The organism is Agrobacterium sp. 33MFTa1.1 (assembly GCF_004328495.1).
GTDB lineage: Bacteria > Pseudomonadota > Alphaproteobacteria > Rhizobiales > Rhizobiaceae > Agrobacterium > Agrobacterium pusense.
In genome coordinates this window covers 904,179-960,264 of the sequence record NZ_CP036358.1, presented here as the reverse complement: position 1 = coordinate 960,264, position 56,086 = coordinate 904,179, and the positions used below count along the sequence as shown (strand labels likewise).

The window sequence follows — 56,086 nt, the reverse complement described above, 5'->3', positions numbered from 1 at the left end:
GCATGATCGGCAAGCTCATCGTTCACGGCCGCGACCGTGACGAATGCATTCGCCGCCTGCGTCGGGCGCTCGACGAATTCGTCGTCGACGGCATCAAGACCACGCTGCCGCTTTTCCAGGATCTTCTTCAGAATGAGGATATCCTGAAGGGCGATTATGATATTCACTGGCTGGAAAAATATCTGGCCGGTGACGCGTCTCACTAAGACGATATGGCTGGGCGGCGCAGCAGAAATAACGACATAACGGTCGATATCCTGCTGCGCGCCTATTCCGCCGGCCTGTTTCCGATGGCCGATTCGGCTGACGATCCCGAGCTTTTCTGGGTCGAGCCGGAGGTGCGCGGTATCATCCCGCTCAATTCCTTCCACATTTCCAAAAGCCTCGCCAAAGCGATGCGCAAGAAGCCATTCGACATACGCTTCAACACCGCTTTCGAGGCTGTCATGGCGGGCTGCGCCGCAGAGGCGCCGGACAGGCCAAGTACCTGGATCAACGCCACCATTCGCAAGCTTTATAGCGAACTGCATCAGATCGGCCATGCCCATAGCGTCGAGGCCTGGGAAGGCAAGGAGCTTGTCGGCGGACTCTACGGCGTTTCGCTGGGAGCGGCATTCTTCGGCGAAAGCATGTTCTCCCGTCGCACCAATGCATCGAAGATTTGCCTCGTGCATCTGGTGGAGAGATTAAAAGCAAGTGGCTTCGTGCTGCTCGACACTCAATTCACGACGGAGCATTTGAAAACGTTCGGCGCCATCGATGTGCCGAAGCTTGAATATGCGAAAATGCTCGACGTCGCCGTCAATCGGCCGAGTCTGCAATTCTAGACGTTACCTTGGGTTATTTGCTTGCCGTAGAGGGAGCAGGCACTTCCGAGTCCTGTTTGCAACCCGTCAGCCATACGTCATAGATCGGGTGTTCCACGGCGTTGAGGCCGGGGCTGTCGGCGAACATCCAGCCGGTGAAGATGCGACGGATTTTACGGTCGAGGGTGATTTCATCCACTTCGACAAATGCGTCGATCTTCTGCGCTTCCGTCTGGTCGCGCGAATAACAGACCTTCGGCGTGACCTGAAGCGCGCCGAACTGCACCGTCTCATCGATATAGACATCGAAGGACGTGATGCGGCCCGTGATCTTGTCGATGCCGGAAAAGACTGCAACACGGTTTTCAAGCCGGGCGGCGGAGACGGGCGAAATGAGGAAGGCAGCAGAAACCGCCGCGAACAGCGTCACCGTCAGCGCACGCAAAGAACGGTCCCGCGTGATTTTCCTCATACGATGTGTCTCCAAAATTTGCCTGTGTCGGGACGCCGACCGGATCAACGCCTAAGGGCGGAATGTGGCAAAAACCGGTGAGGCCGGATGCATGCGCGGCGTTTTGCACAACACCGCGCATCGCGATAGCTCAGTTGCCGGGTGTCCAGGCGTCGTAGTCGCCGGTCACACGCGGGCGCTCCCCGGCCACAGCCAGCGAGCCCTGAGGGCGATAGGCCTTGGACGAGCCTGTGAGGTTTGGCTGGTGCGGCTTCTGCCACTCGCGCGCAACGTAGCTTTCCTGGCTCGGCGGAACGTCGGTGCGGTAATGCATCCAGCCATGCCAGCCGGGCGGAATGGCAGAGGCCTCAGCGTAGCCGTTATAGATCACCCAGCGGCGCGGCATGCCCCAGGAGGTGGTGCCGCCTTCGTAATAGGTGTTACCCAACTCGTCCTGCCCCACCTTCTTGCCGAAACGCCAGGTGTGAAACCGCGTTCCGATCGTCTGGCCGTTCCACCAGGTGAAGATTTGCGTCAGGAGAGTCTTCATTCTACGTTCCTCAGGCTTGAATGCGCCGCAGCGATTTTCCGTGCACGGCACAAGACATGCTTATGCCGCCCCTCACGCCAATTGTCCAGCATTTCAAGATATATCCGTGCTATTTCAGCTTCATCCTGAAGCCCAGATGCCGCTTCTCGAAACCCAGCCGCTCGTAGAAGCGGTGCGCGTCCAGCCGGGCCATGTTGGAGGTGAGTTGCGCGGCTTTCAGGCCCTGACGGCGGGCTTCATCAAGACAATAATTGATCATTACCGCGCCGATGCCGCGACCGCGCATGTCGGCCCGTGTCTGCACCGCTTCGATGACCATAGACCTGGCCCCTTGCCCGACGAGCTTGGTCAGGATCGCCGTCTGAAAGGTGCCGACCACCTCGCCATCCAGTTCGGCGACGTAAAGCGTTTCGCTCGGCGACGCCTCGATTGCCCGGAAGGCGGCAAGATAATCGGGCTGTGCCGATTCGTCGGCCGTATCGCCGTGGCCGCCGATCTCGTCAGCGGCAAAAATGGCGGCGAGCGCCGGCAGATCGTCTTCACGGGCCGTTCGAATTATCAGATTTTCCAGGGTCACGTTCATCGGGTCAGGCTCTTTTCCATCACGATGCCGGGCAGCCCCTCGATACCCGCCATGCGCTCGATTCGGTCCACCTCGACAAATCCGACGCCTTCATAGAAGTTGATTGCGACAGTATTTTTGGGCTCAACCTCAAGCCGCATGATTTCCGCGTCGGGAAAGCAGGTTTCTAGCTCTGCGAAGAGATCGCGGCCGACACCCTGCCGCTGTAAATCGGGCGCCACGTAAAGCTGGTGCAACAGCGCCGTCTTCGCCATCTTGGTCGACATGGAGCCGTAAGCCATGCCGCCGATCCGCTTGCCGTCATCGGCGACAAGGAACTCGCCGCCTTTCTTTTCGACGTGGTCTTTCATGGCCTGCGGCGAATGCCAGGCTGCGATCAGCTGGTTGACCTTATCCGCGCCGTAGATCGCGTCATAGGTCGCGTGCCATGTCGTCGCGAGCAGCGCCCGGACTGGCTCGATGTCACGCAGGCTGGCTGTGCGGATGAAAAACATGATCTGGCTCCGTCTTGAAACAGAAATGCCGGGCGTTGATCCCGGCAGAAGTGATGTCAGTCGCCCTTGCTGGACGTCATCCTCGGGCTTGTCCCGAGGATCTAAACACGGTGAACCTTGTGGCTCGTTAGATCCTCGGAACAAGCCCGAGGATGACGAAGGAGAGGTCTACCGTCTTCCTCAACCTTTTCTGAGGGCCGCTCCGACCCACAGTTCCTATTCGTCTTCGATTCCGAGCTTCGCCTTGACCAGCGCCTGCACCGCCTGCGGGTTAGCCTTGCCGCCCGTCGCCTTCATGACCTGGCCGACGAACCAGCCGGCGAGCGTCGGCTTCGCCTTGACCTTCTCGACCTGATCCGGGTTGGCGGCGATGATCTCGTCGACAGCCTTTTCGATGGCGCCGGTGTCGGTCACCTGTTTCATGCCGCGGGCTTCAACGATCTCGGCCGGATTACCGCCCTCGTTCCAGACGATTTCAAACAGGTCCTTGGCGATCTTGCCGGAGATGGTCTCAGCCTTGATGAGATCGATAATGCCGCCGAGCTGTTCGGGCGACACCGGGGTCGTCTCGATGTCCTTGCCAGACTTGTTCAGCGCTCCGAGCAGGTCGTTGATGACCCAGTTGGCGGCAGCCTTCGGATCACGTCCGGCGGCGACGGCTTCGTAATAATCGGCAATCGCTTTTTCCGAGACGAGGATCGAGGCGTCGTAGACCGAGAGACCGAGATCAGCGACGAAACGAGCCTTTTTGTCATCAGGCAGTTCCGGCAGATCGACCTTCAGTGCCTCAACGAAAGCATCATCAAATTCGAGCGGCAGCAGGTCCGGATCGGGGAAATAGCGATAATCATGCGCGTCTTCCTTGGAGCGCATGGACCGCGTTTCGCCCTTGCCGGGATCGAACAGGCGGGTTTCCTGATCGATGACGCCGCCATCTTCCAGAATGGCGATCTGGCGACGCGCCTCATATTCGATGGCCTGGCCGACGAAGCGGATGGAGTTGACGTTCTTGATCTCGCAGCGCGTGCCGAAGCCTTCGCCCGGACGGCGCACGGAGACGTTGACGTCGGCGCGCATGGAGCCTTCGTCCATGTTGCCGTCGCAGGTGCCAAGGTAACGCACGATGGAGCGCAGCTTGGTGAGATAGGCCTTCGCCTCATCCGACGAACGCATGTCCGGCTTGGAGACGATTTCCATCAGCGCCACGCCCGAACGGTTCAGGTCCACGAAGGACATGGTCGGGTGCTGGTCGTGCATCGACTTGCCGGCGTCCTGCTCCAGATGCAGGCGCTCGATGCCAATCTCGATATCCTCGAAATTGCCCTGACGGTCGGGACCAAGCGAAATGGTGATGGTGCCTTCGCCTACGATCGGATCCTTGAACTGCGAAATCTGATAGCCCTGCGGCAAATCGGGATAGAAGTAGTTCTTGCGGTCGAAGATCGAGCGATTGTTGATCTTGGCCTTGAGGCCGAGACCGGTGCGCACCGCCTGCTTCACGCATTCCTCGTTGATAACAGGCAGCATGCCGGGCATGGCCGCATCCACCAGCGACACGTTGGAATTCGGCGCGTTGCCGAAGGTGGTGGAGGCGCCGGAGAACAGCTTGGAATTGGAGAGAACCTGCGCATGCACCTCCATGCCGATCACGATTTCCCAATCGCCGGTGGCGCCGGGAATGAAGCGTTTCGGGTCGGGGGTGCGCACGTCTACAAGGGTCATCTGAAGCTCACGATATACGGGTTCTTTGGCCTTGGTGGGTAGAACAAATGAAGCGCTGGCGCAAGACATCTTGCACCCCGTCGCGCGACGGCCGGAATTTTCGAAGACATCGGATACGCGTTTTTTACCCTTACAGGTTTCAATTCACGCCATGCAAACGATCGCTCTCTGCTTCCTGGCCTATATCGCCTTCAATCTCTTCGTCTTTCTTGTCTATTGGTGGGACAAGGAAGCGGCGAGGAATGGCGGATGGCGTATCCGGGAAAGCACGCTGCTTTTGCTCGCGCTCGTGGGTGGCAGTGCGGGCGCTATCTCGGCGCAAAGGTTGCTGCGGCACAAAACCCGCAAAGAACCGTTTCGCAGCAAGCTGATATCGATCGTCATCTTGCAGGCGGGCCTCGTCGCATCGCTCCTCATCACGCCGGACTGGCCGATGCGGCTGATGGCCACTCTACAAACCCTGTTTCAGAACGCCGGCCCGTAAAGACCACTCTCGACCTCAGCCAGTTGCTTCTGCAGGCCCACCGATTGCACCTCGCGGTCCAGCTTCGGCGCATAGGAAACCGAGAGCCAGCGAATGCTATAGCCATGGTAGCGGAAAAAGGCGACGGCCGGTTCATTCTGGGCATGGGTTTCAAGCCGTATGGTCTCGAAGCCCTTTTCCTCTATCAGTCGTTCGATGTCGCCCAGCAGGCGGCTGCCGACGCCCCTCCGCTGAAACTCCGGATCGATCCAGAAGTCGGAAATCGCCTCGTCAAAATGCTCCCGCGCGGCCCAACCCGCAACCGAGCCGCCCAGTTCCGCGACGCGGATGGCAAGCCACGATGAGCGGGTGAAATTGGAAAAGGCGCTCGCCGCATTGTCGTAAAGCGTCGGTGTGATGCCGAGAGCCGCGGTTGCCTGCCGCCACGCCCTGAGGCCGATGGCCGCCAGAACCTCCGCTTCCTGCTCATACGCGTTGCGAATGACGATCAAGCCGCGCCCTCCTTGGCCGTTTGAAGTAAACCATTGCGGGTGCGATTCGACCAGCGTGGTTTTACCGCTCCCTGCGGGCTTGACCGCGCCGGTTTGGCCCATTACCCAAAAGGAGCAAGAACGGAGTTTTTATGTTCGCTCAATCGGAGTCCCGGTAAAGGCCCTGCCCGCAAGTTTCTTGCGCGCCGGGCCAAATGAAACCGAGCCGGATGCCCTAACGGCACCCGGGTTTGCTTTCACGCGTCTAGAAGACGCCGACCGGACTTCCAACAATGGACATTTCCCGCGCCGAACAGCGCATTCTTCACCTGCTCGCCCAGGGCGGCAGAATTGAACTCGTTCGAGACGACGCCCGCAACATTGAAAAACTTTCGCTCTTCACGCGCGAAGGATGGATTTTCAGCGGCCTCGACCTTCTCACCTTCCGCAAGCTGAAACGGAAGCGAGCCATAGCCTCCTCCGGTGGCAAGCCCTACCGCATTACCACGCGCGGGCTGGAACTTGTGAGGGGTGAGCTGGACAACCGATAAACTGACCGGGCGGCGGCAATGCCGTCGCCCGGCATTTCGCGACGCGGCATCGACGGTGTCACAAGTTAAGAGAGCTTTTGCTCCAGCTTCACCTTCTCAAGTTCGACTTTCATGATGTCGGACCATTCCATGCCGCGCCAGACGATCTGAAAGCCGCAACGCTGGTAAAGACCTATGGCGGCGCGATTTCTCGCATGGGTGTCGATGGTGGCAAGCGGCAGGCCCGCAGCCCGCATCCTGTCGAGAAAGTGGAGGATCAGCGCTTTGCCAATCCCCTTGCCCTGCCAGTTCGGGTCCACCCACAGATCGGAAATATGATGAGGCTTGGCATCACAAGCGCCCCAACCGACGACAACACCGTCGATTTCGGCCACGACGACATCACCGGTCGGAGACTTGGCGAAGCTTTCGAATTCGCCCCTCACCCACTCGATGACATGGGAATCGAGATAGGCGGCGTCGAAGGCTTCACCGGCACGCCATGCGGCAAAACCGACAAAGCCGACCGCATCGCGATCGGCTTCGTTCATCTGTCTGAGCTTGAGACTGCTTACCACCACTTGGCAGGCGTGAACTTGCCCGCTGCCTGCTCGATGGCGTGGGCCGTCTTGAACAGCGTTTCTTCTTCGAACGGCTTGCCGATGAGCTGCAGGCCAAGCGGCAGGCCCTTGCCATCAAGACCAGCAGGCACCGAGAGGCCGGGAAGACCGGCCATGTTGACGGTGATGGTGAAGACGTCCTGCAGGTACATCTTGACGGGATCGGAGGCGAGCTCCTCATCACCGACCGCGAAGGCGGAAGACGGCGTGATCGGCGCCAGAATGGCGTCCACACCCTCGTGGAAGACGTTTTCGAAGTCGCGCTTGATGAGCGTGCGGACCTTCTGCGCCTTGAGATAATAGGCGTCGTAATAACCGGCCGAAAGTACATAGGTGCCGACCATGATGCGACGCTGCACTTCCTTGCCGAAACCGGCGGCGCGGCTCTTTTCGTACATGTCGGCAATGTCCTTGCCGTCGACGCGCAGGCCGTAGCGGACGCCGTCATAACGGGCAAGGTTGGACGAGGCCTCTGCCGGTGCGACGATGTAATAGGCGGGAAGCGCATATTTGGTGTGCGGCAGCGAGATGTCGACCACCTCTGCACCGGCGTCGCGCAGCCATTCGACGCCCTTGGCCCAGAGCTTTTCGATTTCGTCAGGCATGCCGTCAACGCGGTATTCCCGGGGGATACCGATCTTCAGCCCCTTCAGCGATTGACCGATGGCCTTTTCGTAATCCGGCACAGGAAGGTCAACCGAGGTCGTGTCCTTGGCGTCGACGCTAGCCATGGTCTTCAGCAGGATGGCCGCGTCGCGCACGTCTCGGGCAATCGGGCCAGCCTGATCGAGCGACGAGGCGTAAGCGACAATGCCGAAGCGCGAGCAGCGGCCGTAAGTGGGCTTGATGCCGACGGTGCCGGTGAAAGCCGCCGGCTGGCGGATGGAACCGCCGGTATCGGTTGCGGTGGCGCCGGCGCAAAGATGCGCGGCAACGGCTGCGGCCGAACCGCCCGAGGAGCCGCCAGGCACCAGCTTCTGCTCGGAACCATTGGCGCGCCACGGGTTGATGGCCGGGCCGTACCAGGAGCTTTCATTGGACGAGCCCATGGCGAATTCGTCCATGTTGAGCTTGCCGAGCATGACGGCGCCCTGATCCCAGAGGTTCTGGGTGACGGTGGATTCGTATTTCGGCTTGAAGCCATCGAGGATGTGCGAGCAGGCCTGGGTGTGAATGTCACGCGTTGCGAAAAGGTCTTTAACGCCGAGCGGAATGCCTTCCAGCTCACCCGCGGAACCGGCAGCAATACGGCCGTCGGAGGCTTTCGCCATCTCGCGCGCCTTTTCGGGCGTCGTCGCCACATAGGCGTTCAGCGCACCGTTGGCGGTGTCGATGGCGGAGAGATAGGCGTCGGTGAGCTCAAGGGCGGAAAATTCTTTCGCCTTCAGCTTCTCGCGGGCTTCGGCAATGGTCAGGCTCGTCAGGTCGGTCATGGTCGGCAACGGCTTTCGAAAATCTCGGAAAAATCGGGCGGCAAGATGGATCGATTACTCGACCACTTTCGGCACCATGAAGAAATTGCGATCGGTCGCGGGCGCGTTGGCGACGATGTCGTCCGCCTTGTCGCCATCGGTCACCTCGTCGGCGCGCTTCTTCATCGCCACCGGCGTCACCGACGTCATCGGCTCGACGCCATCCACATTCACTTCCGAAAGCTGCTCCACGAAACCGAGTATGCCATTCAGCTGGCCGAGCATGTTCTGTGCTTCGTCTTCAGTGACAGCGATACGGGCAAGGCGCGCAACACGCTTTACGGTGGCGAGATCGACGGACATGGTTTTACTCCGATGGGATATTTCCCATTCGCTATAATGACCATGTCCGTCCTTCGCAACGGTAGAAAGCATGTCGCGGCTAACTCGGCGGCGGTTTTGCGCTCACGACATGCGGCGTTGACGCTTAGAAGGACAGGACGTCGCCCGCCCTGGGTGTATGGACGCGCGCTTCGGCGCCTTCCATGCCGGCCACGAATTTCTCCGGCGTCTGGTCGATTATCGGGAAGGAGCCGTAATGGCAGGGAAGCACGTGCTGGAACTTGAAGAAGCGCTGGCAGGCAAGCGCCGCCACAGCTCCGCCCATGGTAAAGCGGTCACCGATCGGCACGAGACCGATATCAGGCTGATGCAGTTCATTGATGAGCTTCATGTCGGAGAAGATATCCGTATCGCCCATATGGTAGACGGCCGGACCGTCCTCGAAATGCAGCATCAGGCCGTTGGCATTGCCGAGCGAATGGGAAACGCCGTCCTCGGTGATCTGGGCGGAGGAATGCAGCGCATTGGTGAAGGTAACCGAGAAACCGTCAAAATGAACGGTGCCGCCGGTATTGCCCATATCGACCTTCGCAACACCCTTGGCGGAAAGCCACGCGGCTAGATCGGCATTCGCCAGCACGGTCGCACCCGTCTCGCGGGCAAGCTGCACGGTATCTCCGACATGGTCGCCATGGCCGTGGGTCAGCAGAATATGGGTGACGCCTTCGGCTGCAGACTTGCCATCCTGCCCTGCAAAACCGGGGTTGCCGGTGAAAAACGGATCGATGAGAATCTTCGCGCTGCCGTTTTCCAGACGGAAGGCGGAATGGCCGAGCCAGGTGATTTTCATGGGAAGTTCTCCTTTGTATTGCCGGTATAATATGACATAGGACGGCCTGAACAACCGCACTACCTGTATTTAAGAGGGGCGACAATGGCCGCTGACAATGACGATTATGTGTACGACGAAGCGACCGGCGAATGGCGCCCTGCTTCCGAACTGGCCGCAGAAGCGGCAAGCGCGAAGGAAGTGCGCGATGCAGCAGGCAATGTGCTCGCGGATGGCGATTCCGTGACCTTGATCAAGGATCTGAAGGTCAAGGGCACCAGCACCGTCATCAAGCAGGGCACGGTCATCAAATCGATCCGGCTGACCGATAATCCGGAAGAAATCGATTGCAGGCATGATGCGGTGAAGGGTCTGGTGCTGCGCACCGAATTCGTCCGCAAGCGATAAGGACAGCACGCGACATGGCAACACTCACCATCGAGGAACTGGCGGCAACGCTTCAGCCCGCGCAGGCAATTGCCGGCCTCGACCTTGGTACGAAAACCATCGGGCTCGCCATGTCGGATCTGTCGCGGCGTTTTGCGACACCGCGCCCCGTCATCAAGCGCGTGAAATTCACGCTGGATGCGGAAGTGCTGATGGCCTTCGCTGAAAAGGAAAAGGTCGCCGCCTTCATTATCGGCCTGCCGATGAACATGGACGGCTCCGCCGGGCCCCGCGTGCAGGCAACCCGCGCTTTCGTGCGCACCATGGGCGAAAAAACCGCACTGCCCTTCGTTTACTGGGATGAGCGGCTTTCGACCGTTGCGGCAGAGCGCGCGCTTCTCGAAATGGATGTGTCTCGCGCCAAGCGGGCCGAACGCATCGATTCGGCAGCGGCTAGCTTCATTCTTCAGGGTGCGCTGGACAGGCTTTCTGCACTGACCCGCGCGGCCGACTGACGGCCCTGCCACCAGGCGTAAATCTGCCTGCGCTTGCGGAAACCGAGAATCGCAAAAACGATCAGGCTGTCGACCGCAATGGCACGCGCCACCAGCGGCGGCAGGCTTTCCGGTGGAAGTCCGAGAATATTCCCGTATATCTCGAAGACGAGATCGTGGGTCTGACGTGTGAGCATGTAGAAGCCGAAGCTCATGTCGTAATAGGAAAGCCAGTACCAGCTGCCCAGCAGCGCGACAGGACCGGCCCAGAGGATCAGAAACCACTTCATGCCGCCTGCCCCCGCACAAACAGTGTATCGGGGATGCCAGCAAGCACCGCCCAGCGCGCCACGGCCATCAGGCAGAGGTTCAGCGCCGGCACGTCGATATCCAACGGCAGCATAGCAAAAAACGTCATCATGACGCCCAAAGCTGTCCAGCGGCTCACTTGCGGCTCCCTTATGCGCAGTCATTGCGCATGGTTAACATTTCGTTAATCCACACTGGACCGGCCGGGATGGAGAGGCAAATGAAAGCTGTGATTATGGTTAACGACGGGCGGCCGGCATGTGGAAAACAACGTGACCGGCTGAACGGACGGACGCGCCGAGCGGTTGCCGGCCCGGTAAGAACATGGCTGATTTTTCTTTAATGCCCAGCGTCCAGCGCGGCTGCCTGGGCCCGTGTCTGAAACCGGTTCAGCCGTAAACGCCCCGCACCAGCCTTTTTACGGCAGTGGCGATCTTGTCCCAGTCCCGATCCGATTTGAGCGCAACACCGGCAAACTGGCCGCTGGTGGCGGCGGAAATCACGAGGTGCTGGATGGCGGCGAACAGCACGGCATTGACGGCGGCGGTATCAACACCCTTCGGCGCCGCCAGCGAACCGCGCATGCGCTCCAGCCATTTGCCAAGCGACTTGGCACGGGCTTCCGCCAGCTGGCGCACCTGCGGCGAGCCGTCGGAAACTTCCCAGGCGATGATCTTGCAGACAAGAGGGTCGCTGCGCAGCGCATCCATGAAGTAGAGCGCCAGCTTTTCCATCAGATCACCATAGGTCAAAAGGAACATGCCGCCGGTATCTTCCGGAATGCGATCCTTCACCCAAGACCCGAGATCCTCACCGATCGCCTCAATCAGACCATCGAGGCCGCCGAAATAACGGTAGATCAGCTGCTTGTCGCAGCCGGCACGGCGAGCAACGGCATTGATCCCGAAGCCCTGAAATCCCTCTTCGGCAAGCAGCGACCGCGCCGCATTAAAAATCGCCTTCTCGGTCTGAGCGCGATCCTTGATGCGCTTTTCCGGTCTGTCGGCTGAAATCGCCTCTGCGGTCGCCAGCATGATTCCCTACCCGTTTTCTGAAAGCCTGACTACACGGGTTAACAAAGCATGAAGGCAAGGACAATGTGATGGGAAGATTGGACGGAAGGTTCCTGTGGATGACGTGGCGGGGCCAACAATATCGCCCTGCATTCTCAGCGTGAGCCGCTCACTCCAACCCCATGCCAAACCACACGCTGCCGGGGGTTTCGTGGCTGTCCAGACGCTTGAAACCTCGGGTTTCCCAGAAACGCATTCCAGCCAGGTTGCGTTCGCTGGCGCCGAGGTGGATGCCGTAGACGTTGTTCTGTCGGGCCATATCCAGCCAGCGCGACAGGAGCCGGGTGCCGCCGCCCTTACCCTGCGTGCGTGGCAAAAGGTTCATGTGTATGTGGGCGGGGAACGGGTCGGTGAGCCAGGCCGGGGTGCGGCGTGGGTGGTGAATGAAATGGGCGCGGCGCTGGTCGGCGTCCCATGTCTGCTGGTCGCCCCCAGGATCGGCATAGATGGCGCGCAGATGCGGCCACCATTCCCGCTCCAGTCGCTCTTCATGCAGGGCCGTATCGAGCGCGCCGACGATGTAACCGCAGACGCCTTCCTCATCCTCGGCAACGAATACAGCATCCGGCCACAGATGCAGATAGGGCACGGAATAGATATGCCCCACCATGCGGCCATCGTTGTAAAGTGGCGTGGCATCCTGGCCGGCATCGCCGGTGGCGAGGCTTATGGCATAGAGCGCGTCTTCATCCTCGGAACGAGCGGAGCGAAAAGTCAGCATCGGCCGCCATCCTCCATTGCCGCGCCTCGATGTGCGAAGCTATCGTGACAGACAAGAATACGTCCTAGGCCATTGCTGTTTTTCAAATCCGAGACCCCTCCCGCCGGAACTGTAAAAACTTCATCCGCATCCATCGCTCAAGCTGCAGGCGGATAAAGAAGATCGATTATATAAGTCGGATCGAAGCGGGAATCGAGCATGCCGTAAGTGTGCCGCCAGCCACCGGCAAGCCGGGTTTCGAGGAAGGCATCGGCAATCTTGCCGGCGCCGAGGCGGCAAAGCTCGGCGGCAGCGGCCGCAAGCGCGAACTGCTCCACCAAAAGGCGAGCTGCCCCCTCATCACGTTCGGCAAGTGCGATTGCGGCGCGCAGCACGTCCGTTGTCTTCTTCCCGGCAGGTCCGAGGTCACGCTCCAGCGTCTGGAAGACGAGATCGAACAGGTCCTTGCCACGCTGAAGAACCCGCAGGACATCCAGCGCCATGACGTTGCCGGAGCCTTCCCAGATGGCATTGACGGGCGCTTCGCGATAGTGGCGGGCAATCGGCCTCTCTTCCACGTAACCATTGCCGCCAAGGCATTCCATGGCTTCGTAGATAAGCGCCGGCGCAATCTTGCAGCACCAGTATTTCACGATCGGCGTCATCACCCGCGCATAGGCGGCCTCGGCCGGATTGTTGCGGGCGGCATCAAAAGCACTCGCCAACCTAAAGGACAAGGCGGTCGCCGCAGCGACGTCCAGCGCCATGTCGGCAAGCACGCGCGTCATGATCGGCTGGGTGACCAGCATCTTGCCGAAAACGGAGCGACCGCGGGCGTAGTGCACGGCTTCGGCAAGCGAGGCGCGCATCATGCCGGCCGACGCCAGCGCGCAATCGAGCCGCGTCAGCGTCACCATGTCGAGGATGGTGCGGATGCCGCTGCCGGGATCGCCGAGCAGATAACCGAAGGCATCGGTGAATTCGACTTCGGCGGATGCATTGGATCGATTGCCCAGCTTGTCCTTCAAACGCTGGAAGTGCAGGCCATTTTTCGAACCGTCCTCGAGGTAACGCGGCACAAGGAAACAGCCCATGCCGTCGCCCATCTGGGCCAGCATGACAAAACCGTCGCTCATCGGCGCAGACAGGAACCATTTGTGGCCTGAGAGACGGTAGATGCCCTCCCCCACCCGCTCTGCTGTGGTGCGGTTGGCGCGCACATCAGTGCCGCCCTGCTTTTCCGTCATGCCCATGCCGATGGTGACGGCAGTTTTCTGCAAGGCCGGCTTCTGTGCGGAATCATATTTGCGCGAGAGGATCTTCGGCGCCCACTCCTTCTGCACACGCGGAGACGCCATGATGGCGGCAACGGAGGCGCTGGTCATGGTCAGCGGGCAGAGATGACCGGCTTCCAGCTGCGAGGTCAGGTAGAACTTCGTGGCGCGGGCCTTGTGCTCGTTACCGCGCGTGTCGGGCGAGTTTTCCCACACGCTGGAATGCAGGCCCGAGGACATGGAACGGCGCATCAGCGCGTGCCATGCCGGGTGGAATTCCACCTGGTCCAGACGCTCGCCCCGCGGGCCGTGTGTGTGCAGCTGCGGCACGCCCTGGTTCGCCATACGCGCCAGTTCCTGCGCCTCATGCGAGGTGACATAGCGGCCGATCTGATCGAACTCGTCCCTCAGATTGCGTGACAGGCCGGAAGTCAGATCGACGATCAGCGGATCGGAACGATAGGCGTTGATACCGGACCAGAGGCTGGGCTGGTTCAGTTCGGCGAGCTGTTCTTCTGTCCGGTTCATGCCTGTCATTCGCATCCTTCTATCGGGATTCGTGCTTTATTGCGTGTATATGCCAAAACCCGGCTTATCGCATGCTTGCCCGCAACGCCACCTGTCTTTATAGACCCGTTGACTATTGCGACCCGGAGGACAATTTCCATGGTCTTTTTTCCCCATCGCCATCTCCTCGGCATCAAGGGGCTTTCCCATCAGGATATTACCCTGCTTCTCGACAAGGCTGATGAGGCGGTGAAAATCAGCCGCCAGCGCGAGAAAAAGACCTCGACGCTCCGGGGCCTGACACAGATCAATCTCTTCTTCGAAGCTTCGACGCGGACGCAATCCTCCTTCGAACTTGCCGGAAAGAGGCTTGGTGCAGATGTGATGAACATGTCGGTCGGCAACTCCTCGGTGAAGAAGGGCGAAACGCTGATTGACACGGCGATGACGCTGAATGCCATGCGCCCGGATGTGCTTGTCGTGCGCCACTCCTCGGCCGGTGCCGCAGCGCTTCTCGCCCAAAAGGTCGCCTGCTCCGTGGTCAATGCCGGCGACGGCCAGCACGAGCACCCGACGCAGGCGCTGCTCGACGCGCTGACCATCCGCCGCGCCAAGGGCGAGCTTTCAGGTATCACCGTAGCGATCTGCGGCGACGTACTGCACTCGCGCGTTGCCCGCTCCAATATCATCCTTCTCAACCAGATGGGCGCGCGGGTTCGTGTCGTCGCCCCGGCCACGCTTCTTCCTTCGGGCATTCGCGACATGAGCGTGGAAGTCTTTCACGATATGAAGGAAGGGTTGAAGAATGCCGATGTGGTGATGATGCTGCGCCTCCAGCGTGAGCGCATGTCCGGCTCCTTCGTTCCTTCAGTGCGCGAATATTTCCATTATTACGGTCTGGATGCCGAAAAGCTGAAGGCGGCCAAGGAAGATGCGCTTGTCATGCATCCCGGCCCGATGAACCGCGGCGTGGAAATCGCCTCCGAAGTGGCCGATGGCCCGCAGAGCGTCATCGAAAGCCAGGTTGAAATGGGGGTCGCCGTGCGCATGGCCGTCATGGAAACCCTGCTTGTCTCGCAAAATCAGGGTGAGCGCGTATGAGTGCCGTTACCGTTCTCAAGAACCTCCGCATCGTCGATCCCTCCCGTAATCTCGACGAGAACGGCAGCATCGTCATCGGCGCCGATGGTACCATTCTTGCTTCAGGAAAAGACGCTCACAATCAGGGTGCGCCCGACGGTGCGACGGTGCGCGACTGCAAGGGTGTCGTGGCCGTTCCGGGTCTGGTGGATGCCCGCGTCTTCGTGGGTGAACCCGGTGCCGAACACCGCGAAACCATCGAATCCGCATCGCGTGCGGCAGCGGCCGGCGGCGTCACCAGCATCATCATGATGCCTGATACGGATCCCGTGATCGATGACATCGCCCTTGTCGAATATGTGAAAAAGACGGCGCGTGACAAGGCAATCGTCAATGTGCATCCGGCAGCCGCCCTGACCAAGGGTCTGCGGGGCGAGGAAATGACCGAATTCGGCATGCTGAAGGAAGCCGGTGCGGTGGCCTTCACCAACGGCCGCAAGGCGCTGTCCGATACGCTGGTGCTGCGCCGCGCCATGACCTATGCCCGTGAACTCGGCGCTGTCATCGCGCTCGAAACCCGCGACAAATATATCGGCGGCGGCGACATGAACGAGGGGCTTTTCGCGAGCTGGCTCGGCCTGTCAGGCGTTCCCAAGGAAGCCGAGATCATTCCGCTGGAGCGTGACCTGCGCATTGCCGGCCTGACGCAGGCGATCTACCACGCCGCCAAGATTTCCGTGCCGGAATCGGCAGAGGCGATCCGGGTTGCGCGGCAGCGGGGCGTGAAGGCCACCTGCGGCATCTCGATCAACCACCTGACGCTCAATGAAAACGATATCGGCGAATATCGCACTTTCTTCAAGCTCTCCCCGCCGCTGCGCGCCGAAGACGACCGCAAGGCAATGGTGGAAGCGCTGAAGGACGGCACGATCGATATCATCGTCTCTTCGCACGACCCGCAGGATGTCGATACCAAGCGCCTGCCGTTTTCGGATGCTGCGAGCGGCGCTGTCGGGCTCGAAACCATGCTGGCGGCGGCGCTGCGCCTCCACCACAGTGGTGAAGTTCCGCTGATGCGGCTTATCGATGCGCTCTCCACTCGCCCGGCCAAGATTTTCGGTCTCGATGCAGGAACGCTGAAAGCGGGTGCCCAGGCCGATATCACCCTGATCGACCTCGACGAACCGTGGCTCGTGGCCAAGGAACAGCTGGTCTCGAAATCCAAGAACACGCCGTTTGAGGATGCCCGGTTCAGCGGTCGCGCCATCGCCACTTATGTGGCTGGCAAAGCCGTTCATTCCTTGGCATAAGATCATCAACAGATCACGCGGCAGGCGGGACAGAGGGGATATTGAATGAGTGCTTTGACTGACTGGCAGACCGCGCCTGCCCTTCTCGCGCTTTCGGCGCTGATCGGCTATCTGTTGGGCTCCATTCCCTTCGGCCTCCTCCTGACCCGCATGGCCGGGCTGGGCGACGTGCGCAAGATCGGTTCCGGCAATATCGGCGCGACCAACGTGCTGCGCACCGGCAACAAGAAGCTCGCCGCCGCGACCCTGTTGCTGGACGCACTCAAGGGCACGGCGGCAGTTCTGGTCGCCAATGCGCTCTGGGGTTATGAGGCCTCCCTCGTAGCCGGTTTCTTCGCCTTTCTCGGCCATCTCTTTCCAGTCTGGCTGGGCTTCAAGGGCGGCAAGGGCGTGGCGACTTATATCGGGGTGCTGCTGGGCGCCGCTCCGCTAATGATGCTGGCCTTCGCGCTGATCTGGCTCGCGACCGCCTTCATCACCCGCTATTCGTCGCTCTCTGCGCTCGTGGCAATGCTGGTCATCCCCGTTGCCCTCTGGGTCCTCGGACCAGAAAAAACAGCGCTGCTCGTGACGCTGCTCAGCGTGATTTCCTGGTGGAAACATCGCGAGAACATTGCCCGGCTGCTGGCGGGCACCGAAAGCAGGATCGGTCAAAAGGGCTGAGGCCGTCTCGGGGATATGCCATGCCGCATGAGGAAACGACACGGCAGGGCATAGAACTTTCCGCGCGGCAGCGGGTGGCGTGGCTACGGTTGATCCGCAGCGATAATATCGGTCCCGTCACCTTTCGCGAACTTATCAATCATTTCGGCAGCGCTGAAAAAGCGCTGGATGCGCTGCCCGAACTGTCGCGCCGTGGCGGTTCGTCGCGCAGTCCGCGCATCGCAACACAGGCAGAGGCGGAACGGGAGCTTGAGGCGGCCGAGAATTTCGGCGCGCGTTTCGTCGGCATCGGCGAACCGGATTATCCGCCGGCCCTGCGGCATGTGGACGGCGCGCCGCCGTTGATCGCCATGAAAGGATCGGCGGATACGGCGACGAGAGCCTGCGTCGGCATCGTCGGTTCGCGCAACGCTTCGATCAACGGCGCAAAATTCGCCGCCATGCTTGCGCGCGACTGTGGCCGCGCCGGTTATACGATCGCCTCGGGGCTGGCGCGCGGCATCGATGCGGCGGCCCACAGAGCGAGCCTTTCAACGGGCACTGTAGCAATGCTGGCAGGCGGTCTCGACCGCCCCTACCCGCAGGAAAATTTCGGACTTTTGCAGGAGATATACGGTCAGGGCGGCGCGACGATCAGCGAAATGCCTTTCGGCTGGGAGCCGCGCGCCCGGGATTTCCCGCGGCGCAACCGGTTGATCGCGGGCGTGTCACTCGGCGTCGTCATCGTCGAGGCGGCGGAGCGTTCGGGCTCGCTGATCACGGCGCGGCTTGCCGGTGAAGCGGGACGACTGGTGTTCGCCGTGCCCGGCTCGCCGCTCGACTTGCGCTGCGAAGGCACGAACCGGCTGATCAAGGAAGGTGCCATGCTGACTACGGGAGCGGCCGATATTCTTGATGCACTGCGACCATTGATGGAGCCGCAATTGCCCAATGACCGGAAGATCGAGGAACCGCAGCAGGACGCTGAAATGTCACCACCGGGAGACGACGAGCGCAGCATCATCGCCGCTGCTCTCGGTCCCTCGCCTGTGGAGATCGACGACATCATCAGACACACGGGTTTCTCCGCCGCCACCGTTCATCTGGTGCTGCTGGAGCTCGATATTGCCGGGCGTCTAAACCGGCATGCCGGGGGGCGCGTGTCGCTCTTCATCGCGGATTGAGAGTTTGCGCCTTCCGCTCTGGATATCACCGACTTCGACATAGGCCATCTCGATGAGATAGCACAGCATATCGGCACCTTCCCGGTGGGCCACCTGCCGCAGCTCCGCCAGCATCTGGCGGATGTAAGCCAAGTTCTCCCGGGTCCCCTCATTATCGGCATTATTGTTTGTTGCGTTCGGGACCATATATTTATCCTGAGAATGCCGGACTGAAACGAAGAGCGTCAAGTAGATTCAAATGATGTTGCCCATCATAACCAATTTACCAAAGATTGCAATACAACGATAGATTATCCATAGGTTGCAGTCGTCTCAAAGCGAGAAAATCGGGCTTGCCTCTTGACCAGCGGGCATTACCTGTCCATGTCGAATTATAAAGAAGGCCAATTGCGGCACCACGCTGCAACCGGGGCCACGTTAACGGACCAGTTCCAGAGAAGAACAATATGAATGTCGTCGTCGTAGAATCTCCTGCCAAAGCCAAGACGATCAACAAGTATCTTGGCTCGGGCTATAAGGTTCTTGCATCCTTTGGCCACGTCAGGGACCTTCCTGCCAAGGACGGATCGGTGTTGCCTGACCAGGATTTCGAAATGTCCTGGGAAGTTGACAGCGCCTCCGCCAAGCGCATGAAGGATATTGCCGATGCGGTAAAATCCTCCGACGGCCTCTTTCTGGCAACCGACCCGGATCGCGAAGGGGAAGCCATTTCCTGGCACGTTCTCGATCTTTTGAAGAAGAAGCGGGTTCTCGGCGACAAGCCGGTGAAGCGCGTCGTCTTCAACGCCATCACCAAGAAAGCGGTGCTGGACGCGATGGCGAACCCGCGCGACATCGATGTGCCGCTGGTGGACGCCTATCTCGCCCGCCGAGCGCTCGACTATCTCGTCGGCTTCAACCTCTCTCCGGTTCTGTGGCGCAAGCTGCCGGGTGCGCGTTCGGCCGGCCGGGTGCAGTCCGTGGCGCTGCGTCTCGTCTGCGATCGCGAATCCGAAATCGAGCGTTTCGTTTCCGAAGAATACTGGAACATCAGCGCACTTTTGAAGACACCGCGCGGTGACGAGTTCGAGGCTAGGCTGGTTTCGGCCGATGGCAAGCGATTGCAGAACCGCGCCATCAAGACCGGCGACGATGCGAACCGGCTGAAAGCGCTGCTCGAAGGCGCGACCTACGTGGTGGATAGCGTCGAGGCGAAACCCGTCAAACGCAATCCCAGCCCTCCCTTTACGACCTCGACGCTGCAGCAGGCGGCTTCTTCGCGGATGGGCTTCGGCGCCTCGCGCACCATGCAGGTGGCGCAGAAGCTTTATGAAGGCATCGATATCGGCGGCGAGACCGTCGGTCTGATCACCTATATGCGTACCGACGGCGTGCAGATGGCCCCGGAAGCGATCGATGCTGCGCGTAAGGCTATTGGCGAGCAGTTCGGTGGCCGTTACGTGCCGGAAAAAGCGCGTTTCTACTCTACCAAGGCCAAAAATGCGCAGGAAGCGCACGAGGCGATCCGCCCGACCGATTTCAACCGCACACCGGATCAGGTGAAGCGTTACCTCGATGCCGACCAGCTGCGCCTTTACGAGCTGATCTGGAAACGCGGTATTGCGAGCCAGATGGCGTCAGCCGAAATCGAGCGCACAACGGTTGAAATTCTCGCCAGCAACGGCGGCGAGAAGGCTGGCCTGCGCGCCGTTGGCTCCGTCATCCGCTTCGACGGCTTTATCGCCGCTTATACCGACCAGAAGGAAGATGGCGAGCAGAGCGACGATGGTGACGACGAAGGCCGTCTGCCGCCGATCAATGAGCGCGAGAACCTCGCCAAGCAGAAGATCAATGCCAGCCAGCACTTCACCGAGCCGCCGCCGCGTTATTCGGAAGCGTCGCTGATCAAGAAGATGGAAGAACTCGGCATCGGCCGTCCTTCCACCTATGCGGCAACGCTGAAGACGCTGAGCGACCGCGAATATATCGTCATCGACAAGCGCAAGCTGGTACCGCATTCGCGTGGCCGGCTGGTGACGGCTTTCCTCGAAAGCTTCTTCACCAAATACGTCGAGTATGATTTCACCGCCGCCCTTGAAGAAAAGCTCGACCGCATTTCCGCCGGCGAACTGGACTGGAAGCAGGTTCTTCGCGATTTCTGGAAGGATTTCTTCGCGCAGATCGAAGATACCAAGGAACTGCGCGTCACCAACGTGCTGGATGCGCTGAACGAGGTTCTGGCGCCGCTGGTGTTCCCGAAGCGCGAGGATGGTTCCGATCCGCGCATCTGTCAGGTTTGCGGCACCGGCAATCTGTCGCTGAAGCTCGGCAAATACGGTGCCTTTGTGGGTTGCTCGAACTACCCTGAGTGCAACTATACCCGCCAGCTGACCTCCGATGGCGCGGAAGCCGAAGCCGCTGCTCTCAACGAGCCGAAGGCGCTGGGCGCTGATCCCATGACCGGCGAGGAGCTGACGCTTCGCTCCGGCCGTTTCGGGCCCTATATCCAGCGCGGTGACGGCAAGGAAGCCAAGCGCTCCTCGCTGCCGAAGGGCTGGAAGCCTGAGGATATCGATCACGAAAAGGCGTTGGCGCTCATCAACCTGCCGCGCGATATAGGCAAGCATCCGGAAACCGGCAAGATGATCTCGGCTGGTCTAGGCCGTTACGGACCTTTCCTGCTGCATGATGGTTCCTATGCGAACTTGGAGAGTATCGAGGACGTGTTCTCGATCGGCCTCAACCGCGCCGTGACCGTGATCGCTGAAAAGCAGAGCAAGGGTCCGGGACGCGGCCGTAGCGGCACGCCAGCTGCTCTCAAGGAGTTGGGCGACCACCCTGATGGCGGCCCGATCACCGTTCGTGACGGGCGCTACGGCGCCTATGTGAACTGGGGCAAGGTCAACGCCACCATTCCAAAGGGGCAGGATCCGGCATCCGTGACGCTGGACGAGGCGCTCGTGTTGATCGCCGAGCGCATTGCCAAGACCGGCACCGGCGGCAAGCCCGCCAAGGCCAAGAAAACGACCGCCAAGAAGGCCGATGGTGACGCCGCTGCAAAGCCGAAGGCGACCAAGGCCAAGGCGGCGACAAAGAGCAAGACGGCCGCCAAGCCGAAGGCAGCGGCCAAACCCAAGAAGGCAGCAGAGTGAGCAAAGCGCCGCGTCAGAGACAGGGTTCCGCCAGCGACGGTTTCGGACGCACCGGGCGCGGCAAGCGGGTGAGCGAAGGTGAAGGCATCATCCACGGCGAGGTGCCTTCGCGTGAAGTGCTGCTGAAATTCATCGCAGACCATCCGCAACAGGCCTCCAAACGCGAAATTGCCAAGGCTTTCGGGCTGAAGGGTGAAAACCGCGTTGTCCTCAAGGCGCTGCTGAAGGAACTTGAAGTCGACGGCATGGTGCACAAGAGCCGCAAGTCGCTGACGCGACCGGGCGGCCTGCCGCCTGTGACGGTTCTCGACATCACGACCCGCGACAAGGACGGCGAGCTGATCGGCCGCCCGGCGGAATGGCCTGAGGATTTGGGCGCAGCGCCGGCCGTGCTGATCCGCCAGTCCTCGCAGGACCGTGGCAAGAAGGCCCCGGCCGCCGGTCTCGGCGACCGTATTCTCGCGAAAATCTTCCCCTCGAAGGAAAGCACCGGTCCCGCCTACACCGCCCGCGTCGTCAAGCTGATCGACCGCCGCCAGAATGCACTGCTCGGCGTGTTCAAGGAGACGCCCGGCGGCGGCGGACGGCTGATGCCAATCGATCGCCGCGGCGAGGAAATGGTCATCGATCCCGATGGCGTCGGCGATGCCAAGGATGGCGATCTGATCGAGGTTGAAACCTCGCGCAACAGCGGTCGTTACGGCCTGACGCGTGCCAAGGTTCTCTCGGTCATCGGCTCCGTCGCCTCGGAAAAGGCGATCTCCATGATCGCAATCCACGCCCACGGCATCCCGCATATATTCCCGCAGAATGTTCTTGCCGAAGCGGATGCGGCCAAGGCAGCGACGATGTCCCACCGCGAGGACTGGCGCGACCTGCCGCTCATCACGATCGATCCGGCCGACGCCAAGGATCACGACGATGCGGTCTATGCCGAACCGGACACATCGCCCGACAATCCCGATGGTGTCATCGTCACCGTCGCCATTGCAGATGTCTCCTGGTATGTTCGGTCGGGTTCGCCACTGGACCGCGAGGCGCTGAAACGCGGCAACTCCGTTTATTTCCCGGATCGCGTCGTACCGATGCTGCCGGAGCGTATTTCCAACGATCTCTGCTCGCTGAAGGAAGGGGTCGACCGCCCTGCCCTTGCGGTGCGGATGACTTTCTCGAAGGAAGGCCGCAAGGCCGGCCATACCTTCCATCGGATCATGATGAAGAGCGCCGCCAAGCTCTCCTACCAGCAGGCACAGGCAGCGATCGACGGCAAGCCCGACGACAAGACCGGACCGCTGCTGGAGCCGATCCTGAAGCCCCTGTGGCACGCTTATGAGGTGATGAAGCGAGGCCGTGACCGGCGCCAGCCGCTGGAACTCGACATGCCCGAGCGGAAGATCAAGCTGCGCCCTGACGGCACCGTCGACTCCGTGGTCATTCCCGAACGTCTCGATGCGCACAAGCTGATCGAAGAAATGATGATCCAGGCAAATGTCGCCGCCGCCGAGACGCTGGAAAAAAAGAAGCAGCCGCTGGTTTACCGTGTCCACGATGCGCCCACGCTTTCCAAGCAGGAGGTGCTGCGCGAATTTCTCGGCACGATCGGCATTACCATGGCCAAGGGTGCGGCCATGCGCGCCAATTCCTTCAACGGCATTCTGGCACGCGCTCTCGACACGCCGCACCAGATCATGGTCAACGAGATGGTGCTGCGCAGCCAGAGCCAGGCTATTTACAGCCCCGAAAATATCGGCCATTTCGGCCTGAACCTCATGAAATATGCCCATTTCACCTCGCCGATCCGCCGGTATGCCGACCTCATCGTGCATCGCGCGCTGGTGGGTTCTCTGGGGCTAGGCGAAGGCGGCATCACGCCACAGGAAGAAGCGACACTCGACGATATCGCCGCTGAAATCTCGACCTTCGAGCGCCGCGCCATGGCGGCCGAGCGCGACACCGTCAACCGCCTGATCGCCCATCATCTTTCCGAGCGGGTCGGCGAGGAATTCGAGGGCCGGGTCGGCGGTGTCACCAAGGCGGGACTATTTGTCGCGCTTCCGCAGTTTGGCGCTGATGGTTTCGTTCCTATATCTACACTCGGAACGGATTATTTCCTGTATGACGAAGCCCATCAGGCTCTCACGGGGGAAAAGACCGGTCTTGGTTATCAGCTTGGCGACACGGTGCAGGTAAGGCTCGCGGAAGCGGTGCCGCTGGCGGGTGCGCTCAGATTCGATATGCTGAGTCCCGGGCGGAAGATGCCGGTGGGCGTGCGCTCGTTCCACAAGGCCGGACGGCGGACAGTACGGGCTGCCGCCAAGCCCGGAACACGGCCGCCGAGAAGGCGACGATAACAAAGCCGCCTCAGCGGTTGAACGGATGGGAAGGACTTAAGGATGAGTGCACATCAGGGCTCGGAGACAGTTACCTTCGGAGACGATAGCGCCGAGCGGCCGCTTGGCCGGTCCATCATGCGCGGCATGGCCAATCGCTGCCCGGCCTGTGGCAGCGGCCGCCTCTTCCGCGCCTGGCTGAAGCCGGTGGACGCCTGCGCGGCCTGCGGCGAGGAAATGCACCATCATCGGTCGGACGACCTGCCACCCTATATCTCCATCGTCATCATCGGCCACATCGCGGTCGGCGGCTTCATGATGACGGACATGGTTCTAAACATTCCCATGTGGGCTCATTTCGCCATCTGGGTACCGATCACAATTCTGGCCGCGCTTCTGACGCTGCAGCCCATCAAGGGCGGCGTCATCGGTCTGCAATGGGCGCTGCGCATGCATGGCTTCGACGGGAAAAAACCGCAGATACAGATAGACGGCTCCTCGCACTGACGCGCGCGGGTCTTGTACATGCCCCGGCATTCCACCAAGGCGGAAGCGGCAAGCGCGCCATTGCGGCCGCGAGATGCCGCCTCCCTCATTCTGTTCGACCGATCCGGCCCGACGACACGGGTGCTGATGGGTCAGCGCAGCAGCGCCCACGTCTTCATGCCCGGCACTTATGTCTTTCCAGGCGGCAAACGCGACCCGCGCGACCATGCGCTGCCCTTTTCCGGCGATCTGCATCCCGCTGTCCTTGACAGCCTGACGGCGTCGGCTTCGCGGCGCCTGAGCGCCGCCGGGGCAAGGGCGCTGGCGCTTGCCGCCGCGCGCGAACTTGTGGAGGAAACCGGGGTCGAGCTTGGGCCGGCCACTGAAGGTCCGGACCTCTCCTGTTTTCGCTATGTGGCGCGCGCCATCACACCGCCCGGCAATGTCAGGCGTTACGACACGCGATTCTTTTGCTGTTACGCCGACGAATTGCGGCTGGATATCCGGCTAACCCGGGATTCCGAAGAGCTTCACAACGTGCAATGGCTTGACATGACAGACCTTTCCGGTCTGAACATGCCGAAAATCACGCGTACGGTTCTCGAAGATGTCACAAATTTCATGATAGGTGATCCCTCACTGCCCTATGAAAGCCCCGCGCGGCTTTATGTCACGCGCCACGGCCGGTTCATTCGAGACTTTGTATAAAGGCCGTCATGTCACAAATGAAATGCGAAGAAGCGGATGCCATTCACTGGCCCTCACTGATCGCCGCCATTTCCGCCATCAGTGCGGTCGGCGTCGCCATCGGCCTTGGCCTGCCGCTCCTGTCGATCATCCTTGAGAAACGCGGCATCTCCTCCACCATGATCGGGGTGAACTCGGCCATGGCCGGCGTCGCGGCCATGATGGCGGCCCCGGTGACCACCAAGATCGCCCATGATTTTGGCGTGGCCCGCACCATGTTGTTTGCGGTTTTCATCTCCGCGCTGAGCGCGCTCGGCTTTTATTTCGCCGATGCTTTCTGGATGTGGTTTCCGCTGCGAATCGTCTTCCACGGCGCAACCACCACGCTCTTCATCCTCTCCGAATACTGGATCAACATGACGGCGCCGCCGAAGAAGCGCGGTATGGTTCTCGGCATCTACGCCACCGGCCTTGCGGTCGGTTTTGCCGTTGGTCCGCTTCTGTTTTCGGCGGTTGGCAGCGAAGGCATCCTGCCTTTCCTCGTCGGGGCGGCAATCATATTGCTTGCGGCAATTCCCATCTTCATGGCGCGTGGTGAGAGCCCGGAACTGGACGAGCGGCCCAACCACCATTTCGTCCGTTATGTCTGGCTGGTGCCGATGGCATCAGCCGCCGCTTTCGTCTTCGGCTCGGTACAGGCAGGCGGCCTTTCGCTGTTTCCGATCTATGCCACCAGAGAAGGCTTCAACGAATCGCAGGCGGCCCTTCTCCTTACCGTGATGGGCATTGGCAACATGGTCTTCCAGATACCGATCGGCCTGCTTTCTGACAGGATGAAAGACCGGCGGACGATGCTGGGCCTGATGGCCCTTGCCGGCGTCTGCGGCACGCTGGCCCTGCCGTTCCTGGTGGAAAGCTGGATCCTGGTGGCGGCACTGCTGCTGTTCTGGGGCGGCCTCGTTTCCGGCATGTATACGGTCGGCCTCACCCATCTCGGGTCGCGTCTGAAGGGTGCCGACCTGGTGGCCGCAAATGCCGCCTTCATCTTCTGTTACGCCATTGGTACGATCGCGGGGCCGCAGGCTGTGGGCATTTCCATGGATGTCGCCGGAACCGACGGCTTCGCTTGGTCGCTGGCGGTATTTTTCGGGCTCTACGTGGTCCTTTATGCCGTCCGTTTTGTTTTCCGGGCAAAACAGGCTTGACTTTTCAGGCGCGATACGTAGTTTCGCGCCAGATTTAGCCGAGGTGAGAAGCGCCTGCGGCTTCTCTTTTGTTTAAAGGCAGGACGACCATGGCGAAAGCTACAACAATCAAGATCAAGCTGCTGTCGACAGCCGACACCGGTACCTTCTACGTCACCACCAAGAACAGCCGTACGTTCACGGACAAGATGACGAAGACGAAGTACGACCCGGTTGTACGCAAGCACGTCGAATTCAAGGAAACCAAGATCAAGTAATTTCTTGATCGGTGTTCCGGCAAAAGCGCGCCCCCACGGGCGCGTTTTTTGTTTATGCGGATACAGGCCATTCGCTCAGCAGAACGCCCTGTCGACACGGCTTCACGCCTGGCCGGCTGCCCCACCTGATTTTCTCCGCCGCGCCGGCGACAACATATGTTGCAGGTTTGATACCACTGCCCCCCGTCAGCGGCCACAGGCCGTCCGATTGCCCGGCGGGGCAACGGAAAACGCCGACGGCTACCCCTACGATGTGGACCGTGATTGTAAGAGAAAGCGACGGCGTGTCGACTTCACGGCGTTGGGAATCCCGCCGATCTTTTCAAAGCGAGCGATGCTCCAACGCATCAAGCAGGGAATAAGGCGGCCGGCCAACGATGCGTTACGGCACGAGGAACCGAATCGAACATCGTCAGCCGACCGACCCCACGATTCAGGAGATGCGGCGGACCTGAGCATCATGGGGCATTCAAACTACGCAATACCAGCCCCTGACAAGCGAAACCGCAGCGGCACACGCCGCTCTCATTCCATCATCAAAAGACGGAAGAACCGCCGGAAGAACTGTTACTCTCAACAAGGAGTGTGCGCAGAAGTAAAATAAAAATCAACAAATTCTTAAGCCAGCGACAAGTCACCTGAAAAACATGGTTAAATATACAACGCTGGCACACTATAGTTTTTCACGAGATTGAATTCAATATATTTTTCAACTTGAAATCTAGTTGCCTCGCGCGATTTCGCCTTTTCATTGCATGAAGTTAAAATACAGGCGAAGTCAGGGACTTGGCTCCTAAAGGCCGGGCTTTCCTTTACCGTTTTCTTGAGACGTCCGAAATTATTTTGGACGGCGGTGCAATTCTCCCGCACCGCTACTTCGCAAAGCCGTTCAGGCGGCCGCCGATACGACGCGGTTTCGGCCGGCGTGTTTAGCCTCGTAAAGCGCCCTGTCAGCCTGCCTCAGCAGTTCGTCCGGCGTTCCAAAGGCGCCGCTGCCGGATGCTATGCCGAGCGATGCCGTGATGCTCAGTTCACGATCGATGGAACGGACGTAGAAAGGCTTGTCTTCCACGATCGTCCGCAGGCGTTCGGCAACGCTCGCAGCAAGCTCTATCGGCGTGTCCGGCATGACGACGACAAATTCCTCGCCGCCGTAGCGGCAGGCGAGATCGGCGCCGCGGACCGTGCTGCGGATGCGTGCCGCAAATTCCCGCAGGACTTCGTCACCCACATCATGACCATAGGTATCATTGACCAGCTTGAAGCGATCTATATCGGTCATGCAGATGGAGATCGGGCGGCCGCGGACAGCGGCGCGGTCGAAGAGTATCTTGAGATGATTGTCGAGATAACGACGATTGTTGAGGCCGGTCAGGCCGTCAACGATGGCGAGCTCCATGGTGTGCTGGAGATTGAGCCGCAGATGTTCATTGTAGCGTTTGCGCCTGATCTGCGTCAGCGATCGGGCAACGAGTTCGTTGGGATCGATCGGACGAAGGATGTAATCGTTGACGCCGAGATCCAGCGCGCGCGCCACCATGTCGTCGGCCCCCTGCTCCGCCACGAGGAGCAACGGAAGGAAACGGGTCCGCTCCAGCGAGCGAAGCTGCGAGCACAGTCTCAGCGGATCGTAATCTTCGAAATTCGAATTGACGATGACAAGCTCGAAGGGATTGCCTGTTGCCTTGAGCAGGGCCGCCTGCGGCTCCGTGACGGCATCCACCTCTGCGACCGGCTTCAGCGCCCGAACGATGCGCTCCTGCGAGCTGGCGCGGCCATCCGCAACCAGAATCCGGCCCGGCGTCTGCATCAGCCCATCGCTGCGCAGCATCTCTTCGATGCCAATCTGACGGGCCGCTTCGGCGCGCACGCGCAATTCGTCGCTAACGGCCTTCAGGCGCACCAGGCTTTTGACGCGGGCGATCAACTGCAGGTCATTGACCGGCTTGGTCAGGAAATCATCGGCTCCAGCCTTCAGACCCCGCACGCGGTCCGAGGGCTGATCCAGCGCCGTGACCATCACAACGGGGATATGCGCCGTATCCGGATTGGCTTTCAGCCTTTCGCAGACTTCGAAACCATCCATCCCCGGCATCATGATATCGAGGAGGATGATATCGACCTGCTCTTTATCGCAGATGGCAAGCGCCTTGAAGCCATCCTCGGCGGTAACGACATCGAAATACTCCGCCACCAGCCGGGCTTCGAGAAGCTTCACATTGGCCGGAATATCGTCAACAACCAGAACTCTCGCCGTCATAACCGTTCCCCAGTCGCCTCACGCATCGCCCAGATAAGTCTTGATGACTTCAATGAACTTCGGGACGGAAATCGGCTTCGACACATAGGCCTCGCATCCACCCTGGCGAATGCGCTCCTCGTCTCCCTTCATGGCGAAAGCGGTGACCGCGATGACCGGAATGACATGCAGCTCGTCATCTTCCTTCAGCCACTTCGTCACCTCCAGCCCCGAAACCTCCGGCAGCTGGATATCCATGAGGATCAGATCCGGCCGGTGCTTGCGGGCGAGATCGAGCGCTTCCATGCCGTTGCGTGTCTGGATCGTCGTATAGCCAGACGCCTCGATCAGGTCGCGAAAGAGCTTCATGTTCAGCTCGTTGTCTTCGACTATCATGACCTGCTTGGGCATGGTGAGCAGTCCCCGTTTCGCTTTGAAACCTTCACCCAGACATATAAGTTGGCTGAGAACCGATTCCATCGTCCATTTGTTGCGCAAGGCTAGAGGGATTTGGTTTCAAAATAGGTAACTTCAGGTGAGAAATGCTGCGCGATACAAAAAACAAAGGCAATGCCAGCCAGGATCCGCAAGAAACGGCGGCCGCCATACTTGGCTGGCTGGCAAACGAGCCGGAAATGCTGGGACGCTTTCTGGCGTTGAGCGGATTACAGGCCAATATGCTGCGCCAGGCCGTCAGCGATCCAGGTTTTCTGGCGGGACTCACCGATTTCCTGATGAGCCACGAACCCGATCTCATGGCGTTCTGCGCCGCAACTGACACGTCGCCCGAAACGGTGGCTGCGGCCTGGCACCACTTTTCCGGACCCGGGCTGGATTCGGGTGTGTATTAAGGGAAGAGCCCTTGAGCCCTTGTTACAACCGGAGTATGGTCGGCGACGTTCTGGTTTTGTTTTCGGCCCATGTCCACGTCGCATCCTTATGATCCCGGTTTTTGCCGCGACTGTCTGGTCGGCCAGCCAGAGGGGCTTAGACGTTGCCGTGCCTGCGGAAGCCCGCGGCTTGTCTATCACGCCGAACTCTACGGTCTGAGCATCGCCCATATCGATTGCGATGCCTTTTATGCCTCCGTTGAAAAGCGGGATAATCCGGAACTGGCCGATAAACCTGTCATCATTGGCGGCGGCAAGCGCGGGGTGGTTTCCACTGCCTGTTATATTGCCCGTATTCAGGGCGTGCGCTCCGCCATGCCCATGTTCAAGGCGCTGGAAGCCTGTCCCGACGCCGTGGTCATCAAACCTGACATGGAGAAATACAGTCGTGTCGGGCGCGAAATCAGGGCGATGATGCAGGAGTTGACGCCGCTGGTGCAGCCGCTTTCCATAGACGAGGCGTTTCTCGATCTTTCAGGCACCGAGAAGCTGCATCACGATCCACCGGCGCGCGTGCTGGCGAAATTTGTCCGGCGCGTGGAAAAGGAAGTGGGGGTGACGGTTTCAGCCGGGCTTTCCTACTGTAAATTTCTCGCCAAGGTCGCGTCCGACCTGCAAAAGCCCCGCGGCTTTTCCGTGATTGGCGAAGCGGAAGCGCTGTCGTTTCTCGCGGCGCGGCCGGTCACGACCATCTGGGGCGTGGGCAAGGCCTTCGCGGCGACGCTGGAGGCCGACGGCATCCGCATGATCGCACAGCTGCAGGAGATGCAGGAAAGCGAGCTGATGCGCCGTTATGGCGTGATGGGCCAGCGGCTCTTCCGGCTGTCGCGCGGCATTGACGAGCGGCATGTGCACAATAACGACCCTGCCAAAAGCGTCTCCTCCGAAACCACCTTCTTCAACGATATTTCCCGCCATGAGGACCTTGTGCCGATCCTGCGGTCGCTCTCGGAAAAAGTCGCCTGGAGGCTCAAGAAAAATGGCATTGCCGGCCATACGGTTGTCTTGAAAATGAAGACGGCCGACTTCAGGATTCGCACCCGTAATCGCAAGCTGGACGACCCCACGCAGCTAGCCGACCGAATTTTCCGTACCGGCCTCTCATTGCTCGAAAAGGAAACCGACGGCACGAGATTTCGCCTCCTCGGCATCGGCGTCAGCGATCTGCGCGATGCCGGCCTTGCCGATCCTCCCGATCTCGTCGACAGACAGGCGGGGCGCCGGGCCGCGGCGGAAGCGGCAATGGACAAGCTGCGCGACAAGTTCGGCAAGGGCAGCGTCGAGACCGGCTATACGTTTGGCTCGCGGAAATAACCGAACCCGTTAAGCCCTTCGGCCGACATATCGGCGCATCGATCTCCCGAACTATTTATTTTAGATTTTACACAAATTAGTGATAGCGCGGCAGCGCCGCCCTTAAACTTCATTAAACTTAGCGTGGTTGAGTGAGGGAAGTTTTGTGCATGTGGTGTATTGCGTCATGTCCCTTCGCCTCCGTCTTATGGCCGGCATGCTGTCGGCCAGCATTCTTGCCTTTCCGGCGCTCGCCGCTGACAGCAGGTCCCTGCAGATACTTGTATCGAAAAGTGACCAGTCGCTCGCGCTTTATGAAAATGGTGAAATCATCGCCACCTCCAAAGTCTCGACCGGCAAGGCCGGGCATGAGACACCGAGCGGCATATTCTCCATTCTAGAGAAGCGGAAATACCACGAGTCGAATATCTATTCGGCCGCCCCCATGCCGTTCATGCAGCGACTGACCTGGTCCGGCATCGCGCTGCACGAGGGTAAGGTGCCGAACTATCCGGCTTCCCACGGCTGTGTGCGTCTGCCTTCCAAATTCGCGAAGTCACTCTTCGGTGATACGCGTACCGGGGTGCATGTCATCATCACCGACCGCCCGGTCTCGCTGCGCTTTGTGCAACATCCGGCGCTGTTTTCGCCGCGTGACGACGCAGATGACGGCAAGCTGCTTCTGTCGGATGTAGAGTTGCGGCCCGCGAGCTTCGATGCGGCTCTGGGCGCGGTCGAAGTCGCCGTCAATGAAAAAACCCAGGCCATCAAATCGACGGCGAAGGCGAGAGAGCCTTCACCGCTGCGCATTCTCATCACAAGGCGTGGCGAGCGGGAAAGGGTAATGGATATTCAGACCGTGCTGACCCGTCTCGGCTTCGATGCCGGTTCGGCCGACGGTTATGCCGGGGAGATGACGATCAGCGCTATCAACGGTTTCAAGCGGTGGAAGGGGCTGAAAACGTCAGGGCCCCTTCTGACCGACGCTTTCGTGGCGGCGCTTTATGCCTCCGCCGGTGAAGACCACCCGCCAACCGGGCAGATCATGGTGCGGCAGGACTTCAAGCCGCTTTTTGAGGCCGCCATCGACATCAAGGACCCGGAAGTCGCGCTCGGAACCCATTTTTTCGAGGCGGTGTCCGTGGATCGCGCTGCCGGAACCGCCGAATGGAACGGCGTAACGCTCGACAATCATCTGCCAGCCGCTGCCCGCAAGCGGCTCGGCATCACCGTTACCGAAGCGCCCGGCGGTTTCGACCAGTTAAGTGCCGTGCTCAGCCGTCTCGACATTCCGCAGGACATACGCGCCCGGATTGAGCAGGAACTCTCAAGCGGAAGCTCCATCACCGTTTCCGACCTCAGTCACCAGATGGAGACAGGATCGGGAACGGACTTCATCACCGTGACGAAGGAAGGGCCGGTCTGAGCGAGGCGCGAAGGCGCTGCGCCTCACACCAGTTCCACATCAACGACACCGGGGGCTGACCGAAGAGCAGCGGCTATTTCAGGCGAGATACGGTATTTCTCCGTCAGTTCCACCTCGATCTCGCGGCTACCCTCATCCTTGATAACGATGAAATAGACCGAGCCGTCACCCCTGGTGTTGAGGTGGCGGGCAACCGTTTTCAGCGGGCCGGAATCACGCACATAAACACGCAGTGCCTTCTGCATCTGCACGGATTTTTCTTCCAGCGACTGCGCCGTCTGGATGCGCAGACCGATACCTTCAGGGCGCTCTTCCGCCTGCACCGTGATCACCAACGACTTGCCGACCTCAAGCAGGTCGCGGTACTGGCCGAGACCTTCGGAAAACAACACCGCCTCATATTGCCCTGAAGCATCCGAGAAGGTGACGATACCCATCTTGTTGCCGGTGCGCGTCTTTCGCTCCTGTTTGCCGGTAACGGTGCCGGCAAGACGCCCGGCAGTCGCTCCCTGTTTCACAGCAGCGGAAAAATCGGCGAAATTCTGCACGCGCAATTTTTCCAGTACGGGGCGATAGGTATCCAGCGGGTGGGCCGTGAGGTAGAAACCGAGAACCTGATATTCGCGCAGCAGCTTTTCCGAGGCAAGCCAGGGCTGGAAGGCAGGAAGCACCAGCTTTTCCGGGCCATTGCCGCCGCCCGAGCCGAACATGTCCGACTGGCCGATGGTGCGGTTGTTCTGCGCCATCTGGGCATAACCGATGATACGGTCCAGCCCGCCGATCAACTCTGCGCGGTCGCGGCCGAAACAATCGAAAGCACCGGCATTGATGAGACTCTCGAGCACACGACGGTTGATCTGCTTGGGGTCGATGCGCAGGCAGAAATCCTCGAGGCTCGTGAACGGCTTGTCGCCGCGGATCGCGACGATATGTTCGACCGCTCCTTCGCCAACCCCCTTGATGGCAGCCAACGAATAATAAATGCGGTTCTCGCCCGTTTCGAACTGGCGGAACGAGGTCTGGACGGACGGCGCGACGATTTCAATGCCGAGACGACCGGCGTCCTGACGGAAATCGTTGAGCTTTTCCGTATTGGCCATATCGAGCGTCATGGAGGCCGCCAGGAACTCCACCGGATAATGCGCCTTCATATAGGCCGTCTGGTAGGAGACGATGGCATAGGCCGCGGCATGGCTCTTGTTGAAGCCGTAATTGGCAAATTTTGCGAGGAGATCGAAGATGGTGTCGGCCTGCGGTTTCGAGACACCGTTCTTGATGGCGCCATCAACGAAGCGCTCGCGCTGCTTGTCCATTTCCTCCTTGATCTTCTTACCCATGGCGCGGCGCAGAAGATCGGCTTCGCCAAGCGAATAACCCGACAGAACCTGGGCGATCTGCATCACCTGTTCCTGATAAACGATAACGCCCTGTGTTTCCTTCAGCAGATGGTCGATGGTCGGGTGGATCGATTCCAGCTCTTCTTCGCCATGTTTGCGGGCGTTATAAACGGGGATGTTCTCCATCGGGCCGGGACGATATAGCGCCACCAGAGCGATAATGTCCTCAATGCAGTCCGGCCGCATGCCGATCAGCGCCTTGCGCATGCCGGCACTTTCCACCTGGAACACGCCGATGGTCTCACCGCGCGACAGCATTTCATACGTCTTGGCGTCATCGAGCGGGATGGCGGCGAGATCCACCTTGATGCCGCGCTTGGCGACAAAATCGACGGCCACCTTCAGCACCGTCAGCGTTTTCAGGCCAAGAAAGTCGAATTTGACAAGGCCGGCGCTTTCAACCCACTTCATGTTGAACTGGGTGACCGGCATATCGGACCGCGGATCGCGATACATCGGCACCAGCTTCGACAGCGGGCGGTCGCCGATGACGATACCGGCAGCATGGGTTGAGGCGTGGCGATAAAGCCCCTCGATCTTCTGGGCGATATCCAGCAGGCGGGCGACAACAGGCTCCCTGTCCGCTTCTTCCTGCAGGCGCGGCTCCTCCTCGATCGCCTTCGAAAGCGGCGTCGGGTTGGCCGGGTTGTTGGGCACCAGCTTGCAGATCTTGTCCACCTGCCCGTAGGGCATTTCCAGCACGCGGCCGACGTCGCGCAGGGCCGCGCGCGCCTGGAGCGAACCGAAGGTGATGATCTGCGCCACCTGCTCGCGGCCGTATTTGGCCTGAACGTAGCGGATCACTTCTTCGCGACGATCCTGGCAGAAATCGATGTCGAAGTCGGGCATCGACACGCGTTCAGGATTAAGGAAGCGTTCGAACAGCAGTGAGAAACGCAGCGGATCGACATCGGTAATCGTCAGCGCGTAAGCTACGAGCGAACCCGCGCCCGAACCACGGCCCGGTCCGACCGGGATATCGTGCTGCTTGGCCCATTTGATGAAGTCGGCAACGATCAGGAAATAACCGGGGAACTTCATGCGCGAGATGACGCCGAGTTCGAAATCGAGCCGCTCGCGATAATCCTGTTCCGTATAACCGGGCGCCATACCGAGCGCGGCAAGGCGCTGATCCAGCCCCTCCACCGCCTGACGTCGAAGCTCTTCCGCTTCGGCGCGTTCCGCTGCCTCAGGATCGTCGCTGGCGCCGGTGAAACGTGGCAGGATCGGCCCGCGCTTCTTCAGCACATAAGAGCAGCGCAACGCAATCTCGACGGTATTGTCCAGCGCCTCCGGCAGGTCTGCAAACAACGCCGTCATTTCTTCTCGACTTTTAAGGTAATGGTCGGGCGTCAGGCGAAAGCGGCTGTCGTCCGAAACAATGGCATTATGCGCCACCGCCATCAGCGCGTCATGCGCTTCGTAGTCGGCCTTCGACGGGAAGAACGCCTCGTTTGTGGCAACCAGCGGAATATCATGGTCATAAGCGAGGCCGATCATACGCCGCTCATGCGAACGGTCATACCCGGACTGGCGCTGCAATTCGATATAAAGCCGGTCACCGAAGAGTGACTTCAGTGTCAGCAGCCGTTCCTTCGCCTGGGCGGCATGACCTTCCCTCAAGGCCATATCCACCGGGCCGCCGGAAGCGCCGGTCAGCGCGATCAGGCCCGCATTTGAGTCCTCTTCCAGCCATGCGCGGGTAATGTGCACGGAATGGCCACTGCCCTCGCCCTCAAGATAGGCACGGCTCACAAGATCCACCAGCCGCTCATACCCTTCGGCATCGGCGGCGAGAAGAACGATAGCGGGAAGTTTCTGAAGGTGGCTGTTGTGGTTGCGGCGATCCTCCGCCGCATCCTGCATGTCGATCGACAGCTGGCAGCCGATGATGGGCTGCAAACCCTCATCCCGCGCCTTTTCGGAAAACTCCAGCGCAACGAAGAGGTTGTTGGTATCTGTAATGGCAATGGCCGGCTGGCCGTCTGAAACCGCCTTGGACATGATTTTCTTGAGGGGCAGAGCCCCTTCAAGCAGGGAGTAAGCGGAATGAACCCGAAGATGAACGAAACCCGGGGTGTTCAGGTTTTCGTCAGAGGTTTCTGCCCGCACAACCGTATCGCCCATATCATCATCCTGTCATTCTGAATCACGGGGGCGATTTTCCGATTTCCGGCGCTTGATGTCCACCGCTTTGCGATGTCCATACAGGCTTCTGCGCCGGTATCTTCTTCACAGCGCGGTGAGGATTACCGAAAAGCTGGCAACGAAGACAGCAATGGAGGTGAAAGCGGCAACGTCACGGATGAAATCAGTCATTGGTCTCTCCTTACTCGTTATGTTCCAACTTTGTTCTTATTTCGTTCGATTGTCAACAGGGTTCTGCTGATGTTCTCCTTGCCAACGTGGCAGAATCGCTTTCGGTTCCCGCTTCCAAAACCGCAAGCCGCTGACTCCAAAGCGAAAAACCCGGAAGAAAAATCCTCCGGGTTCAAAAAATGAAACTTGGAAAAATCCTTGCTCGCGGCAGCCAAGCGGCTAGCCTCCGTCAAGGGCGCATCCGATCCCTCGCCTTGCTCGCCGTTCGGGGTCGGTGGATGGCGGGACAGGCTCGGTCAGGTCAAAAATCGACGATCTTGCCCTCGGCGAGCGTTACGCGGCGATCCATCCGGCCGGCGAGCTCGTGGTTATGCGTCGCGATCAGCGCTGCGAGGCCGGACTGGCGAACCAGCGCCTCCAGTGCGTCGAAGACATAAGAGGCGGTCTCCGGATCGAGATTGCCAGTCGGCTCGTCCGCCAGCAGCAGGAGCGGTGCATTGGCGACGGCGCGGGCAATGGCGACGCGCTGCTGTTCACCCCCGGAGAGCTCGGCCGGACGGTGTTCGCCACGATGCCCCACCCGCATGTAATCCAGAAGCGCGCTCGCGCGTTTACGCGCCTCCGCCTGTGACAGGCCGGCGATGAGCTGCGGCATCATCACGTTCTCAACTGCCGAAAACTCGGGTAGCAGATGGTGGAACTGATAAACGAAGCCTATGTCGCTGCGGCGGATCGCCGTGCGCGTCTCATCCGGCAGGCCGTTGCAGGGCGCGTCGTTGATATAGACTTCGCCGGCGTCTGGATGTTCGAGAAGCCCGGCGAGATGCAACAGGGTGGATTTGCCGGTACCGGAGGGGGCGACCAGCGCCACCATCTCACCGCTCTTCAACTGGAAATCCGCCTTGCGCAGAATAGAAAGCGACGTCTCGCCCTGACCATAGGTTCTCTCGACGCCGGTAAGCCGCAGCACTGTTTTTTTTGCCATATTGCGAAGCGGTCCTTATTCGTAACGCAGGGCCTGCACCGGATCGAGCTTGGAAGCACGCCAGGCCGGGAAGATCGTTGCCAGGAAAGAGAGCGTCAGGGCCATGATGACGACGGTGATGGTTTCACCAACATCCATTTCGGCCGGAAGCTGGCTGAGGAAATAGAGCTGCGGATCAAACAGCACCGTTCCTGATATCCAGGAGAAGAACTGGCGGATGGATTCGACATTGAGGCAGACGATGACGCCAAGCGCCACGCCAGCGAAGGTGCCGACCGTGCCGATCGCCGCGCCGGTCATGAAAAAGATGCGCATGACGGCACCTGAGCTTGCGCCCATGGTGCGCAGAATGGCGATATCGCTGCCCTTGTCCTTTACCAGCATGATCAGGCCGGAAATGATGTTGAGCGCCGCCACAAGAACGATGAGGGTCAGGATCATGAACATCACGTTCCGCTCCACCTGCAGGGCGGAAAAGAAGGTCTGGTTCCGCTGCCGCCAGTCGACGATGTAGATCTGCCGTTCCGCCGCCTGCTCCACCAGCGGGCGGATGCCATCGACGTCGTCCGGGCGGTTGACATAAAGCTCAATGGACCCGACACGCCCTTCCGTATTGAAATAGAGCTGCGCCTCGGAGAGCGGCATGTAGATCATAGAGGCGTCATATTCGGACATGCCGATCTCAAAGACACCGGAAATCTTGTAGGATTTCACGCGGGGATTGACACCCATCGGCGTCACATCACCTTCCGGTGATATGAGAGTGATATCGTCACCAGCCGTTACACCCAGTTGCGATGCGAGCCTGGAACCGACGAGGACGCCGTCTCCGGCCATAAAGCCAACGAGATCGCCGGTCTTGATGTTGGTCGCTACTTCCTTGACCTTGTCGATGTCTTCCTGGCGCACGCCGCGCACCAGCGCGCCGGACCCCGCGCCACCGCGGCCGGAGGCAAGCGTCTGGCCTTCCACCAGCGGCAAGGCCATGGTAACGCCGGGGACGGCGGCGAACTTCTTCGCCAGTTCATCGTAATTATTCAAGGGCTGGTCGATCGCATTAACGATCATGTGGCCGTTGATGCCAAGAATGCGGGAGATCAGTTCCGTGCGGAAACCGTTCATGACGGCCATGACGATGATGAGCGTCGCTACGCCCAGCATGATTCCGACAAAGGAAAAACCGGCAATGACGGAAATGAAGGCTTCCTTGCGCCGTGAGCGCAGGTAACGCCAGGCCACCATACGTTCAAAAGCGGAAAACGGCCGGGCGGTCTTTGCCCCGGCGGAAACAGCCGCACCCTTTTCAGCTTCGGCTTGTGCCATGTCGTCTCCCTGATCTCAAACTGCAAGGCCGGTCTTTTCCGAAAACCGGCCCAAATTTCTGCGGCATCCACGCCACGAAACGAGAGTGGACTTCGGGTGAAGCCGCCCCAATTCCGCTCGCGCTTAACCGAGCACCCTGTTCATCGCCGCCTCGATCGTCACGGTTTCCCGTTCGCCGGTCTTGCGATCCTTGACTTCGACTTCGCCATTCGCGACCGAACGTGGGCCGACGATGATCTGCAGCGGCACGCCAATTAGATCGGCAGTGGCGAATTTCTGGCCTGCACGGTCGTCCGTATCGTCGTAGAGAACATCCTTGCCGGCGTTGGAGAGCGAATAATACAGCTTTTCGCAAGCAGCATCGCAGGCCGCGTCTCCAGCCTTCATGTTGATGATCACGACGTCGAAAGGAGCGACCGAAGCCGGCCAGATGATTCCGTTCTCGTCATGCGATGCTTCAATGATGGCGGGAACAAGGCGTGTCGGGCCGATGCCATAGGAACCCATGTGGACAGGATGTTCCTTGCCATCCTTGCCCTGCACTTTCGCGCCCATCGGTTCGGAATATTTGGTGCCGAAATAGAAGATGTGGCCGACTTCGATGCCGCGTGCCGAAAGGCGCTCGCCCTCGGGAATGGCGTCATAGGCGGCTTCGTCGTGCATTTCAGAGGTGGCGGCGTAATCAGCCGTCCATTCGTCGAACACGCCCTGCAACGCTGCAACATCGTCGAAATCGGTGCTTTCAGCGGGAATGGCGCGATCCAGGAAGCTCTTGTGGCAGAAGACTTCGGATTCACCGGTGTCGGCCAGAATGATGAATTCATGGCTGTGATTGCCGCCGATCGGGCCGGTATCGGCGCGCATGGGAATGGCGCGCAGACCAAGCCGTTCGAATGTGCGCAGGTACGCCACGAACATCTTGTTGTAGGAATGAATCGCGTCTTCCTTCGTAAGGTCAAAGGAATAAGCGTCCTTCATCAAGAATTCGCGCGAGCGCATGGTGCCGAAGCGCGGACGCACCTCGTCGCGGAACTTCAGCTGGATATGATAGAGGTTCAGCGGCAGGTTCTTGTAGGACTTCACATAGGAACGGAAGATGTCGGTGATCATCTCCTCATTGGTGGGGCCGTAGAGCATCTGACGATCCTGGCGGTCCTTGATGCGCAGCATCTCCTTGCCGTAGTCGTCGTAACGGCCGCTTTCCTGCCAGAGTTCCGCGGACTGCAGGGTCGGCATCAGAAGCTCGATGGCGCCGGAGCGGTTCTGCTCCTCGCGGATAATCTTGTTGACCTTGTCCAGCACACGCTTGCCCAGCGGCAGCCAGGAATAAATGCCAGCCGACTGCTGCCGGATCATGCCGGCGCGCAGCATGAGACGGTGAGAAACGATTTCCGCTTCCTTGGGGTTTTCCTTCAGGATGGGCATGAAATAACGGCTGAGACGCATGACGGCTTCCATTGATGCGGACGATAGCGCGCGAAGCTGCGGGAATCGCCCCGAATAGAGGGATATTGGCGCCGGATATAGCCGTTTCCGGGGCGGATGAAAACCCGCCATGAAAAGAGCGTTTAATGGGCATTTCGTTGTATTTTCGCGATAGCTAATTCGCGCCAAAACGCTTTGGCCGAAATATTATTCTTGATCGGGTGCGACAAAATGCACCACAGGGAATTTTTTGCCGACTGTAACAAATATGCAAAAAATGAGATGACAAGGCTGGGGGTTTGAGCTAGCTTTAGCTTACAAAAGAGGCAGGAAGTTTAAATTCTTGTCATTTTCGCGGTCAGTCTTGGGAGGATCAGATCTTAGGCGCGCTCGTTCGCAGCCCCGGTAACGGTTACAGATCACGCGAAAACTGGAAAACAAGGCTGAAAGGCCTTGTTTTTTTTTGCCCTGGCAAATTGCCCCGCTCGCTTCGTCATTCCGCAGAGCTCCGCGATGAATCGAGATCAGCAAGCTCCTGCTGTTTGCACGATAGATATGACATCCATATGACAGTGTTTGGCCGGATTGATGGCAGACTGCCCGATGCTTAGGCAGTTCCGGGGTTCGTTCTCGGGCCGACCCGTCAAGACGCGACTGGGGCGGATACCGCCCCGCTGTCTTTAGTCGAAAACGGGAATAATTCTCGGCAGATCATCAAGGCTGACACCGAACCACCAGGTTCCGCCATACCATAGGCCACAGATCAAAGCCGAGATCAGGGTCGTCCACAAAACGATCCGCCCGCCCTTGAAGCGGGAGGGTGCGCTGGCGACCGTGCCCAGTGCCACATCTCCGTCTTCATCCTGGGTGCGCAGGCCAATCGGCAACACGATGAAAAGCACCGTCCACCAGACGATGAAATAAACGGCGAAGGCCGAAAGAAGCGGCATGTGATCCTCCTGCGCAATGGGCTTCTTGTAACGCATTCATCCGCAGATCGGAATCACTTCTCCGCAAGAAATACTAAAAGAAAAAGAGAAGAGCCGCGCTTTGGGGCGCGGCTCAGAAATCAGCGAGGAAGAGACAGGGAGGCCGGCCAATCGGCCGGACGGCCGGCTCAGACCTTGGTTACAAAAACCGTCACGATCGGCTTCTTGCCCCAACTCTGGTTGGCGGCGGCGCGTACGGCGCGGCGCACGGCTTCACGCAGCAGTTCCAGATCCTTGCGGCGGGCGCGCGGAATGCTCTCGACGGCGCCGAGCACGGCGTCATAAAGCGTGTCCTCCATCGCCTCATCCTCATCATCGAATTCCGGCAGGCCGAAAGGCACGACATCGGGATCGCCGAGGAAGTCGTAACGGCTGTCCAGCACGACATTGACGGCGACGTGGCCGGCGAAGGAGAGCTTGCGGCGATTGCTGATGCCCATCTCGTCCATGTCACCGACGAGATTGCCGTCCTTGAAGACGCGGCCATGCGGCACGTCATCGATCACTTCCGCCGGGCCGGGTGCGAGGCGCAGAACGTTGCCGTTGCGCACCTTCGGCACCTGCGAAATGCCGGCCTGTTCGGCCAGTTCCTTCTGCGCCACCAGATGCGCCGCTTCGCCGTGCACGGGCACGACGATCTGCGGCTTCGTCCATTCATACATCTTCAGAAGCTCGTTACGGCGCGGATGGCCGGAGACGTGAACGAGCGCCTCATTGTCGGTGACGATGTGGACGCCCTGTTCGATCAGGCCGTTCTTGATATCGATGATCGCCTTTTCGTTGCCGGGGATGGCGCGTGACGAAAAGACGACCGTATCGCCGGAGGCGAGCGCCACATTACGCATCTCATCACGGGAAAGCTTGGCGAGTGCTGCGCGCGGTTCCCCCTGCGAACCCGTCAGGATCAGCACCACACGATCACGCGGAATATAACCGAATTCATCTTCAGCGAGGAACGGCTTGATGCCTTCCATAATGCCGAGGTCCTGCGACACGTTGACGACACGCTTCAGCGACGAGCCGAGCAGCAGCACTTCACGACCGGCAGCCTCAGCCGCCTGCGCGATCGAGCGGATACGCCCGACATTGGAGGAGAAGGTGGTAACGGCCACGCGGCCTTCGGCATTTTCGATGATCTGGCGCAGACCTTCTGAAACCTCATGCTCGGAAGGCGATACACCATCACGCACGGAGTTCGTGCTGTCGCACATCAGCGCCAGCACGCCCTCTTCACCGATGGCGCGGAAGCGGGCCTCATCCGTCAACGGCCCAAGTGAAGGCGCCTCATCGATCTTCCAGTCACCGGTATGGATGACATTACCGAGCGGTGTGCGGATGACCAGCGACATCGGCTCGGGAATGGAGTGATTGACGCCAACCGCTTCGATTTCGAAGGGGCCAACATTGATGCGGTCACCCGCCTTGAACGGCGTGATCGGAATTTCCGCGCGGCTACCCTCATAAGCGCGCTTTGCCTCCAGCATGCCAGCGGTGAACGCCGAGGCGTAGACCGGCACGTTGAGGCCGGGCCAGAGATCGTTCAGCGCACCATAGTGGTCCTCATGCGCGTGGGTGATGATGATGCCCTTGAGGTTCTTTTTCTGCGCCTCGATATAGCTGATATCGGGCAGCACGAGATCGACACCAGGCAGATCGAGACCGGCAAAGGTCACGCCGCAATCCACCATGATCCATTCGCGCTTGCTCGCCGGCCCGTAGCCGTAAAGCGCCAGATTCATGCCAATTTCACCCACGCCGCCAAGCGGCAAAAAAACCAGTTCGTCCTGTTGAGCCATTGTTTTTCTTATCCATTCAAAAAAGCGCGCAGGACGGCATCACGCCGCGCCATGCCGCTGCTATCAGCATCGGACCTGTTGAACCATCTGATCGACCGGGCCGATGCGGAGCCGGTTTGTCACCCTGCATTTCATGAGCTGCAGGAAAGCTCCAACCTATGGGATCCGGTTCGGCGCGGGTTTTTTACCCGCACCGTGCACCTCATCCGAAAAACACATCGCCAGCGGCAATGGAGCGTCTTGCGCCCTCGTCCTCATCCAGCAGCAGATAACCATTATCATCAATTCCGACAAAACGCCCGCCGATCGAACGATCCGGGAAATTGACGGTGATATGTTCGCCAATGCCGCAGGCCGCTGCCCGCCAGCTGGCGATGATGGCGGATACGCCCCTGCCCTCATCCCATTCGCGCAGAACCTCGGCCGTTTCACGGAAGAGATGGGCAAACAGTTCCTCGGGCGAGCAAGACGCACCATGTTCCGACAGCATCGTAACGGGATAAAGCGGATTATCAGGTTTATGGGCGATATTGATACCAATGCCGATGACGATGGCGCGCCGGCCGTCAGGCAAAAGCTCGGCTTCCATCAGAATGCCGCAGGTCTTGCGGCGGCCGATCAGCACGTCATTTGGCCATTTGATTTCAAGCGCCTCACCGCCCGGCGGCAAAACCGCGCGAATGGCGCGATAGACCGCGAGCGCAAAAGCGAGCGGCAGCGAGCCGATGCGCTCCATCGGCGCAGGATCGATCAGAAGAAGGGAAGCGTAGAGATTGCCGGGCTCCGACACCCAGGGCCGCCCACGGCGGCCCCGGCCGCCGGTCTGGCGGATGGCGGTAACCCACAGGTTGCCGCCATCACCCGCCCGTGCCCGGGCGAAACATTCCAGATTGGTCGATGGCGTTTCCGCCATCGCCTCGTGCCTGATATCGTCGATGGACATCCGGCCCGTATTCCTTCGTGTACTGCTCAAAAGAAGGTCTTCGCCGCAGCAGTGACCGCGTTGCCAAGTGCACCGCCGAAGACAATGAAGGCGACGGTGAAGAAGGCCGACAGCGCATAAACCACTTTGAGTTCACCCGACGGACGCTCGAACTTGTCCTTGGCTTCATCAAACCACATGACCTTGACGACGCGAATGTAATAATAGGCGCCGACAACCGAGCCGATCACACCGATAATGGCGAGCGGATAAAGCTTCGCTTCGATGGCGGCCAGGAACACGTAGTACTTGCCGAAGAAGCCGGCGAGCGGCGGAATGCCGGCAAGCGAGAACATCAGGATCGTCAGCACAACCGCCATGAAGGGATTGGAAGACGAAAGACCGGCGAGATCTTCGACATTCTCGACATTGCCGATTTCCTTGCGGCGCATGGCGAGGATGCAGGCGAAGGTGCCAAGCGTCATGACCATGTAGACGGCCATATAAAGGATAACGCCAGCAACACCAGCCTGCGTGCCAGCAGCAAGGCCGACCAGCGCATAACCCATGTGACCGATGGAGGAATAGGCCATCAGGCGCTTGATGTTCTTCTGGCCGATTGCGGCGAAGGAACCGAGCAGCATGGACGCGATGGAGATGAAGACGACGATCTGCTGCCAGTCGGCAAAGACCGGCTGGAAGGCCTCGATGACGATGCGGACGAGGATCGCCATGGCGCCGATCTTCGGTGCGGCCGAGAGGAAGGCCGTAACCGGGGTCGGCGCGCCTTCATAAACGTCCGGCGTCCACATGTGGAACGGAACGGCGGAAATCTTGAATGCCAGACCGGCCAGCACGAAGACCAGACCGAAAACGAGACCGAGCGAACGGGTTTCCGAGGCCAGAACCTGGGCGATTTCGGTAAAGCCGGTATTGCCGGTGAAGCCGTAGACCAGCGACATGCCGTAAAGCAGCATGCCGGAAGAGAGCGCACCGAGAACGAAGTATTTCAGGCCCGCTTCCGTGGAACGCAGGCTCTCGCGGTTGATGGCGCAGACGACATAAAGCGCCAGCGACTGCAGTTCCAGCGCCATGTAGAGCGAGATCAGGTTATTGGCCGAGATCATCAGCAGGATGCCGAGCGTCGCGAGAACCAGCAGCACCGGATATTCGAAACGGCCGATCGGTTCGAAGCGGCCCTGGCCAACGGCCAGGATCATGGCGGTGATGGAGCCGACCAGCGCCAGCACCTTCATGAAATTACCGAAGGCATCGGCGATGTAGACACCGCCGAAAGCCACACCCGATGCGGGGGCAAAGATGATCCAGAGACCGACGACGAGCAGGAGGGCAACGGCAAGGCCGGTGACCGTCGTTGTCGACTTGTCGCCCGAGAAGACGCCAATCATGAGCAGCGCCAGCGCGCCGATCGCGAGGATCAGCTCGGGCGTCGCAATGTGCAGACTGGCAAAAAGGATTTCAGCGGTCATGTCCAACGGGTCCTGTCGTCAATTCATAGTGAGCGCAACATTTTGCGCCGCCTGCAATGCAGCCGTATAGTTGTTTACCAGAAGATCGACCGATGCGGCTGTCGCATCGAACACCGGAGCCGGATAGACGCCGAAGAAGATGGTCAGCACAACCAGCGGATAAAGGATGACCTTTTCGCGGGTCGAGAGATCGAGCAGGCTCTTCAGGCTTTCCTTCTCCAGCGCACCGAAGATCACGCGGCGATAAAGCCATAGCGCATAAGCGGCCGAGAGAATGACACCGGTGGCGGCAAACAGCGCAACCAGCGTGTTGGCGCGGAAGACACCAACCAGCGTCAGGAATTCACCGATGAAGCCTGATGTGCCGGGCAGACCGACATTGGCCATGGTGAAGATCATGAAGGCGACCGCATATTTCGGCATGTTGTTGACGAGACCGCCATACGCCGCGATTTCGCGGGTATGCAGACGGTCGTAAACAACGCCGACGCAGAGGAAGAGCGCGCCCGAGACGATACCGTGCGACAGCATCTGGAAGATAGCGCCCTGCACGCCCTGAACGTTGGCGGCGAAGATACCCATCGTGACGTAACCCATGTGGGCAACAGACGAGTAGGCAATCAGCTTCTTGATGTCGTCCTGCATCATCGCCACCAGCGAGGTGTAGATGATGGCGAGAACCGACAGCGTAAAGACGAAAGGTGCGAAATAGTCCGACGCCAGCGGGAACATCGACAGCGAGAAGCGGATGAAACCGTAACCGCCGAGCTTCAGCATGACGCCAGCCAGAATGACCGAACCTGCGGTCGGGGCCTGAACGTGGGCATCCGGCAGCCAGGTGTGCACCGGCCACATCGGCATCTTGACCGAGAAGGCGGCAAAACAGGCGAGCCACAGCCAGGTCTGCATGCCGGCCGGGAAGCCGTATTTCAGCAATTCCGTCATATCGGTCGTGCCGGCCTGCCAGTACATGGCCATGATCGCGAGCATGGTCAGAACCGAGCCAAGCAGCGTGTAGAGGAAGAACTTGTAGGAGGCGTAAACGCGATCCTTGCCGCCCCACACGCCGATGATGATGAACATCGGGATCAGCGTCGCTTCGAAGAAGACGTAGAAGAGAACGGTATCCAGCGCCACGAAGACGCCGATCATGACAACTTCCAGCAGCAGGAAGGCGATCATGTATTCCTTGATGCGCTTCTCGACCGAATCCCAGCTTGCCAGCACGCAGAAAGGCATGAGGAAAGTGGTGAGGATAACGAAGAGCATGGAGATGCCATCGACGCCGAGATGATAGGCGGCGATGTTGCCGAACCATTCATGCTTCTCGACCATCTGGAAGCCGGGGTTCGAATTGTCGAAACCGATCCAGATGAACAGCGACACGATAAAAGTGAAAACGGTCGTCAGCAGCGAGACATTGAGAATGTTGCGGCGACCATAGGGGCCGTTCTCATTCGTCAGAAGCAGGAGCACCACGCCGACGAGCGGCAGAAAGGTGACCGTTGAAAGAATGGGCCAATCGGTCATCAGAGGGCACTCCCGAGCATCATCCAGGTGACAAGCGCCGCGATGCCGATCAGCATCGCAAAGGCATAATGATAGAGGTAACCGGATTGCAGGCGGACCATGCGGTTGGTCACGTCAACCACACGCGCTGCAATGCCGTTGGGTCCATAGTGGTCGATGACGGCGACGTCGCCCTTCTTCCACAGGAAGCGGCCGAGCGCCTTCGCGGAACGAACGAAGAGGAAGTCATAGAGTTCGTCGAAATACCACTTGTTGAGAAGGAACTGGTAGAGGCCACGATGGGTCTCGGCCAGACGCTTCGGCGTCTCAGGCGACTTGATGTACATGTACCAGGCGGTCACGAAACCAAGGGCCATGGCGAAGAACGGGCTCCATTTCACCCACAGCGGAACGTGGTGGAACTCTTCAAGGATTTCGTTTTCCGGGAGCGTAAAGAGAGCGCCCTTCCAGAATTCGGCATATTCGTGGCCGAAGAAGTAACCTTCGAAGGCAACACCGGCGAAGATCGCGCCAACGGTGAGGATGAAGAGCGGGATCAGCATGACCATCGGCGATTCATGCACATGGTGCATGACGTCGGCAGACGCACGCGGCTTGCCGAAGAAGGTCATGAAGGCCAGACGCCAGGAATAGAAGCTGGTGAACAGCGCGGCGATGACCAGCAGCGTGAAGGCGAAACCAGACAGAACCGAATGCGAGGCATAAGCGGATTCGATGATGACGTCCTTCGAGAAGAAGCCGGCAAAACCGATCATCGTTCCCGGGATACCAACGCCGGTCAGCGCCAGCGTGCCCACGGTCATGGTCCAGAAGGTGATGGGAATATGCTTGCGCAGACCGCCCATGTAACGCATGTCCTGCTCGCCATCGACGGCATGGATAACAGAGCCGGCGCACAAGAACAGCAGGGCCTTGAAGAAGGCGTGCGTGAAGAGGTGGAACACGGCAGCGCCGTAAGCGCCGACGCCGAGCGCCACGAACATGTAACCGAGCTGCGAGCAGGTCGAATAGGCGATAACGCGCTTGATGTCGTTCTGCACCAGACCGACGGTCGCCGCGAAGAAGGCGGTGATCGCGCCGATCAGCGTCACGACGGTCAAGGCATCATGCGAGAGTTCAAACAGCGGCGACATGCGGGCGACGAGGAACACGCCGGCGGTGACCATGGTTGCGGCGTGAATAAGGGCCGAAACCGGGGTCGGGCCTTCCATCGCGTCAGGCAGCCAGGTGTGCAGCAGGAACTGCGCCGATTTACCCATGGCGCCCATGAAGAGCAGCAGGCAGACGCCCGTCATCGCATTGGCCTTGTCCAGCTGCATGCCGAACAGGTTGATGACGGTTTCGGTCGAGGCAGCGCCCTCAGCCGGCAGATAAGTGCCGGCGGCAGCAAAGATGGTTTCGAAGTTGATCGAGCCGAACAGCACGAAGACGCCGGAGATGCCGAGGATGAAGCCGAAGTCACCGACGCGGTTGACGATGAAGGCCTTCATCGCGGCAGCCGATGCGGACGGCTTCTTGAACCAGAAGCCGATCAGCAGATAGGACGCCAGACCCACGCCTTCCCAGCCGAAGAACATCTGCAGCAGGTTGTCGGAAGTCACCAGCATCAGCATTGCGAAGGTGAAAAGCGAGAGATAGGCGAAGAAGCGAGGACGATGCGGATCGTGGTGCATGTATCCGATCGAATAGAGGTGCACCAGCGTCGAGACGGTGTTGACCACGACGAACATGACGGCCGTCAGCGTGTCGATGCGGAACGCCCATTCGACGTCGATACCGCCCGACTGGATCCAGCGCAGCACAGTGACCTTGATCACCTCGCCCGGCTCGCCATGGGCGAGTGCGACGTTGAAGAACACGATCCAGGACAGGATGGCAACCACGATCATCAGACCGGTGGTGACATATTCCGATGCCTTGGCGCCGATGGAGCGGCCAAAGAGGCCCGCAATCAGGAAGCCGATCAGTGGAAGAAAGACGATAGCCTTGTAGATCATAGCCTTATCAGCCCTTCATCATATTGACGTCTTCCACGGCGATCGATCCGCGGTTGCGGTAGAAGACAACGAGTATTGCAAGACCGATCGCCGCTTCAGCGGCTGCAACGGTCAGAATGAACAGGGCGAAGACCTGGCCGACGATATCGTTCAGGAATGCCGAGAAGGCCACCATGTTGATGTTGACCGCGAGCAAAATGAGTTCGATCGACATCAGGATGACGATGACGTTCTTCCGGTTGAGGAAGATGCCGAAGACGCCGATCGTGAAGAGGATCGCGCTGACCGTCAGGTAGTGGGAAAGACCGATTTCCATATTCTGTTTCCTTGGATCCGTTCGCGCCTCAGATGCCCTGGCCCGGCTTGACCTTGACCGTGGTAACCGCGGTCTTGGGGTCACGGCCGACCTGCGTGGCAATGTCCTGCCGCTTGATGTCGGTGCGATGACGCAGCGTCAGCACGATGGCGCCGATCATGGCCACCAGCAGCACGAGGCCGGCGAGCTGGAAGAAGTAGACGTAATTGGTATAGAGCACGTCACCGAGCGCGGCCGTATTGGTGCGTTCGGCAACCGGCGGGATCGGCATGGTGATGGACTTGGCCGCCTGCGGGTTGAGCACGCTGCCGCCCACGACGACGATCAGTTCAGCTGCAAGAATGACGCCGATCAGTGCGCCGACAGGCGCATATTGCAGCACGCCGGAGCGAAGCTCGGCGAAATCCACATCCAGCATCATGACGACGAACAGGAAGAGCACCGCCACGGCGCCGACATAAACCACCAGCAGGATCATGCCGAGGAATTCGGCTCCCGTCAGCAGGAACAGCGCAGCTGCGTTGAAGAAGGTCAGGATCAGAAACAGCACCGAATGAACAGGGTTCTTCGATGCGATGACCATGAACGCAGACGCCACGGCGACGAAAGCGAATATATAAAAGAATACAGCGTGCAGACCCATTTTGGTGCCTTCTTGTCCTCATCGGGAGAAATGGCCGGAAGCCCCCTCGCCCGTTTCGTCCCCGCCGGCGAAAACCGCGCAGGCATTTTACTTTTCATCGCTCTCCGGGGTTGCTCCCCGGAAAGACGGTTGCACCTCAACGGTAAGGTGCATCCAGTGCGAGGTTGCGCGCGATTTCACGCTCCCAGCGGTCGCCATTGTCGAGAAGCTTCTGCTTGTCGAAATAAAGCTCTTCGCGGGTTTCCGTCGCGAATTCGAAGTTCGGGCCCTCGACGATGGCGTCCACCGGGCAGGCTTCCTGGCAGAAGCCGCAATAGATGCACTTCACCATGTCGATATCGTAACGCACCGTGCGGCGGGTGCCGTCGTTGCGACGCGGGCCGGCTTCGATGGTGATCGCCTGAGCAGGACAGATCGCTTCACATAGCTTGCAGGCGATGCAGCGTTCTTCACCGTTCGGATAACGGCGCAGCGCGTGTTCACCACGGAAGCGGGGCGAGACCGGACCCTTCTCGAAAGGATAGTTGATCGTCGCCTTCTGCTTGAAGAAGTGACGCATGGTCAGGAAGATCGCGCCGACGAATTCCTTGAGGAACAGCGAGTTGACGGCTTGGGAGAGGCTTGCCATCTCAGTCTCCAGATCTTTGAGCGAGGAGTTCAGACATCAACCGGCCCACCCCGTCAGCTTCAATACGAATGCAACAATAACGACCATGGCGAGCGACAGCGGCAGGAACACCTTCCAGCCAAGGCGCATGAGCTGGTCATAGCGGTAACGCGGAACGAAGGCCTTCACCAGAGCGAACATGAAGAAGACCATGCAGCCCTTGATGGCGAACCAGACGATGCCCGGCACCCAGTTCAGGAACCATACATCGACGATCGGCAGCCAGCCGCCAAGGAACAGGATGGTCGTCAGGCAGCAGATCAGAACGATCGCAGCATATTCACCGAGCATGAACATCATGTACGGCGTGGAGCCATATTCCACCATGTGACCGGCAACCAGTTCCGATTCCGCTTCCGGAAGGTCGAAGGGCGGACGGTTGGTTTCGGCGAGACCCGAAATGAAGAACACGATGAACATCGGGAACAGCGACAGCCAGTGCCAGTCAAGGAACGATGCCGGCAGGCCGAGCATGGTGCCGAGGCCGGTACGCTGCGCCAGAACGATATCAGTGAGGTTCAGCGAACCAACGCAAAGCAGAACGGTGACGATGACGAGACCGATCGAGACTTCGTAGGACACCATCTGTGCCGCCGAACGCAGCGCGCCGAGGAACGGATATTTCGAGTTCGAAGCCCAGCCGCCCATGATGATGCCGTACACTTCAAGCGACGAGATCGCGAAGATGTAGAGAATGCCGACATTGATATTGGCGACGACCCAGCCTTCATTGAAGGGAATGACGGCATAGGTGGCGAGCGCCAGCGTCACGGCAACCAGCGGCGCCAGCAGGAAGACCGCCTTGTTGGCGCCGGCCGGAATGACGGGCTCCTTCAGGATGAACTTCAAGAGGTCAGCGAAGGACTGGAAAAGACCGAAGGGACCAACGACGTTCGGACCACGGCGCAGCTGTACGGCCGCCCAGACCTTGCGGTCAGCAAGCAGCAGGAAGGCGATGGCCACCAGAAGGCAAACGAGAAGCAGCAGGGACTGGCCGACCATGATCAGCGCGGGCCAGACGTAGCTCCAGAAAAACGATTCCATAATCCCCTACCCTTACTCTGCCGCAGCCTGGAAATTGTTGCGGGCCAATGCGGAGCACTCGGCCATGACGGCAGAGGCGCGCGCAATCGGGTTCGTCAAATAAAAGTCTTTTACCGGCGAAGCAAACGCCGACTTCACGAGAGAGCCGGTTTTAGCAGCCAGAGCCTCGATATCCGAAGCCTTGCCGGCAACGATCTCGTCGGTTTCCGCCAGATGCGGATGCGCGACGTAGAGCTGGCCGCGCAGGGCGGACAGCGAATCGAACGGCAGCTTCTTGCCGAGGACGTCGGACAGCGCACGCAGGATCGCCCAGTCTTCGCGGGCCTCGCCCGGTGCGAAACCGGCACGGTTGCCAAGCTGGACGCGGCCTTCGGTGTTGACCCAGATACCGGACTTCTCGGTATAGGCCGCACCCGGAAGGATGACGTCGGCGTTCATTGCACCCTGATCGCCATGGCTGCCAATATAGACGGTGAACTTCGCACCCTTGTTCGACAGGTCGAGTTCATCGGCGCCGAGCAGGAAGAGAACATCCATCGAGGCGACCATGTCGGCTGCAGCAACACCGCCCTCACCCGGCACGAAGCCGATATCGAGACCACCCACGCGGGCAGCGGCAGTGTGCAGGACCGAGAAGCCATTCCACTCTTCGGTGACAGCGCCGACGGAGGTGGCGAGCTTGGCAGCGGCGGCAAGAACGGCAGCGCCATCAGCACGGGACAATGCGCCCTGACCAATGATGATCAGCGGATTCTTGGCGGACTTCAGCTTGTCAACGAAGCTGTGCGAACCATTGGCGAGATCGGACAGTGTTTCAGCGCCCGAGCCGAGATATTCGTAATTGTAACGCAGCTCACCGGCTTCACCGATCACACCGATCGGGAAACCGCCGCGACGCCAGCGCTTGCGGATGCGGGCGTTGAGGACAGCTGCTTCGTAACGCGGGTTGGAGCCAACGATCAGCAGGGCGTCCGCCTGTTCGATACCTTCGATGGTGGAATTGAACAGGTAGCTGGCGCGGCCGAGCGACGGGTCAAGCGCTGCGCCATCCTGGCGGCAATCAACATTGGCCGAGCCGAGCGAAGCGAGAAGCGACTTCAGCGCGAACATTTCTTCGACGGACGACAGATCGCCGGCAATCGCGCCGATCTTGTTGCCTGAGGTCGCAGCCACAGCCTGCTTGATCGCACCGAAGGCTTCGCCCCAGGTTGCGGGCTGCAGGCGGCCATCCTTGCGGACGTAAGGCCGGTCGAGGCGCTGAGTCTTCAGGCCATCCCAGATGAAGCGGCTCTTGTCGGAAATCCACTCTTCGTTGATGGCCTCGTTGACACGCGGCATGACACGCATGACTTCGCGGCCGCGGGTATCGACGCGGATGGCCGAACCGAGCGCATCCATCACGTCGATGGTTTCGGTCTTGTTCAGTTCCCACGGACGGGCCGTGAAGGCGAAAGGCTTGGAGGTGAGCGCGCCGACGGGGCAAAGGTCAACGACGTTGCCCTGCAGCTCCGAGGTCATCGCCTGCTCGAGATAGGTGGTGATTTCGGCATCTTCGCCACGGCCGATGAGGCCGAGTTCGGCAATGCCAGCCACTTCCGTGGTGAAACGGACGCAACGCGTGCAGTGGATGCAGCGGTTCATGACCGTCTTGACGAGCGGTCCGATATATTTGTCTTCAACCGCACGCTTGTTTTCCGCGTAACGCGAACCGGCGATACCGAAGGCCATGGCCTGGTCCTGCAGGTCGCATTCGCCGCCCTGGTCGCAGATCGGGCAATCCAGCGGATGGTTGATGAGCAGGAACTCCATCACGCCTTCGCGGGCCTTCTTGACCATCGGCGTGTTGGTGAAAACCTCAGGCAATTCGCCGTTCGGGCCGCCGCGAACGTCGCGCACGCCCATGGCGCAGGAAGCGGCCGGCTTCGGCGGTCCGCCCTTTACCTCGATGAGACACATGCGGCAGTTACCCGCGACCGACAAGCGCTCATGAAAACAAAAGCGCGGAACTTCGGCGCCAGCCTCCTCGCACGCCTGCAACAGCGTGAAATGATCCGGAACCTCGATCTCTTTACCGTCAACCTTGAGCTTTGCCATGGTTCTACTTACGTCCTGTTGCCTGTTCGTCCCATGTCTCACACGGTCCGCAACAAATCCTTAATCACGCCCGGCACTCTTAATCATCTGCCAGGCGCTTCATGGTGTCGCGAGGCCGGAAATTCCGGCTCCGCTCGAAGCCTCAACGCTTATTCAGCGGCTTCCAGAACAGCGCCATCATCCATGGCCCTGTAGGTATATTGGTCGATGCGCTTTTCGATTTCCGGACGGAAATTGCGGATCAGCGCCTGTACCGGCCATGCTGCGGCGTCGCCGAGCGCACAGATGGTGTGGCCTTCGATCTGCTTCGTCACTTCGAACAGCATGTCGATTTCGCGCTTCTGCGCATTGCCCTTGACCATGCGCTCCAGCACGCGCCACATCCAGCCCGTGCCTTCACGGCACGGCGTGCACTGGCCGCAGCTTTCGTGCTTGAAGAAGGCCGCGATGCGAGCGATCGCCTTTATGACGTCGGTGGACTTGTCCATGACGATCATGCCTCCGGTGCCGAAGGAGGATTTCACTTCGCGCATGCCGTCGAAATCCATGATGGCGTCCTTCATGTCCTCACCGCGAACGATGGGGCAGGAAGCGCCGCCGGGGATGACGCCGAGCAGATTGTCCCAGCCGCCACGAATGCCACCGCAATGGTGTTCGATCAGTTCGCGGAAGGACAGGCCGAGCGCGTCTTCGAAGGTGCAGGGACGCTCAACATGGCCGGAGACCATGAACAGCTTGGTGCCGACGTTGTTGGGACGGCCGATGGACGAGAACCAGGCAGCGCCGCGGCGCAGAATGGTCGGGGCAACCGCGATCGATTCAACGTTGTTGACGGTCGTCGGGCAGCCGTAAAGACCCATATTGGCCGGGAACGGCGGCTTCAGACGCGGCTGGCCCTTTTTGCCTTCAAGGCTTTCGAGCAGTGCCGTCTCTTCGCCGCAGATATAGGCGCCCGCGCCGTGATGCACGTAGATGTCGAAATCCCAGCCATTCTTGTTGTTACCGCCGAGCAGACCGGCATCGTAACATTCGTCGATGGCCGCCTGAAGAGCCTCACGTTCGCGCATATATTCGCCGCGAACATAGATGTAAGCGGTGTGCGCGCCCATGGCGAAACCGGCGATCACGCAGCCTTCGATCAGCGTGTGCGGATCGTTGCGCAGGATTTCGCGGTCCTTGCAGGTGCCGGGCTCGGATTCATCGGCGTTAACGACGAGATAATGCGGACGGCCGTCATTTTCCTTCGGCATGAAGGACCACTTGAGACCCGTCGGGAAGCCAGCGCCGCCGCGACCGCGAAGGCCCGAAGCCTTCATCTCGTTGATGATCCAGTCACGGCCCTTTTCGATGATCTGCTTGGTGCCGTCCCAGTGGCCGCGCGCCAGCACGCCTTTCAGAGACTTGTCCTTGAGGCCGTAGAGATTGGTAAAGATGCGATCCTGATCTTTTAACATGCTTCACCTCTTACCGCGGCTTCTTGCCGAAGACCCTGATATACTCGGCTTCGCCACCCTTGGCGAGCGCCTCGGCCTGCTTGACCCAGTCATCACGGCCGATACGGCCCTTGAAATTCAGATATCCATCGACCCAGTCGCATTCGGCCTGCTTCCAGCCGGCGATCTGCGCATAGGTGAAGATGCCGAGCTCGTTCAGCGTACCCTCAATCTTGGGGCCGACGCCGGAAATGAGCTTCAGGTCATCAGGGGCAGCTGGCTTTTCGATGCCTGCCGGACGATCCGCGGAATCCAGCGACGGCTTTGATGCTGCCGCTTCCTTGCCGACCGATTCCTTTTCGCCAGCCTTTGCGTTTTCAGCAGCAGCCTTGGGCTCATTGGCCGGCGTCTTCAGCTTCGGATCGGTTTCCGGCGCATCCGTCTTCGGCTTGGCGGCGTTGGACGGCGGAACCTGTGCGGCATCCGCTGGCACTTCAGCCGGCTTGTCGAGATTGGAACGGTCAGGCTTGATCTCTTCCGTCAGGGTCGTGAGGCCGCCAACGGGGACTGACTGGTGACGGTCGATCTGGGGGCCGGTCTTGACGGTGTCGCCCTTGCCTGCCTCGAAAGCATCGATGATCTCTTCCAGACGCTCGGGCGTCAGGTCTTCATAGGCATCCTTGAAGATGATGACCATCGGCGCGTTGACGCAGGCGCCCTGACATTCCACCTCTTCCCAGGAAAGCGTGCCGCTCTCATTGGTGTGCAGCGGATCGTGATGGATCTTCTTGCGGCAGACATCCATCAGCGCTTCGGAGCCGCGCAGCATGCAGGGCGTGGTGCCGCAGACCTGAACGTGGGCACGCGTGCCGACCGGCTTCAGCTGGAACTGCGTATAGAAGGTCGCAACTTCAAGAACACGGATATAGGCCATGTCCAGCATGTCTGCGACTTTTTCGATGGCGGCGCGGGTAACCCAGCCATCCTGCTCCTGGGCACGCATGAGCAGCGGGATGACCGCTGATTGCTGGCGTCCCTCGGGATATTTCTTGATCGTCTTTTCAGCCCATGCGGTGTTTTCCGCGTTGAAGGCAAATGCCACGGGCTGGAACTGATCTTCGGCTAGTCGACGAACGGACATACTTCCTCACGCCTTTTCAGTTTAACGTCACACACCGCGATCTCGCCACCGTGACGAATTCGCAGGCATAAGCCGCCTTGTCTTTTTGCATGAACACGATGAACTTGCTGCCATTGGGAACCGAGGCCTTTATCTCGTATCCCGACGACAGAAGCTGCTTGATGGTCGAGGAGCCGCCGCTCGCCAACGATACACCGCCCTCGTCCGTCGCCGTCTGGGCGAAAACGGGGGTGGACATCGCTGCGAGAAAAGCCGGAATGGCCAGCGGCAGACGCATCAGCGGTCGACCTCCCCGAACACGATGTCGAGAGAGCCGAGCACGGCTGTAACGTCGGCAAGCTGATGGCCCTTGCACAGGAAATCCATCGCCTGCAGATG

57 protein-coding genes (2 of these 57 only partly in view) are annotated in these 56,086 nt (G+C 59.7%); 20 read left to right on the top strand and 37 right to left on the bottom strand.

Features of this window, described 5'->3' with window-relative positions; translation table 11 throughout:
- Both accC and aat read left to right on the top strand, forming a co-directional pair.
- On the top strand, nt 1–206 hold the 3' portion of the coding sequence (gene accC, locus EYD00_RS04885) for an acetyl-CoA carboxylase biotin carboxylase subunit (RefSeq protein ID WP_004441425.1). The gene continues 1,141 nt to the left of window position 1, outside the view; the window shows 206 of its 1,347 coding nt (coding positions 1,142–1,347); the start codon falls outside the window, past its left edge; the stop codon is at nt 204–206.
- A gap of 6 nt (nt 207–212) precedes the next feature.
- Nucleotides 213–827 carry a leucyl/phenylalanyl-tRNA--protein transferase gene (gene aat / locus EYD00_RS04880; protein ID WP_004441420.1) on the top strand — a complete coding sequence of 205 codons (615 nt, stop codon included), beginning with the start codon at nt 213–215 and terminating at the stop codon, nt 825–827.
- 13 nt (nt 828–840) lie between these two features.
- Here aat and EYD00_RS04875 read toward each other — a convergent pair whose 3' ends face one another.
- The 5 genes from EYD00_RS04875 to gatB all read right to left on the bottom strand — a co-directional run bounded on the left by EYD00_RS04875 (nt 841) and on the right by gatB (nt 4,606).
- Nucleotides 841–1,278, bottom strand: a complete 438-nt coding sequence (locus tag EYD00_RS04875; protein ID WP_004441417.1) for a DUF2155 domain-containing protein — start codon at nt 1,276–1,278, stop codon at nt 841–843.
- 130 nt (nt 1,279–1,408) lie between these two features.
- Nucleotides 1,409–1,807, bottom strand: coding sequence for an NADH:ubiquinone oxidoreductase subunit NDUFA12 (locus tag EYD00_RS04870; protein WP_004441414.1), 399 nt, complete (start codon nt 1,805–1,807; stop codon nt 1,409–1,411).
- 109 nt (nt 1,808–1,916) lie between these two features.
- The gene (locus EYD00_RS04865; RefSeq protein ID WP_004441413.1) at nt 1,917–2,390 is read right to left on the bottom strand and encodes a GNAT family N-acetyltransferase; all 474 of its coding nucleotides are present in this window, start codon (nt 2,388–2,390) and stop codon (nt 1,917–1,919) included.
- A complete protein-coding gene (locus EYD00_RS04860) occupies nt 2,387–2,884 on the bottom strand; it encodes a GNAT family N-acetyltransferase (RefSeq protein ID WP_004441411.1) in 498 nt (165 codons plus the stop codon). The genes EYD00_RS04865 and EYD00_RS04860 overlap by 4 nt, the downstream gene beginning before the upstream one ends.
- 216 nt (nt 2,885–3,100) lie before the next feature.
- A complete protein-coding gene (gene gatB / locus EYD00_RS04855) occupies nt 3,101–4,606 on the bottom strand; it encodes an Asp-tRNA(Asn)/Glu-tRNA(Gln) amidotransferase subunit GatB (RefSeq protein ID WP_004441410.1) in 1,506 nt (501 codons plus the stop codon).
- A 151-nt stretch (nt 4,607–4,757) separates the two neighbouring features.
- On the opposite strand from gatB, the gene EYD00_RS04850 reads away from it, so the two are divergent.
- Entirely contained in the window at nt 4,758–5,090 is a 333-nt protein-coding gene (locus EYD00_RS04850; protein ID WP_034496217.1) for a DUF1294 domain-containing protein, read from the top strand.
- On the opposite strand, the gene EYD00_RS04845 is transcribed toward EYD00_RS04850, so the two are convergent.
- Nucleotides 5,072–5,581: a GNAT family N-acetyltransferase gene (locus EYD00_RS04845; RefSeq protein WP_004441407.1), complete on the bottom strand. Its 510-nt coding sequence runs from the start codon at nt 5,579–5,581 to the stop codon at nt 5,072–5,074. The two genes, EYD00_RS04850 and EYD00_RS04845, sit on opposite strands and share 19 nt — an antisense overlap.
- 272 nt (nt 5,582–5,853) lie before the next feature.
- Between EYD00_RS04845 and EYD00_RS04840 the strand changes: the two genes are divergently transcribed.
- Nucleotides 5,854–6,111: a YjhX family toxin gene (locus tag EYD00_RS04840; RefSeq protein ID WP_004441405.1), complete on the top strand. Its 258-nt coding sequence runs from the start codon at nt 5,854–5,856 to the stop codon at nt 6,109–6,111.
- A 65-nt stretch (nt 6,112–6,176) separates the two neighbouring features.
- Here the strand turns inward: EYD00_RS04840 and EYD00_RS04835 are convergent, their stop codons facing one another.
- The 4 genes from EYD00_RS04835 to EYD00_RS04820 form a co-directional block, all read right to left on the bottom strand.
- Complete coding sequence (locus EYD00_RS04835) at nt 6,177–6,641, bottom strand: GNAT family N-acetyltransferase (RefSeq protein ID WP_004441403.1); 465 nt, start codon at nt 6,639–6,641, stop codon at nt 6,177–6,179.
- A 20-nt stretch (nt 6,642–6,661) separates the two neighbouring features.
- Complete coding sequence (gatA, locus tag EYD00_RS04830; protein WP_004441402.1) at nt 6,662–8,143, bottom strand: Asp-tRNA(Asn)/Glu-tRNA(Gln) amidotransferase subunit GatA; 1,482 nt, start codon at nt 8,141–8,143, stop codon at nt 6,662–6,664.
- Nucleotides 8,144–8,197: 54 nt separating this feature from the next.
- A complete protein-coding gene (gene gatC / locus EYD00_RS04825) occupies nt 8,198–8,485 on the bottom strand; it encodes an Asp-tRNA(Asn)/Glu-tRNA(Gln) amidotransferase subunit GatC (RefSeq protein WP_004441400.1) in 288 nt (95 codons plus the stop codon).
- A gap of 124 nt (nt 8,486–8,609) precedes the next feature.
- A complete protein-coding gene (locus EYD00_RS04820) occupies nt 8,610–9,314 on the bottom strand; it encodes a metal-dependent hydrolase (protein WP_004441396.1) in 705 nt (234 codons plus the stop codon).
- 84 nt (nt 9,315–9,398) lie between these two features.
- Here EYD00_RS04820 and EYD00_RS04815 point away from each other — a divergent pair, with 84 nt between their 5' ends.
- Together EYD00_RS04815 and ruvX are read left to right on the top strand one after the other, a co-directional pair.
- Entirely contained in the window at nt 9,399–9,701 is a 303-nt protein-coding gene (locus EYD00_RS04815; RefSeq protein ID WP_004441395.1) for a zinc ribbon domain-containing protein YjdM, read from the top strand.
- 14 nt (nt 9,702–9,715) lie between these two features.
- Nucleotides 9,716–10,195 (top strand): Holliday junction resolvase RuvX, encoded by a 480-nt coding sequence (gene ruvX, locus EYD00_RS04810; protein WP_004441393.1) that lies wholly within the window; start codon nt 9,716–9,718, stop codon nt 10,193–10,195.
- Here ruvX and EYD00_RS04805 read toward each other — a convergent pair.
- From EYD00_RS04805 to EYD00_RS04790, 5 genes are all read right to left on the bottom strand, one after another.
- Nucleotides 10,147–10,464, bottom strand: a complete 318-nt coding sequence (locus tag EYD00_RS04805; RefSeq protein ID WP_004441389.1) for a DUF6105 family protein — start codon at nt 10,462–10,464, stop codon at nt 10,147–10,149. The two genes, ruvX and EYD00_RS04805, sit on opposite strands and share 49 nt — an antisense overlap.
- A complete protein-coding gene (locus EYD00_RS25855) occupies nt 10,461–10,622 on the bottom strand; it encodes a hypothetical protein (protein WP_004441388.1) in 162 nt (53 codons plus the stop codon). Before EYD00_RS25855 ends, EYD00_RS04805 begins: the two co-directional genes overlap by 4 nt.
- 250 nt (nt 10,623–10,872) lie before the next feature.
- A complete protein-coding gene (locus tag EYD00_RS04800) occupies nt 10,873–11,517 on the bottom strand; it encodes a TetR/AcrR family transcriptional regulator (protein ID WP_004441386.1) in 645 nt (214 codons plus the stop codon).
- 148 nt (nt 11,518–11,665) lie between these two features.
- Complete coding sequence (locus EYD00_RS04795; protein ID WP_004441384.1) at nt 11,666–12,277, bottom strand: GNAT family N-acetyltransferase; 612 nt, start codon at nt 12,275–12,277, stop codon at nt 11,666–11,668.
- A 137-nt stretch (nt 12,278–12,414) separates the two neighbouring features.
- A complete protein-coding gene (locus EYD00_RS04790) occupies nt 12,415–14,067 on the bottom strand; it encodes an acyl-CoA dehydrogenase family protein (RefSeq protein ID WP_004441382.1) in 1,653 nt (550 codons plus the stop codon).
- A gap of 129 nt (nt 14,068–14,196) precedes the next feature.
- On the opposite strand from EYD00_RS04790, the gene EYD00_RS04785 reads away from it, so the two are divergent.
- From EYD00_RS04785 to dprA, 4 genes are read left to right on the top strand one after another with little or no spacing between them, the layout of a single operon-like run.
- Nucleotides 14,197–15,138: an aspartate carbamoyltransferase catalytic subunit gene (locus EYD00_RS04785; RefSeq protein WP_003502441.1), complete on the top strand. Its 942-nt coding sequence runs from the start codon at nt 14,197–14,199 to the stop codon at nt 15,136–15,138.
- Nucleotides 15,135–16,427, top strand: a complete 1,293-nt coding sequence (locus tag EYD00_RS04780) for a dihydroorotase (RefSeq protein WP_004441379.1) — start codon at nt 15,135–15,137, stop codon at nt 16,425–16,427. Before EYD00_RS04785 ends, EYD00_RS04780 begins: the two co-directional genes overlap by 4 nt.
- A gap of 45 nt (nt 16,428–16,472) precedes the next feature.
- Nucleotides 16,473–17,090 (top strand): glycerol-3-phosphate 1-O-acyltransferase PlsY, encoded by a 618-nt coding sequence (gene plsY / locus EYD00_RS04775; RefSeq protein ID WP_004441376.1) that lies wholly within the window; start codon nt 16,473–16,475, stop codon nt 17,088–17,090.
- A 20-nt stretch (nt 17,091–17,110) separates the two neighbouring features.
- Entirely contained in the window at nt 17,111–18,253 is a 1,143-nt protein-coding gene (gene dprA / locus EYD00_RS04770; RefSeq protein WP_004441374.1) for a DNA-processing protein DprA, read from the top strand.
- Here the strand turns inward: dprA and EYD00_RS04765 are convergent.
- Nucleotides 18,206–18,439, bottom strand: a complete 234-nt coding sequence (locus EYD00_RS04765) for a hypothetical protein (RefSeq protein ID WP_004441372.1) — start codon at nt 18,437–18,439, stop codon at nt 18,206–18,208. The two genes, dprA and EYD00_RS04765, sit on opposite strands and share 48 nt — an antisense overlap.
- Before the next feature lie 260 nt (nt 18,440–18,699).
- Here EYD00_RS04765 and topA point away from each other — a divergent pair, with 260 nt between their 5' ends.
- The 6 genes from topA to rpmG all read left to right on the top strand — a co-directional run bounded on the left by topA (nt 18,700) and on the right by rpmG (nt 26,349).
- Nucleotides 18,700–21,384: a type I DNA topoisomerase gene (gene topA / locus EYD00_RS04760; protein WP_034495748.1), complete on the top strand. Its 2,685-nt coding sequence runs from the start codon at nt 18,700–18,702 to the stop codon at nt 21,382–21,384.
- Nucleotides 21,381–23,735 carry a ribonuclease R gene (gene rnr / locus EYD00_RS04755; RefSeq protein WP_034495749.1) on the top strand — a complete coding sequence of 785 codons (2,355 nt, stop codon included), beginning with the start codon at nt 21,381–21,383 and terminating at the stop codon, nt 23,733–23,735. The genes topA and rnr overlap by 4 nt, the downstream gene beginning before the upstream one ends.
- A 42-nt stretch (nt 23,736–23,777) precedes the next feature.
- Nucleotides 23,778–24,221: a DUF983 domain-containing protein gene (locus EYD00_RS04750; protein ID WP_004441365.1), complete on the top strand. Its 444-nt coding sequence runs from the start codon at nt 23,778–23,780 to the stop codon at nt 24,219–24,221.
- Between the two features lie 18 nt (nt 24,222–24,239).
- Nucleotides 24,240–24,908 (top strand): NUDIX hydrolase, encoded by a 669-nt coding sequence (locus tag EYD00_RS04745; protein ID WP_004441364.1) that lies wholly within the window; start codon nt 24,240–24,242, stop codon nt 24,906–24,908.
- Between the two features lie 17 nt (nt 24,909–24,925).
- A complete protein-coding gene (locus EYD00_RS04740; RefSeq protein WP_006698003.1) occupies nt 24,926–26,092 on the top strand; it encodes an MFS transporter in 1,167 nt (388 codons plus the stop codon).
- Between the two features lie 89 nt (nt 26,093–26,181).
- A complete protein-coding gene (rpmG, locus tag EYD00_RS04735) occupies nt 26,182–26,349 on the top strand; it encodes a 50S ribosomal protein L33 (RefSeq protein WP_003496403.1) in 168 nt (55 codons plus the stop codon).
- Between the two features lie 889 nt (nt 26,350–27,238).
- Here the strand turns inward: rpmG and EYD00_RS04730 are convergent.
- Nucleotides 27,239–28,609 carry a PleD family two-component system response regulator gene (locus EYD00_RS04730; RefSeq protein WP_004441356.1) on the bottom strand — a complete coding sequence of 457 codons (1,371 nt, stop codon included), beginning with the start codon at nt 28,607–28,609 and terminating at the stop codon, nt 27,239–27,241.
- A gap of 18 nt (nt 28,610–28,627) precedes the next feature.
- Nucleotides 28,628–28,999 (bottom strand): response regulator, encoded by a 372-nt coding sequence (locus EYD00_RS04725; RefSeq protein ID WP_003521498.1) that lies wholly within the window; start codon nt 28,997–28,999, stop codon nt 28,628–28,630.
- A gap of 131 nt (nt 29,000–29,130) precedes the next feature.
- On the opposite strand from EYD00_RS04725, the gene EYD00_RS04720 reads away from it, so the two are divergent.
- The 3 genes from EYD00_RS04720 to EYD00_RS04710 all read left to right on the top strand — a co-directional run bounded on the left by EYD00_RS04720 (nt 29,131) and on the right by EYD00_RS04710 (nt 32,197).
- Nucleotides 29,131–29,439: a DUF3572 domain-containing protein gene (locus EYD00_RS04720; protein ID WP_004441355.1), complete on the top strand. Its 309-nt coding sequence runs from the start codon at nt 29,131–29,133 to the stop codon at nt 29,437–29,439.
- A gap of 69 nt (nt 29,440–29,508) precedes the next feature.
- Complete coding sequence (locus EYD00_RS04715) at nt 29,509–30,792, top strand: DNA polymerase IV (RefSeq protein ID WP_004441353.1); 1,284 nt, start codon at nt 29,509–29,511, stop codon at nt 30,790–30,792.
- 166 nt (nt 30,793–30,958) lie between these two features.
- Nucleotides 30,959–32,197, top strand: a complete 1,239-nt coding sequence (locus EYD00_RS04710; RefSeq protein ID WP_034495754.1) for a L,D-transpeptidase family protein — start codon at nt 30,959–30,961, stop codon at nt 32,195–32,197.
- Nucleotides 32,198–32,220: 23 nt separating this feature from the next.
- On the opposite strand, the gene dnaE is transcribed toward EYD00_RS04710, so the two are convergent.
- Entirely contained in the window at nt 32,221–35,721 is a 3,501-nt protein-coding gene (gene dnaE / locus EYD00_RS04705; RefSeq protein ID WP_004441347.1) for a DNA polymerase III subunit alpha, read from the bottom strand.
- Between the two features lie 72 nt (nt 35,722–35,793).
- On the opposite strand from dnaE, the gene EYD00_RS04700 reads away from it, so the two are divergent.
- The gene (locus EYD00_RS04700) at nt 35,794–36,096 is read left to right on the top strand and encodes a hypothetical protein (RefSeq protein ID WP_131258784.1); all 303 of its coding nucleotides are present in this window, start codon (nt 35,794–35,796) and stop codon (nt 36,094–36,096) included.
- 118 nt (nt 36,097–36,214) lie between these two features.
- Here EYD00_RS04700 and EYD00_RS04695 read toward each other — a convergent pair whose 3' ends face one another.
- The 18 genes from EYD00_RS04695 to EYD00_RS04605 all read right to left on the bottom strand — a co-directional run.
- On the bottom strand, nt 36,215–36,898 hold the full coding sequence (locus EYD00_RS04695; RefSeq protein ID WP_004441345.1) for an ABC transporter ATP-binding protein: 684 nt from the start codon (nt 36,896–36,898) through the stop codon (nt 36,215–36,217).
- Between the two features lie 15 nt (nt 36,899–36,913).
- Nucleotides 36,914–38,221 (bottom strand): lipoprotein-releasing ABC transporter permease subunit, encoded by a 1,308-nt coding sequence (locus EYD00_RS04690; RefSeq protein WP_004441343.1) that lies wholly within the window; start codon nt 38,219–38,221, stop codon nt 36,914–36,916.
- 123 nt (nt 38,222–38,344) lie between these two features.
- Nucleotides 38,345–39,667: a proline--tRNA ligase gene (gene proS, locus EYD00_RS04685; RefSeq protein ID WP_004441342.1), complete on the bottom strand. Its 1,323-nt coding sequence runs from the start codon at nt 39,665–39,667 to the stop codon at nt 38,345–38,347.
- 659 nt (nt 39,668–40,326) lie between these two features.
- A complete protein-coding gene (locus EYD00_RS04675) occupies nt 40,327–40,632 on the bottom strand; it encodes a DUF1467 family protein (RefSeq protein WP_006697998.1) in 306 nt (101 codons plus the stop codon).
- A 131-nt stretch (nt 40,633–40,763) separates the two neighbouring features.
- A complete protein-coding gene (locus tag EYD00_RS04670; RefSeq protein WP_034495757.1) occupies nt 40,764–42,431 on the bottom strand; it encodes a ribonuclease J in 1,668 nt (555 codons plus the stop codon).
- Between the two features lie 202 nt (nt 42,432–42,633).
- Nucleotides 42,634–43,374, bottom strand: a complete 741-nt coding sequence (locus tag EYD00_RS04665) for a biotin--[acetyl-CoA-carboxylase] ligase (protein WP_004441337.1) — start codon at nt 43,372–43,374, stop codon at nt 42,634–42,636.
- Between the two features lie 26 nt (nt 43,375–43,400).
- The gene (gene nuoN, locus EYD00_RS04660; protein WP_004441335.1) at nt 43,401–44,843 is read right to left on the bottom strand and encodes an NADH-quinone oxidoreductase subunit NuoN; all 1,443 of its coding nucleotides are present in this window, start codon (nt 44,841–44,843) and stop codon (nt 43,401–43,403) included.
- Nucleotides 44,844–44,861: 18 nt separating this feature from the next.
- A complete protein-coding gene (locus EYD00_RS04655; RefSeq protein ID WP_004441333.1) occupies nt 44,862–46,373 on the bottom strand; it encodes an NADH-quinone oxidoreductase subunit M in 1,512 nt (503 codons plus the stop codon).
- Nucleotides 46,373–48,370: an NADH-quinone oxidoreductase subunit L gene (gene nuoL / locus EYD00_RS04650; RefSeq protein ID WP_004441331.1), complete on the bottom strand. Its 1,998-nt coding sequence runs from the start codon at nt 48,368–48,370 to the stop codon at nt 46,373–46,375. The genes EYD00_RS04655 and nuoL overlap by 1 nt, the downstream gene beginning before the upstream one ends.
- 7 nt (nt 48,371–48,377) lie before the next feature.
- Nucleotides 48,378–48,686 carry an NADH-quinone oxidoreductase subunit NuoK gene (gene nuoK, locus EYD00_RS04645; protein WP_003521516.1) on the bottom strand — a complete coding sequence of 103 codons (309 nt, stop codon included), beginning with the start codon at nt 48,684–48,686 and terminating at the stop codon, nt 48,378–48,380.
- A gap of 28 nt (nt 48,687–48,714) precedes the next feature.
- Nucleotides 48,715–49,329, bottom strand: a complete 615-nt coding sequence (locus EYD00_RS04640) for an NADH-quinone oxidoreductase subunit J (RefSeq protein ID WP_004441329.1) — start codon at nt 49,327–49,329, stop codon at nt 48,715–48,717.
- Nucleotides 49,330–49,465: 136 nt separating this feature from the next.
- Nucleotides 49,466–49,957, bottom strand: a complete 492-nt coding sequence (gene nuoI, locus EYD00_RS04635; RefSeq protein WP_004441327.1) for an NADH-quinone oxidoreductase subunit NuoI — start codon at nt 49,955–49,957, stop codon at nt 49,466–49,468.
- Between the two features lie 36 nt (nt 49,958–49,993).
- A complete protein-coding gene (gene nuoH / locus EYD00_RS04630) occupies nt 49,994–51,040 on the bottom strand; it encodes an NADH-quinone oxidoreductase subunit NuoH (RefSeq protein WP_004441324.1) in 1,047 nt (348 codons plus the stop codon).
- A 12-nt stretch (nt 51,041–51,052) separates the two neighbouring features.
- Nucleotides 51,053–53,134: an NADH-quinone oxidoreductase subunit NuoG gene (gene nuoG / locus EYD00_RS04625; protein WP_004441323.1), complete on the bottom strand. Its 2,082-nt coding sequence runs from the start codon at nt 53,132–53,134 to the stop codon at nt 51,053–51,055.
- Between the two features lie 149 nt (nt 53,135–53,283).
- Nucleotides 53,284–54,588: an NADH-quinone oxidoreductase subunit NuoF gene (gene nuoF / locus EYD00_RS04620; protein ID WP_004441321.1), complete on the bottom strand. Its 1,305-nt coding sequence runs from the start codon at nt 54,586–54,588 to the stop codon at nt 53,284–53,286.
- Nucleotides 54,589–54,598: 10 nt separating this feature from the next.
- Nucleotides 54,599–55,708 carry an NADH-quinone oxidoreductase subunit E gene (locus EYD00_RS04615; protein ID WP_004441319.1) on the bottom strand — a complete coding sequence of 370 codons (1,110 nt, stop codon included), beginning with the start codon at nt 55,706–55,708 and terminating at the stop codon, nt 54,599–54,601.
- A gap of 16 nt (nt 55,709–55,724) precedes the next feature.
- On the bottom strand, nt 55,725–55,985 hold the full coding sequence (locus EYD00_RS04610) for a hypothetical protein (RefSeq protein ID WP_034495761.1): 261 nt from the start codon (nt 55,983–55,985) through the stop codon (nt 55,725–55,727).
- Nucleotides 55,985–56,086, bottom strand: the 3' end of a protein-coding gene (locus tag EYD00_RS04605; protein WP_004441317.1) for an NADH-quinone oxidoreductase subunit D. 1,089 nt of this gene lie beyond the right edge of the window; only the last 102 of its 1,191 coding nucleotides appear in the window; the start codon falls outside the window, past its right edge; it ends in the stop codon at nt 55,985–55,987. The genes EYD00_RS04610 and EYD00_RS04605 overlap by 1 nt, the downstream gene beginning before the upstream one ends.

Excerpts from the sequence above, each read along its gene's own strand:
- ruvX (WP_004441393.1), top strand. The coding sequence starts at position 9,716 with ATGGCAACACTCACCATCGAGGAACTGGCGGCAACGCTTCAGCCCGCG.
- EYD00_RS04700 (WP_131258784.1), top strand. The coding sequence starts at position 35,794 with ATGTCCATACAGGCTTCTGCGCCGGTATCTTCTTCACAGCGCGGTGAG.
- EYD00_RS04740 (WP_006698003.1), top strand. The coding sequence starts at position 24,926 with ATGAAATGCGAAGAAGCGGATGCCATTCACTGGCCCTCACTGATCGCC.
- EYD00_RS04725 (WP_003521498.1), bottom strand. The coding sequence starts at position 28,999 with ATGCCCAAGCAGGTCATGATAGTCGAAGACAACGAGCTGAACATGAAG.
- plsY (WP_004441376.1), top strand. The coding sequence starts at position 16,473 with ATGAGTGCTTTGACTGACTGGCAGACCGCGCCTGCCCTTCTCGCGCTT.
- EYD00_RS04860 (WP_004441411.1), bottom strand. The coding sequence starts at position 2,884 with ATGTTTTTCATCCGCACAGCCAGCCTGCGTGACATCGAGCCAGTCCGG.
- gatB (WP_004441410.1), bottom strand. The coding sequence starts at position 4,606 with ATGACCCTTGTAGACGTGCGCACCCCCGACCCGAAACGCTTCATTCCC.
- gatA (WP_004441402.1), bottom strand. The coding sequence starts at position 8,143 with ATGACCGACCTGACGAGCCTGACCATTGCCGAAGCCCGCGAGAAGCTG.
- nuoN (WP_004441335.1), bottom strand. The coding sequence starts at position 44,843 with ATGACCGCTGAAATCCTTTTTGCCAGTCTGCACATTGCGACGCCCGAG.
- EYD00_RS04640 (WP_004441329.1), bottom strand. The coding sequence starts at position 49,329 with ATGGGTCTGCACGCTGTATTCTTTTATATATTCGCTTTCGTCGCCGTG.
- gatC (WP_004441400.1), bottom strand. The coding sequence starts at position 8,485 with ATGTCCGTCGATCTCGCCACCGTAAAGCGTGTTGCGCGCCTTGCCCGT.
- EYD00_RS04750 (WP_004441365.1), top strand. The coding sequence starts at position 23,778 with ATGAGTGCACATCAGGGCTCGGAGACAGTTACCTTCGGAGACGATAGC.
- aat (WP_004441420.1), top strand. The coding sequence starts at position 213 with ATGGCTGGGCGGCGCAGCAGAAATAACGACATAACGGTCGATATCCTG.
- EYD00_RS04710 (WP_034495754.1), top strand. The coding sequence starts at position 30,959 with ATGTCCCTTCGCCTCCGTCTTATGGCCGGCATGCTGTCGGCCAGCATT.
- dnaE (WP_004441347.1), bottom strand. The coding sequence starts at position 35,721 with ATGGGCGATACGGTTGTGCGGGCAGAAACCTCTGACGAAAACCTGAAC.
- EYD00_RS04790 (WP_004441382.1), bottom strand. The coding sequence starts at position 14,067 with ATGACAGGCATGAACCGGACAGAAGAACAGCTCGCCGAACTGAACCAG.
- EYD00_RS04615 (WP_004441319.1), bottom strand. The coding sequence starts at position 55,708 with ATGTCCGTTCGTCGACTAGCCGAAGATCAGTTCCAGCCCGTGGCATTT.
- nuoI (WP_004441327.1), bottom strand. The coding sequence starts at position 49,957 with ATGGCAAGCCTCTCCCAAGCCGTCAACTCGCTGTTCCTCAAGGAATTC.
- nuoF (WP_004441321.1), bottom strand. The coding sequence starts at position 54,588 with ATGTTAAAAGATCAGGATCGCATCTTTACCAATCTCTACGGCCTCAAG.
- EYD00_RS04780 (WP_004441379.1), top strand. The coding sequence starts at position 15,135 with ATGAGTGCCGTTACCGTTCTCAAGAACCTCCGCATCGTCGATCCCTCC.
- nuoL (WP_004441331.1), bottom strand. The coding sequence starts at position 48,370 with ATGATCTACAAGGCTATCGTCTTTCTTCCACTGATCGGCTTCCTGATT.
- nuoK (WP_003521516.1), bottom strand. The coding sequence starts at position 48,686 with ATGGAAATCGGTCTTTCCCACTACCTGACGGTCAGCGCGATCCTCTTC.
- EYD00_RS04675 (WP_006697998.1), bottom strand. The coding sequence starts at position 40,632 with ATGCGTTACAAGAAGCCCATTGCGCAGGAGGATCACATGCCGCTTCTT.
- EYD00_RS04875 (WP_004441417.1), bottom strand. The coding sequence starts at position 1,278 with ATGAGGAAAATCACGCGGGACCGTTCTTTGCGTGCGCTGACGGTGACG.
- EYD00_RS04795 (WP_004441384.1), bottom strand. The coding sequence starts at position 12,277 with ATGCTGACTTTTCGCTCCGCTCGTTCCGAGGATGAAGACGCGCTCTAT.
- EYD00_RS04610 (WP_034495761.1), bottom strand. The coding sequence starts at position 55,985 with ATGCGTCTGCCGCTGGCCATTCCGGCTTTTCTCGCAGCGATGTCCACC.
- topA (WP_034495748.1), top strand. The coding sequence starts at position 18,700 with ATGAATGTCGTCGTCGTAGAATCTCCTGCCAAAGCCAAGACGATCAAC.
- EYD00_RS04730 (WP_004441356.1), bottom strand. The coding sequence starts at position 28,609 with ATGACGGCGAGAGTTCTGGTTGTTGACGATATTCCGGCCAATGTGAAG.
- EYD00_RS04850 (WP_034496217.1), top strand. The coding sequence starts at position 4,758 with ATGCAAACGATCGCTCTCTGCTTCCTGGCCTATATCGCCTTCAATCTC.
- EYD00_RS04745 (WP_004441364.1), top strand. The coding sequence starts at position 24,240 with ATGCCCCGGCATTCCACCAAGGCGGAAGCGGCAAGCGCGCCATTGCGG.
- EYD00_RS04805 (WP_004441389.1), bottom strand. The coding sequence starts at position 10,464 with ATGAAGTGGTTTCTGATCCTCTGGGCCGGTCCTGTCGCGCTGCTGGGC.
- proS (WP_004441342.1), bottom strand. The coding sequence starts at position 39,667 with ATGCGTCTCAGCCGTTATTTCATGCCCATCCTGAAGGAAAACCCCAAG.
- EYD00_RS04670 (WP_034495757.1), bottom strand. The coding sequence starts at position 42,431 with ATGGCTCAACAGGACGAACTGGTTTTTTTGCCGCTTGGCGGCGTGGGT.
- EYD00_RS04785 (WP_003502441.1), top strand. The coding sequence starts at position 14,197 with ATGGTCTTTTTTCCCCATCGCCATCTCCTCGGCATCAAGGGGCTTTCC.
- rpmG (WP_003496403.1), top strand. The coding sequence starts at position 26,182 with ATGGCGAAAGCTACAACAATCAAGATCAAGCTGCTGTCGACAGCCGAC.
- EYD00_RS04820 (WP_004441396.1), bottom strand. The coding sequence starts at position 9,314 with ATGAAAATCACCTGGCTCGGCCATTCCGCCTTCCGTCTGGAAAACGGC.
- EYD00_RS04690 (WP_004441343.1), bottom strand. The coding sequence starts at position 38,221 with ATGGCACAAGCCGAAGCTGAAAAGGGTGCGGCTGTTTCCGCCGGGGCA.
- EYD00_RS04870 (WP_004441414.1), bottom strand. The coding sequence starts at position 1,807 with ATGAAGACTCTCCTGACGCAAATCTTCACCTGGTGGAACGGCCAGACG.
- EYD00_RS04695 (WP_004441345.1), bottom strand. The coding sequence starts at position 36,898 with ATGGCAAAAAAAACAGTGCTGCGGCTTACCGGCGTCGAGAGAACCTAT.
- EYD00_RS04815 (WP_004441395.1), top strand. The coding sequence starts at position 9,399 with ATGGCCGCTGACAATGACGATTATGTGTACGACGAAGCGACCGGCGAA.
- EYD00_RS04800 (WP_004441386.1), bottom strand. The coding sequence starts at position 11,517 with ATGCTGGCGACCGCAGAGGCGATTTCAGCCGACAGACCGGAAAAGCGC.
- EYD00_RS04715 (WP_004441353.1), top strand. The coding sequence starts at position 29,509 with ATGTCCACGTCGCATCCTTATGATCCCGGTTTTTGCCGCGACTGTCTG.
- dprA (WP_004441374.1), top strand. The coding sequence starts at position 17,111 with ATGCCGCATGAGGAAACGACACGGCAGGGCATAGAACTTTCCGCGCGG.
- nuoG (WP_004441323.1), bottom strand. The coding sequence starts at position 53,134 with ATGGCAAAGCTCAAGGTTGACGGTAAAGAGATCGAGGTTCCGGATCAT.
- EYD00_RS04655 (WP_004441333.1), bottom strand. The coding sequence starts at position 46,373 with ATGACCGATTGGCCCATTCTTTCAACGGTCACCTTTCTGCCGCTCGTC.
- EYD00_RS04835 (WP_004441403.1), bottom strand. The coding sequence starts at position 6,641 with ATGAACGAAGCCGATCGCGATGCGGTCGGCTTTGTCGGTTTTGCCGCA.
- EYD00_RS04840 (WP_004441405.1), top strand. The coding sequence starts at position 5,854 with ATGGACATTTCCCGCGCCGAACAGCGCATTCTTCACCTGCTCGCCCAG.
- EYD00_RS04865 (WP_004441413.1), bottom strand. The coding sequence starts at position 2,390 with ATGAACGTGACCCTGGAAAATCTGATAATTCGAACGGCCCGTGAAGAC.
- EYD00_RS04765 (WP_004441372.1), bottom strand. The coding sequence starts at position 18,439 with ATGGTCCCGAACGCAACAAACAATAATGCCGATAATGAGGGGACCCGG.
- EYD00_RS04720 (WP_004441355.1), top strand. The coding sequence starts at position 29,131 with ATGCTGCGCGATACAAAAAACAAAGGCAATGCCAGCCAGGATCCGCAA.
- EYD00_RS04665 (WP_004441337.1), bottom strand. The coding sequence starts at position 43,374 with ATGTCCATCGACGATATCAGGCACGAGGCGATGGCGGAAACGCCATCG.
- nuoH (WP_004441324.1), bottom strand. The coding sequence starts at position 51,040 with ATGGAATCGTTTTTCTGGAGCTACGTCTGGCCCGCGCTGATCATGGTC.